Genomic DNA, 57461 nt, shown 5'->3' with positions numbered 1-57461 from the left:
AAGGGGAGGTACGGACAATGTCGCGTATCGGTAAAGATCCCGTCGCGGTTCCCGCGGGCGTGGAAGTGACCATCAACGGCCAGGACGTCGCGGTGAAGGGCCCCAAGGGCCAGCTGTCGCTGACCATCGCCGAGCCGATCAGTGTCGCGCAGGAAGACGGCCGCCTGGTGGTCTCCCGCCCGGACGACGAACGTCGCAGCCGCTCGCTGCACGGCCTGACCCGGACCCTGATCGCCAATATGGTCACCGGTGTCACCCAGGGCTACGAGAAGAAGATGGAAATCTTCGGCGTCGGCTACCGCGTGCAGCAGAAGGGCAGCAACCTCGAGTTCGCCCTCGGCTACAGTCACCCGGTGCCGATCGAGGCGCCCGAGGGCATCACCTTCGCGGTGGAATCGCCCACCAAGTTCTCCGTATCCGGGATCGACAAGCAGAAGGTCGGCCAGATTTCGGCGGTCATCCACGGACTGCGCAAGCCCGACCCGTACAAGGGCAAGGGCATCCGCTACGCCGGTGAGGTCGTTCGCCGCAAGGTCGGAAAGACGGGTAAGTGATCATGGCGCAAACCGAGAATCAGAAGGCCAAGCGCATTCCGCTGGGCAAGGATGCTTCCACTCGCCGGCGGCTGTCCAAGACGCGTCGCCACTTCCGCCTGCGCAAGAAGATCGAGGGCACCACCGCGCGTCCGCGGCTGATCGTGCACCGCTCCTCGCGGCACCTGCACGTACAGCTCGTCGACGACTCCGCCGGTCGCACCCTCGCTTCGGCGTCGACCATCGAGGCCGACGTGCGGGCGCTGGAAGGCGACAAGACCGCCAAGGGCAAGAAGGTCGGCGAACTGATCGCCGAGCGCGCCAAGGCCGCCGGTGTGGAGGCCGTGGTGTTCGACCGCGGTGGCCACGACTACCACGGCCGGATCGCGGCGCTCGCCGATGCCGCTCGGGAAGGCGGGTTGAAGTTCTGATGACCAACATGACTGCACATACCTGTGTGAACGGAAGGAACGTCTGATGCCGGGACGTCAGCGGCGTGACGGCGGAAACGGACCCGCCGGACAGAACTCCAATGCCCCCGACGGGGGTCGCGGCGACCGCCGTGGCGGCGACCGCCGTGGCGGTGGCGACCGTCGTAACGACCCCGCCGAGAAGAACCAGCTCGAGCGCGTCGTAGCCATCAACCGCGTCTCCAAGGTGGTCAAGGGTGGTCGGCGCTTCAGCTTCACCGCACTGGTCATCGTGGGTGACGGCAACGGCCTGGTCGGTGTCGGCTACGGCAAGGCCAAGGAAGTTCCCGCGGCCATCCAGAAGGGTGTCGAGGAAGCGCGCAAGGGCTTCTTCCGCGTCCCGATGATCGGCTCCACCATCACCCACCCGGTGCAGGGCGAAGCGGCGGCCGGTGTGGTCATGCTGCGCCCGGCCTCCCCGGGTACCGGTGTGATCGCCGGTGGTGCCGCGCGTGCCGTGCTGGAATGCGCGGGCATCCATGACATCCTGGCCAAGTCGCTCGGTAGCGACAACGCGATCAACGTCGTCCACGCCACCGTCGCGGCGCTCAAGCAGCTGCAGCGGCCGGAAGAAGTCGCGGCTCGCCGCGGTCTGCCGCTCGAGGACGTCGCTCCCGCGGGCATGTTGCGTGCTCGTGCCGGACAAGGAGTCTGATATGGCAGATCTCAAGGTGACCCAGATCAAGAGCTCGATCGGCGCCAAGCAGAATCAGCGCGAGAGCCTGCGGACCCTGGGTCTGCGGGGTATTCGCAAGTCGGTTGTCCGGGAGGACAACCCGCAGAACCGCGGTCTGATCAATGTCGTGCGCCACCTCGTAACTGTTGAGGAGGTCTGACATGACCATCAAACTGCATCATCTGCGGCCCGCTCCGGGCGCGAAGACCGATAAGACCCGCGTCGGTCGCGGTGAGGGTTCCAAGGGTAAGACCGCGGGTCGCGGCACCAAGGGCACCAAGGCGCGTAAGAACGTGCCGGCCGCGTTCGAAGGTGGGCAGATGCCCATCCACATGCGGCTGCCGAAGCTGAAGGGCTTCACCAACCCGTTCCGGGTGGAGTACCAGGTCGTGAACGTGGGTGCCATCGCCGAGCTGTTCCCCGAAGGGGGGACCGTCGGCAAGGACGAGCTGGTCGCCAAGGGCGCTGTGCGCAAGAACCAGCTGGTGAAGGTGCTGGGCGAGGGTGATATCTCCGTCGCCGTTCAGGTCAGCGCGGACAAGTTCTCCGGCTCTGCCAAGGAGAAGATCACCGCGGCCGGTGGCACCGCCACCGAACTGGGCTGACGTTCGCCGGTTTCGACGACAGGGCGCCGGACGAGTGCAGGCTCGTCCGGCGCCACTGTTAGAGTTCAAGTGTTGTCTGCCAAGACCCGTCATGGGTTCGGCGATTTCCGACCGGGACACGCTGAAAATTCCATGGCCTGACCATGTCGTTCGCCAGGAGGATCTGTGCTTTCCGCCTTCGTTACGGCCTTCCGGACTACGGACTTGCGGCGGAAGATTCTCTTCACGCTGGGGCTGGTCGCGTTGTACCGCCTCGGTGCCGCGCTACCGTCGCCCGGGGTCGACTACAGGGCGGTCCAGGAATGTATCGACCTGGTCTCCGGTGGTGACTCCGCCGGTATCTACCAGCTCATCAACCTGTTCTCCGGTGGTGCGCTGCTGCAGTTGTCGGTGTTCGCCATCGGCATCATGCCCTACATCACAGCGAGCATCATCGTTCAGCTGCTGACCGTCGTCATCCCGCGGTTCGAGGAACTGCGCAAGGAAGGCCAAGCCGGCCAGACCAAGATGACGCAGTACACCCGCTACCTGTCGATCGCGCTCGCGATCCTGCAGGCCACCGGTCTGGTGGCGCTGGCCGCGCGCGGGCAGCTGTTGCAGGGCTGCCAGCAGGACATCCTGGCCGATACCAGTATCTTCGGCATGATCATCATCGTTCTGGTGATGACCGCGGGTGCCGCCCTGGTGATGTGGTTCGGTGAGCAGATCACCGAACGCGGCGTCGGCAACGGTATGTCGCTGCTGATCTTCGCGGGTATCGCCGCCCGGATCCCGAGCGAGGGCAAATCCATTCTGGACAGCCGCGGCGGCCTGGTCTTCGGCCTGGTGTGCGCGGCTGCGCTGCTCATCATCATCGCGGTCATCTTCGTCGAACAGGGCCAGCGCCGGATTCCGGTGCAGTACGCCAAGCGCGTGGTCGGCCGCAAGATGTACGGCGGCTCCTCGACCTATCTCCCGCTGAAGGTGAACCAGGCCGGTGTCATCCCGGTCATCTTCGCGTCCTCGCTGCTCTACCTGCCGAATCTGATCGCCCAGCTCACCGGGTCGACCTCGGCCACCGATCCCAGCTGGTGGCAGGAGGCGATCCAGAAGTATCTGGTCAATCCCGGCAACCCGGTGTACATCGCCATCTACTTCGGCCTTATCGTCTTCTTCACCTACTTCTACGTCGCGATCACCTTCAACCCGGAGGAACGCGCCGACGAGATGAAGAAGTTCGGCGGCTTCATCCCGGGTTACCGCCCGGGTAAGCCGACGGCCGATCACCTGACCTACGTGCTCAGCCGGATCACCCTGCCCGGCTCCATCTATCTGGGTCTTGTCGCTGTACTGCCGAACGTCTTCCTCGATATGGGTGGTTCCGGTGGTGCGGCGCAGAATCTGCCGTTCGGCGGCACCGCCGTGCTCATCATGGTGAGCGTCGGCCTGGACACCGTGAAGCAGATCGAAAGCCAACTCATGAATCGCAATTACGAAGGGTTCCTCAAGTGAGAGTTGTACTACTCGGGCCGCCGGGAGCGGGCAAGGGCACTCAAGCCGTGCTGCTATCGGAAAAGCTGGGGGTACCACATATCTCTACAGGTGACCTCTTCCGCGCGAACATCAGTGAGCAGACGCCGCTCGGTCTCGAAGCCAAGCGCTATATGGACGCGGGCGAACTCGTGCCCAGCGATGTCACCAACCGCATGGTCCGCTCCCGGGTGGCCGAGCCCGACGCCGCGCGCGGGTTCGTGCTCGACGGCTACCCCCGCACGGTCGACCAGGCCGACGCGCTCGCCAAGATCCTCGACGATCTGGGCAGCGAACTGGACGCGGTGCTGTGCTTCGTGGTCTCCGAGGACACGGTGGTCGATCGGATGCTGGCCCGGGGTCGTTCCGACGACAACGAGGAAACCATCCGGACCCGGCTGCGGATCTACCGCGACGAGACCCAGCCGCTGCTGAACTACTACGACGGCCTGGTCGTCTCGGTGGACGGGGTCGGCGAGGTCGACGAGGTCAACGCGCGGGCCCTGGAGGCACTGGGTCGTAATGCCACGACCGGTTAGCCCGGGCCGCGGGTGCGGCGGTAATCCTTCGGCGATGGAGAGCTGACCCGATATGGTCTTCGGTCGAAAGAACAAGAAGGTCGTTCCCTTCCGCTCCGCCGGTGAGCTCGACGCCATGGCGGCGGCGGGCGCCGTCGTGGGTCGCGCGCTGGTCGCGGTACGCGCGGCCGCCGCGCCCGGGGTCTCCACGCTCGAACTGGACCGGATCGCCGAACAGGTGATCCGGGATGCCGGCGCGGTGCCGTCGTTCAAGGGATACCACGGCTTTCCCGGCTCCATCTGCGCCTCGGTGAACGATCGCGTCGTGCACGGGATCCCCACCGAAGACGAGGTGCTCGCTCCCGGTGATCTGGTGTCCATCGACTGCGGTGCCGTGCTGGACGGCTGGCACGGTGATTCCGCGTGGACGTTCGGCGTGGGCGATCTGATCGAGGCCGACCGGCTGCTCAGCGAGGCGTGTGAGAAGTCCATGGTGGCCGGTATCGCGGCCATGGTCCCCGACAATCGGCTCACCGATGTCTCGCATGCGATCGAGCTCGGGACCCGCGCGGCGGAGGTCGAGCACGGTCGTTCCTACGGCATCGTCGACGGTTACGGCGGGCACGGTATCGGACGGGAGATGCATCTCGACCCGTTCCTGCCGAACGAGGGCGAGCCGGGCAAGGGCCCGCGGCTGGTGGTCGGCTCGGTTCTGGCCATCGAACCGATGCTCACCCTGGGCACCCACGACACCAAGGTTCTCGACGACGACTGGACCGTGGTGACCACCGACGGATCACGTGCGGCGCACTGGGAGCACACCGTCGCGGTGACCGAGGACGGCCCGCGCATTCTCACGCTCCGGTCGGAATAGCCGGGGAACCGCGACACCGGGGCGGCAACCGGCGCCTCGCACTGATCGACGAATCGGTCCGGCACGCCGTCGCAGGCGGTGCGCCGGGCCGATTGCCGTCTATGGCGAGCGGCCGTCGGCCGTACGGGAGTCAGAGCTCCAGCATGATGGTTACCGGGCCGTCGTTGGTCAGCTCCACTTGCATATGGGCGCCGAATCGTCCACCGGCGACCGTGGCGCCCAACTGCCGCAGTGTTTCGGCGACGGCCTCGACCAGTGGCTCGGCCACCGGTCCGGGGGCGGCAGCGGACCAGCTGGGGCGCCGGCCCTTACGGGTGTCGGCGTAGAGGGTGAACTGGCTGACGACCAGAACGGGGGCCGAGAGATCGGCGGCGGAGTGCTCGTCGGCGAGAATCCGCAGCCGCCAGATCTTCTCGGCCATGGCACGGGCGGTTGCCTCGGTATCGCTATGGGTCGCGCCGACAAGGGCGAGCAGGCCGTGCCGGGTGCCGTTGGCGGCCGGGTCGATCCGGCCGACCACTTCGCCGTCGACGCTCACCCGCGCCGAGGTCACTCGCTGTAGCAGGACTCGCATGGGGTCGATCTTGCCGCGTCCCCGGGAGCCGGCCGCCGCGGGGTGCGCCCAGGTGGTCCGCGTCATCATCGATGAGCGCCGCAAGGTCTGAGCTCGACTCTCACCGCCTGCGGCCGTGCTCGTCCCATTCCCGGATCGCTTCCAGTTCACCGTTCTTCCCGAACAGGCTCTCCGCGGCGAGGCGGCCGTTGGGATGCCACCGCCGGAGTATCCCGCGCGGCTGCCCGCGATAGCTCTCACCCTCCGACTTCAACTGCCCGTCGGGCCACCACTCCCGGTAGCTGCCGTGCCGCAATCCGTCGAGGTAGAACTCCTGGGACAGCAACTGTCCGGGCGCCAGCTCTTCGACCACCTCGCCGGTGAACAGCTGTCCCGCGTACTCCAGTCGCAGGTCGGCGTTCACCGTGGTCGGGTCCTCGTTCAGGTCGATTCGCCTCATTGCGGATCTCCCGTGGGTCCGTGCACGGGGACAGGATATCGACGAGCTGCCCGACAACGGTGCAGATGCGGCGAAATCGCGGCCGCGGCTTATCTGCATCGACAGCCGATCGGGTGGCGCCCCGCCTGCGGGGACGCCGGCACGGAACGGCCTCGGTACAGACCCGATCGGGCACCGGACACGTTGTGCCTCTTCTCGTCTCGGGTGATCAGGGCAATGCGGCAGTTATGGCATCGCAGCCGGTGTAGCGGCCCGCAATTCTGTATTGTCGTCGACGATAGGTGGGTCGGCGGTGTGCGGCCGAGCAAGCTGCCGCCTGGCCGCGGCGCACTGGTTTCGTGCATCCGCCGTATCGAGATGGTGCACAATCACCTATCTCGATCCGCTGTGGAACCGGCTTCGAGCCGATCCGGGCGCGCGACCGGGTTGCGGTTCAGCCCGATACCGGTAGCACAATCGGATCGCGGGCCAGCCGGGTCAGCGGCACACCGGCCGGTGCGCCGAGCATAGGTCCCTCGAGCAACCAGTCGTCGACGTGCCGTTCGAACAGCGCACACGACGGGCTCGGATCGTTCGGGTCGGCGATGCGGGCCAGCCGGAATCCGGCCCGCCGGTAATAGGCGTGCAGATCGGTGTTGTTCGTCCACGCGTCCAGCCGTACCCAGCGCCGCCCGTGCGCCCGAGCCACTGCCGCAGCGTGCGCGAGCAGTCGCCGCCCGACGCCGGACCCGGCGAAGCGCAGATCCACGATCAGATAGTGCACGATGAGCGCGTCCGCGAGTTCGGCGCCGGTCCACAACTGTCGATCGGCGCGGTCGTTGACGGTGATCGTGCCCGCCGGCTCGCCGTTCACCTCGGCTATCCAGGTTTCCCACGCGGCCACCGACCGGGCCACCGCGCGCGCGAAATAGTCGATGGACAGTCCGGATGCCTCGGTCGACCATTGGTCCGAGCCGCGGGCGGCCAGCCATGACGAGCGTTGTAGCCGCAGGCGGCGGATCAGGTCCAGGTCATCGAGGTCGGCCGGCCGAATCTGCACCGTCATGGGCTAGAACCATATCTCGGACCGATCGGTCTGATCCATTACGCCACGGATTACCGCGATTCCGGCCGAATCGCCGAGTTCGTAGGCGAGTCGGTTGCTCGCCGCGATGGAACGATGACGCGTCACCCGGGTGACCCGGTCGTGGTTGGCGCCGATCCGCAGATGATCGAGCAGCACAGTGCCCATCGCGACGCCGAGCACCGCGGCTTCCTCGGCGTTCGCCGGACGCGCGACCAGTGAATCCCGGTGCGCGGTCTCGCCCTGTCCACGGTCGGCCAGCCGACGCGTGGTGCCCTCGGGAATATCGTGCGGGGAGTCTATCCCGGTGGCCTCGGCCAGATCCCGGGGATAGAAGCTCACTTCCCACGACCACGGTTCGTTGTCGAGATACTGCACCACGGTGCGGGCCAGCACCCACGAATCGACCGGAATGCCGAGCCATTGCGCGACACGCTGGTCCGCCGGTTCCATGCGCGCACTGAATTCCTTGGTCGGCACCCGGCCCGCGGCGCGCGCGATCTCGGAGAAGATATCGTGGGCGGCCCGGGGTCGATCGGGGCGGATGTGGTCGGTGACCACGGATTCCAGCACTTCGCGGCTGCGGATTATGGTGCCTCTGGAGGTAGCCGTATAGACGAGATTCTCGGTGACCAGCACCTGAATCGCATTACGCGCGGTGGTGAGCGAAACCTGCATCTGCTCGGCCAATTCGGCGTGGCTGGGCAGGCGATCCCCCGGTTGCCACTTGCCTGCTCGTATCTCCTCGCGGAGGTGATCCGCGATACGCCGATACGTCGGACCGTCCGCCATCGTGCTCCTCGGGTGGTCGCCAGGTAACGAAGTGTACGCTTTTCGTGTCCAGGGGGGCCTGTATCGCTTGACAGTAGCCTTCGGCGGTTTATTGTAATCAACGTACTGACCCGGTGTTGTGCGGCGATGAACGGCGAGGCAACCGTGACAGGTTCGGATACAACAGTCGTAATGGCTCTCCCCGGCGCCCAGCGCGGCGCTGATCCCTTGGCGCAGAACGGGTCTCCCGGCCTGCCGAATTCGGACCTACTGGTGCGCGCCGCGCGCGGGCACCGGGTCGTCGGGGGTCAGCTGCTGTGGTACGCCCGGGATTTAGCGGTGCTCCACGAGCGCAGATTGGTGGGCCGCGGCGGTTCCATCGTCACCGATCCCGACCGGCTGGTCGAGATCGACCGGCGCCGGATGGAATTGGTCCTGGCCATCGATGATTGGGTGGGGCGCAATGTCCCGCAGCATCGGCTCGGTGTCACTCTGCACACCGAAACCGTCGGCGCGATCATCGATCGGCTCGCCGAATCCGCGGTCCGCGCGCACCACGCGCTGATGACGCTGGACGCGGACGACGAACTCCTGCACGGCGCCTGGCATCATCTGGCCGAACTGGCCGATGCCTACGATGCGCTGGTCGGCGATGTGCTGGCCGGAAGGCGCAGGCTGCCGGAGTGGTGACGCCCCGGGCCGGTCGCCGCCACGGCCGGCTCCGGGGTCCACCGCGGGTACCGGCCCCGGATACGGGGTTCAGCCGCCCTGCTGCGGGCGGTAGCTCTGCGTGAAATCGTCGGCCACGGTCGCTGCCAGTTCCACGTAGGCCCGCTTGGTCTCCTTCTTCAACCGCGGCAGGTCGATTTCGGCGCCCTCGGACATATGCGGGTCGAACGGGATCATGTGCACCGCCCGGCAACGCGACAGGAAGTACTGCCGCAATTGCTGCACATCGATGTTCGGCGTCCCGTCGCGCGGCGAGTTGATGACCACCACGGCGTTCTGTACCAGGTGGTGATAGCCGTGCAGCGACAGCCAATCCAGGGTGGCCGACGCGCTCTGCGCGCCGTCGATCGCGGTGGGGGAGATGAGCACCAGCGAATGCGCCAGCTGCAGTACGCCCGCCATGGCCGAATGCATGAGACCGGTACCGCAGTCGGTGAGGATGATGTTGTAGAACCGCTGCAGGATCCGGGCCACCGCGCGGTACTCGTCCTCGTTGAAGGCCTCCGACGCGGCCGGATCACGTTCGCTGGCCAGCACTTCCAGGCGGCTGGTCGCCTGCGAGGTGTGCCGCCGGACATCGGAATAGCGTTCGATGGCCGGATCGAGCAGCAGATCCCGGACCGTGGACCGCGTCTGCAACGGGACGCGCTGTGACAGCGTGCCGAAGTCCGGGTTGGCGTCCACCGCGATCACCCGGTCCCCGCGAACCGAGGCGAAGGTCGAGCCCAGACCGATGGTGGTGGTGGTCTTACCGACACCGCCCTTGAGTGAGAGCACCGCGATCCGGTAGTCACCGCGCACCGGTTGCCGGATCCGCGCGACCAGTTCTTGTAGCCGCCGTTCCTCCGCCGACATGCCGGGATTGATCCGGCCGCCGGACGCGTGGTGCACCACTTTGCGCCAGCCGTGGCCGGAGGCCTTCTTCGCCCGGCGCACCGAGACGTCGTCGAGGGACGGCGCGCCCGGGCCCGGGGCGCCGAATTGCGCCGGGTTCTGCTGCCACTGCTGGGGGGCGGGCGGTCCGCCCTGCTGCCGGGTCGGCGCACCGCCGTGCTGCTGGGGCGGCTGCTGCTGCCACTGCTGCGGGGGCGCGGGGTTGTACTGGGCCGGCCCGGGGCCCTGCGGGGGAGGGCCCGGATTCTGCTGCCATTGCTGCCGCGGTCCCGGAGCCCGGGGCGCCGGTGGTGGGGGGAGGGGTTGCCGTGGTGAGTTCACCTCGGGGCCCTGCCATTGGGCGGCCTGGATAGGTGGGTTGGCCTCCGGCGTCCGCCACTGGGCGGGGTTCGGCGTGCCGGGTCCCGGTCGCGCCTGGTCACCGGGGGTGCCGTCGTGTGGCGGGGGTGCGCTCTCGGGCACGCGCGGCCTGTCGGTGGGTGCGATCCGCGGCGTCGGCGCAGGGTTGCTTTCCGGAGCTCGGAAAGAGTCCGGAGTCGGGAACGGCTCGGAGACCGGGGCAGGCCCCGGTGCCGGAGCGAGCGCCGGGGGATCGAGGGAATCGGGTGCCGCCAACGGGTCCGGCGCTCGAGTGGGCTCCGGAGCGGGGGTGGATTCCGGTGCCGGAGCGGGCGCTGGGGCAGTGAAGGAGTCGGGTGCCGTGAACGGGTCCGGGGTAGGTGGTGGAGCCGTGAAGGAGTCGGGTGCCGTGAACGGGCCCGGGGCGGGTGCCGGCACCGGCGGATCGGCGGGCTCCCGGGAGGTGGGGGTGGCCGAGTCGACGGAAGCCGACGGCTCGCCCGGGCCCTCGTTCCCCGCGCCGGCCGAGGCTTCGGAGGGAGAGGGCGGTAGATCGGGCAGTCGTCGCAACGGCTGCTGTGTCGCCGGGCCCTCGCCCGAGCGTGGCGAGTCGGCCGGTGGATCGGGCAGCGGCGGGGGCGGCGGCAGGAACGGTGGCGGCTCGGGCACCACGGCGGACGGTCCGGCCGCGCCACCGGTCCCCTCGGCCGTAGTGCCGGCCCAAGGCTCGGGCGCCGGCTGCGGCGGGATCGGATGGTGCGGGCGCAACCTGTCGAACTCCGGCGCCGGCTCGCCCGGCTGCCGTACCGGCGGCGCCGGCGGATCGGCGGCCGGGGCCTGGAAGGCATTCGGCGCGGCGGACGTGGGCGTCGGTGCACCGTCGGGACCCCACTGTGGTCCCGGACCGGGCGCGGGCGGAGCCGGCGCGTCGGGCCGGTCGGCGGGCGGATACCGCCCAGGCCCACCCTGCTCGGTCTGCTGGAGCGGGTCGGTGCCGGAGTGGCGCGGCGCTTCGGCGTTCTCGGGCCGGGGCGTGGCCCATTCGTGCCGGCCGGTCGCCTCGGCCCAGTTGTTGCGCTGGGCGGGACGGGGGCCGGTGCTGTTCGGCAGGAGTGGCCCGACGCGGTCCTCGAGCGACGGTTGGTCCTTGTTCTTGTTACGGAACCAGCCCTTGCCCTTTTTCTTATCGCTTTCGGCGGAGCGGTCCTCGCCACGGCCCCGGCGGGCGAAGAAACCCTCCGGCGGCTCAGGGGTCTCGGGGATGACCTCGTCCTGCGGTAGATTCTGGACCGGCGGCGGCTCGTAGTTGCGGAAATTGCCCTCGCCGACCCCGGTGACCTCGGTATCGGCCAGCCATGGTGGCAGCATGGGGAGGCCGTCGTTGCTGCGGCTCACCGGTCCCCTCCTGGAGTGGTCGACCTCGGACAGCGGCCAGTTTACGCGACAACCACCCTTGCACTCAGTGCCGGGGAGCCGGGCCCGCGGCCCGTGACGCGCCTCGCGGAGAGTACCCCTTTTTGCCCGATGACATACCTACCGGTAAGCTGACCAGGCGGTGTATCAAAGCGCCGCCTGTTCGTGTGCGATCGGTTGTCGTGTTCGCCGTTGTGCACGGTGCGCCGCCTTCGCGGTCGTACCGGTGTGCTCCGGCCGGTCCCGCGGGCAGTACCAGGCAATCAGACCAGGTTGAGTGTAACCGGGATCGCGGAGGATATGGCGAAGAAAGACGGGGCCATCGAGGTCGAGGGGCGGGTTGTCGAGCCGTTGCCGAATGCGATGTTCCGGATCGAGCTCGAGAACGGGCACAAGGTCCTCGCGCATATCAGCGGCAAGATGCGGCAGCACTACATCCGCATCCTGCCGGAGGACCGGGTCGTCGTCGAGCTGTCGCCGTACGACCTGTCCCGCGGTCGGATCGTCTACCGCTACAAGTGAACGAGTGGGCCCCGGCTCGCTCCCCGAGATTTCCCCGGTCGTACCCGACCGGGGTCAACTGTGTCCACGCCCGTAGGTGTGGGCCGCTACGAAAGATTGGACGGACGTGAAGGTTCAGCCGAGCGTCAAGAAGATCTGCGAGAAGTGCAAGGTGATCCGCCGTAACGGCCGGGTCATGGTGATCTGCGACAACCTGCGGCACAAGCAGCGGCAGGGCTGACACCGGCGCCGAGCACCGAACGTGGTTCGGATTGGCACGAAAGAAGAACTCCCAGCGCCAGCCGCACACTGAGGTTTTCCGGGGTGACCCGGAGGGTGTGCGTGCCTACCCCCGGAACGGAGGCCGGGGCCCCACCAGACGAGGGGACGGACAGGGAGCAGACCTCCGCAACAATTAAGGAAACTGCCAGATGGCACGTCTCATGGGCGTCGACCTCCCGCGCGAGAAGCGCATGGAGATCGCACTGACCTACATCTACGGCGTCGGTCGTACCCGCTCCAAGGAGATCCTGGCCGCGACGGGCGTCAGCCCGGACCTGCGTTCGAAGGATCTCACCGACGAGCAGGTCACGCAGCTGCGTGACTACATCGAGGGCTCGGCCCTCAAGGTCGAAGGTGACCTGCGTCGTGAGGTCCAGGCCGATATCCGTCGCAAGATCGAGATCGGCTGCTACCAGGGCCTGCGTCACCGCCGTGGCCTCCCGGTCCACGGCCAGCGCACCAAGACCAACGCGCGCACCCGCAAGGGCCCGAAGCGCACCGTCGCCGGCAAGAAGAAGTAGGGGATAAGCGATGCCTCCGAAGTCCCGGGCCTCCGGCCCGAAGAAGAGCCAGAAGTCGCGCCGCAGGGAAAAGAAGAACGTCCCGCACGGTCACGCGCATATCAAGAGCACGTTCAACAACACGATCGTGTCCATCACCGATCCTTCCGGCAACGTCATCTCCTGGGCGTCGTCGGGCCATGTCGGGTTCAAGGGTTCGCGCAAGTCGACCCCGTTCGCCGCGCAGCTGGCCGCCGAGAACGCGGCCCGCAAGGCGCAGGAGAACGGCGTCAAGAAGGTCGACGTGTTCGTCAAGGGCCCGGGTTCGGGCCGCGAGACCGCGATCCGTTCGCTGCAGGCCGCCGGCCTGGAGGTCGGCACGATCTCCGATGTCACTCCGCAGCCGCACAACGGTTGCCGTCCGCCCAAGCGGCGTCGCGTCTAAGCGGGAAGGAAGGTAGAGCACAATGGCCCGTTACACCGGACCCATCACCCGCAAATCGCGTCGCCTGCGCGTCGACCTGATCGGCGGTGACCAGGCTTTCGAGCGTCGCCCCTACCCGCCCGGCCAGCACGGCCGCGCGCGGATCAAGGAGAGCGAGTACCTGCTCCAGCTGCAGGAGAAGCAGAAGGCCCGCTTCTCCTACGGTGTCATGGAGAAGCAGTTCCGCCGGTACTACGAAGAGGCCAACCGCCTCAAGGGCAAGACCGGTGACAACCTGCTCCGTCTGCTGGAGACCCGGCTGGACAACGTCGTGTACCGCGCCGGTCTGGCCCGGACCCGCCGCCAGGCCCGCCAGCTGGTCAGCCACGGCCACTTCCTGGTGAACAACAAGAAGGTCAACGTGCCTTCTTTCCAGGTCACCCAGTACGACATCATCGATGTCAAGGAGAAGTCGCTGGCGACCCTGCCGTTCCAGGTGGCGCGCGAGACCGTCGGTGACCGTCCGGTCCCCGGCTGGCTCCAGGTCATCCCGGGCCGGCTGCGCATCCTGGTGCATTCGCTGCCGGAACGCGCGCAGATCGATGTGCCGCTGCAGGAACAGTTGATCGTCGAGTACTACTCGAAGTAACAGCTGTGTGCATTTGGTATGAGCGAGGGCCCTGCGTGGTGACGCTGCGCTACCGCCTTCGGGCCTGACTCGCTCATACCGTGCCGCTGGTGCGGGTCGTCGAACCGCGACGGCCCGCACAACCCCTAGACGAGGCGTCAAATAGCGGGCGCCCAAAACAGGAGGATTGATCCTATGCTGATTTCCCAGCGTCCGACCCTCACCGAAGAGGTCGTCGCCGACAACCGGTCGAAGTTCACCATCGAACCGCTCGAGCCGGGCTTCGGGTACACCCTCGGTAATTCGCTGCGGCGCACCCTGCTGTCCTCGATCCCGGGGGCCGCGGTGACCAGCATCCGCATCGACGGCGTTCTGCACGAGTTCACCACCGTGCCCGGCGTGAAGGAAGATGTCACCGACATCATCCTGAACCTCAAGGGCCTGGTCGTGTCCTCCGAAGAGGACGAGCCGGTCACCATGTACCTGCGCAAGCAGGGCCCGGGGACCGTCACCGCCGATGACATCGTGCCGCCGTCGGGTGTGGTCGTGCACAACCCGGATATGCATATCGCCACCCTGAACGACAAGGGCAAGCTCGAGATCGAGCTGGTCGTCGAACGTGGTCGCGGTTATGTCCCGGCGGTGCAGAACAAGGCGACCGGTGCGGAAATCGGCCGGATCCCGGTGGATTCGATCTACTCGCCGGTGCTCAAGGTGACCTACAAGGTCGAGGCCACCCGTGTCGAGCAGCGCACCGACTTCGACCGGCTCATCCTGGACGTGGAGACCAAGAACTCCATCAGCGCGCGGGACGCGCTCGCCTCGGCGGGCAAGACCCTGGTCGAACTGTTCGGCCTGGCCCGTGAGCTGAACGTCGAAGCCGAAGGTATCGAGATCGGCCCCTCCCCGGCCGAGGCGGATCACATCGCCTCCTTCGGGCTGCCGATCGAGGATCTGGACCTCACCGTCCGTTCCTACAACTGCCTGAAGCGCGAGGGTGTGCACACCGTCGGCGAGCTGGTGGCGCGGACCGAATCGGATCTGCTGGATATCCGCAACTTCGGCCAGAAGTCCATCGACGAGGTCAAGGTCAAGCTGCACGCGCTGGGCCTCTCGCTCAAGGACAGCCCGGCGTCCTTCGACCCGTCCAGCGTGGTCGGCTATGACGCGAGCACTGGAACCTGGTCCGACAGCGGCACTTTCAGCGACGACAACGGCGGCGAGCAGGACTACGCCGAAACCGAACAGCTCTAGGTCACCGGGGTAGGCACCCGGGGGCCTTGACCTCGCGGTGTGAGCGACGGGCCCGGAGGCGGTAGCGAAGCGTAACCGCCGCAGGGCCCCGCGAACACCGCAATCAAACAAGGAGAACCCACAATGCCCAAGCCCAAGAAGGGCGCTCGCTTCGGCGGGTCGGCGTCGCACCAGAAGGCGATCTTCGCCAATCTGGCCACGGCGCTCTTCGAGCACGGTCGGATCACGACCACCGAGGCCAAGGCCAAGGCGCTGCGCCCCTACGCCGAGAAACTGGTCACCAAGGCCAAGGCCGGCACCCTGGCCGACCGCCGCGAGGTGCTCCGGGTCATCCGGAACAAGGACGTCGTACACGATCTCTTCGCCGAGATCGGTCCGTCGTTCGAGGGCCGCAACGGCGGCTACACCCGGATCATCAAGACCCTGCCGCGTAAGGGCGACAACGCCCCGATGGCGATCATCGAGCTGGTCCGGGAGCAGACCGTGACCAACGAGGCCGATCGCGCCCGCCGGGTCGCCGCGTCGAAGAAGGCCGAGGAGAAGGCCCCCGAGGCCGAGACCGAGGCCGAGACCGAGGCCGAGGCCACGGAAGCTCCGGCCGAGGAAGCCGCGGCCGACGAGAAGGCCGACGACAAGGCGTAATCCGTCTGCCGGGGACGCGCGTCACGCGGGTCCCCGGTTCGTCGACGAGCCCGCCGCCCATTACGGGCGTGCGGGCTCGTCCCGTATCCGGAGGAGGGTCTGGTGAGCGAACACGAGCCGGGATCCGCGACAACCGGTTCGGTCCCGTATGGGCCCACCGGCGCGCGGGAAGTCGGCGGACGGGCCACGGCGGCCGGGTCCGCGAGCGGGTCGCGGGGGGAGACAGCGACGGTACCGGCGCCGGAAGGCGGGCGGTTCCGTCTGGATATCTCCTATGACGGCACCGACTTCGTCGGCTGGGCTCGCCAGCCCGGTCTGCGGACAGTGCAGGGCGTGCTGGAGGAATCGCTGGGGAAGGTGCTGCGCGAACCGGTGCAGTTGACGGTCGCCGGGCGCACCGATGCCGGGGTCCACGCCGAAGGGCAGGTCGCTCATTTCGATACCGCGGCGGAGATGGACGCGGACAAACTCGTGCACCGGATGGCCAAATTCCTGCCCAAGGATGTCCGGATAACCGGTGTTCGTCCCGTACCCGCCGAATTCGACGCCCGCTTCTCGGCGGTGCGCCGCCACTACATCTACCGTCTCACCACGGCGCCCCACGGCGCCGACCCGTTGGCCGCGCGCAGCGTGGTGAGTTGCCGCGCGGTTGATCTCGAAGCCATGCGCGCGGCCTCGCGCGCCCTGCTGGGCCTGCACGATTTCGCGGCCTTCTGCCGCCGCCGGGAAGGCGCGACCACCGTCCGCGAACTCCAGCGTTACGACTGGATGCGGGACGGGGACCGGCTGAACGCCTACGTGAGCGCCGATGCTTTCTGCTGGTCGATGGTCCGCAGCCTGGTCGGCGCGGTGCTCGCGGTGGGGGAGGGCCGCCGGACACCGGAGTGGGTCGCCGGGTTGCTGGCCGAGCGCAGCCGGTCGAGTTCGGTGACCGTCGCGCCGGCGCACGGGCTGAGTCTTGTCGCGGTCGACTACCCGGCGGAAGCCGACCTCGCCGCCCGCAACGCGCAGACCCGGGAGCTGCGGTCGGTTCCCGCGGGGGACTGCTGTAGCTGATCCCGGGTGAGGCCCGTCGGCGGGGATAGGGTCGGGGCCGGAATAGGTCCCTTCGACGACAAGGTTGCGGTAGTTATGACGATCGATCTTGGACGATACGGCGTATGGCGCTACTACAAGTTGTTCACCCCGGAGGCGGCAGCCGAACTCGAGCGACTCGGCTACGGAGCCCTGTGGCTCGGCGGCTCCCCGAGCGCCGATCTCCCGGTGGTGGAGGACCTGCTGGCGGCTACCGACACCCTGAAGGTCGGCACCAGTATCGTCAACATCTGGACCGCGCCCGCCGCCGAAACCGCCGAATCCTTCCATCGGATCGAGCAGCGTTTCCCGGGGCGGTTCGTGCTCGGCATCGGCTGCGGCCACCCGGAGGCGAACAAGCCCTACCGGTCCCCGTACGAGGCCCTGGTCGAATACCTCGACCAACTGGACGCGGCGCAGGTTCCGGTCTCGGGCCGGATGCTCGCCGCGCTCGGCCCTAAGGTACTGAAGCTGGCGGCGGATCGCACCGCGGGCGCGCTGCCCTATCTCACGACGCCGGAACACACCGCGCAGGCCCGCGAGATCGTCGGTGACGCGCTGCTGGTGCCCGAACAGAAGCTTGTCGTGGATACCGACCCCGACAGCGCCCGCGCCACCGGCCGCACCGTGGTCGAGATGTACCTCGGTCTGCGCAACTACACCTCCAACCTGCGGCGTCTGGGCTACACCGACGACGACATCGCCAAACCGGGCAGCGACCGCCTGCTCGACGCGCTCGCCGTGCACGGGTCGGCCGACCAGGTCGCGGCGCAGGTCCGCCGTCATATCGAGGCCGGCGCCGATCATCTCGCCCTGCAGGTTCTCGACGAGGATTACCTGGCCACGTTGCGCACCCTGGCGCCGCTGCTCACCCAGCAGTCCTGACCCGGCTCGGGTGGGTCGCCCGAACGGGCGGCCCACCCGAGCCGCGGTTCAGGAACGAACCAGCCGGGCGATCGCGTCGGTGGCTTCCTTGATCTTGGCCTCGGCATCCGGGCCACCGGCGACCGCCGCGTCCACCACACAGTGGCTGATGTGGTCCTCCAGCAGCCCCATCGCGACCGCCTGCAACGCCTTGGTCATCGCGGAGACCTGGGTGAGGATATCGATGCAGTACTTCTCCTGCTCGACCATCCGTTGCAGGCCGCGCGCCTGCCCTTCGATCCGGCGCAGCCGCTTGAGGTAGTCGTCCTTGGCGGTGATGTAGCCGTGGCTTGCGTGGTCGTGGGACGTGTGGCCGGTCCCCGTCTCGTCGGCGGATCCCGCCGTGGTGGGTGTGGAAGTCACCGATTGTCTCCTCTGCGCCGGTCGAGAGGACCGTTCATACCCCCCTAGGGTACATCTCCGGTCCGGGCTTGTCAGGTACGGGCCCTCGCCTGTGCGCCCATGCCGCCGACGCGGAACAATCGAGACCATGACTTCCCAGGATCGGCCCGCGCTGGCCGTCATCGGCGGTAGTGGATTCTACGATTTCTTCGACGGCGCCACGGACGCGGTCACCGTGGAAACCCCCTACGGCGACCCCAGCGCGCCGGTCGTGGTGGGGGAGGTCGAGGGCCGCCGCGTCGCCTTCCTCCCACGCCACGGACCACGGCACGAGTACTCCCCGCACACCGTGCCCTACCGGGCCAATATGTGGGCACTGCGCTCGATGGGCGTGCGGCGGATCTACGCCCCCTGCGCCGTCGGCAGTCTGCGGCCCGACTGGGGCCCGGGCGCCGTGGTAATCCCCGACCAACTCGTCGATCGCACCTCCGGCCGCCCGCAGACCTATTTCGACGGTAACGGCATCCACGTCGCCTTCGCCGACCCCTACTGCGCCGACCTGCGCGCCACCGCGGTGAAATCCGCCGACAGCGCGGTGCACGTCCACCCGCACGGCACCATGGCCGTCATCCAGGGGCCGCGCTTCTCCACCCGCGCCGAGAGTCGCTGGTTCGCCGCCCAGGGCTGGGAGCTGGTCAATATGACCGGCTACCCGGAGGCAGTACTCGCCCGCGAACTGGAGATGTGTTACGCGGCGATCGCGCTGGTCACCGATCTGGACGCGGGGGTCACCGAGGGCGAAGGCGTCCGCGCGGCGGATGTGTTCGCCGAATTCGAACGCAATATCGGGCCCTTCAAGGAACTCGTCCGCAGCGCGGTCGCCGCGGTCGCCGATACCGATACCTGCGAGCACTGCCGGGTCCACGCCGGGGTCGCGTTGCCCTTCGAATTGCCCTGAAACCGTCCCGCGGCTCCGCGCGGTCGCGGGATAGTCTCGTCCGGTGGATACACCCCTGCGACTAGAGGTGATCGTCGCCAGCGTGCGGCCCGAGCGCTTCGCGCCCGTGGTCGCCGACTGGTTCCTGCGCACCGCCCGGGCCCGGCCCGAATTCGATATCGGTGTGCTGGATCTGCTCGATATCCCGCTGCCGCTCGATCTCACCGAAACCCCGGAGACCATGGGTTTTCGCGAAAGGCTCGCGGCCGCTGATGCTTTCGCCGTGGTGACCTCGGAATACAACCACGGCTACCCGGCCTCGGTGAAAACCGCCTTCGACAGCGCGAAACACGAATGGCGGGCCAAACCGGTGGGTTTCGTGTCCTATGGCGGGCTCTCGGGTGGATTGCGCGCGGTGGAGCAGCTCCGCCAGGTGGTGGCCGAGATCCATATGGTCTCGGTACGCGAATCGGTGAGCTTGCACCGCGCGCGCAAACAGTTCGACGCGGACGGGAACACCGGCGACGGTGCGGCCATCGACGCAGCGGACCGGATGCTGACCCAACTCGCCTGGTGGGGGCGGTCGTTGCGGAGCGCGAGGACGGCCGACCCCTACCCCGGATGAGGGCCCGACATTCCACGGGGCACCGGCGGTGCAGCGCGGGACGAGCGGCCGGTGAAACCGTGGTTGTCGCGCCGGGAGGCGGTCAGCTGTGCTGGGGTAGGTGGCCCGCCGGCGCCGGGCGGCTTTGGGGCGCGGGCCGGCGGGTCCGGGGCTCGCCGATGTAGGTGTGCTCCCGGGGGATGGAGACCAGGTTCAGCGGGATCTGCGTGGTCGCGGTGCGGACGACGACCCGGTTGCCGATCGCTCCGGGTTGCTGGATCGACAGGTCGGGTTTGGTGGCCGGCCAGCCCATCGGGTCGCCGGTGACATAGATCGTGGTGATGCCGGCGTGCGGTGCGGGGGCGAGGACGCCGTCGACGACGGTCGCGGTGAACATGGCGTCGGACTGGTGCATTTCGACGGCCAGCATCAAGCGTTCCGGATTGCCGATCGTCTCGACCAACTGATACCAGGCCTGCGGCCGGTCCGTGCGCACCAGGATCCGTTCCCCGACGGCCAGCGCGCGGAACACCAGCTGCTGCGCCAGATACAGTTCGCCCGCCACGTACACCGACGAGATACCGGCGCCGACGAGCCGCAGTGCCACACCGTTGCCCTCGTCGTCGGAGCCGATCAGCTGCCCACAGCCCGACGACGGTAGCGCCAGCGCGTCCAGCACATCGATCGGGTATTCGGCGGTGGGGACGACGTCCTCGACATCGGGGATACCGATCGGCAGATGCGCGAGCAGCCCGTCGCGGTGCCGGCCGTTCATCGAGATCATGCCCTTGGAGGTGGTCTTCTCGGGAAGTTCCCGCAGGGTGGAACGCCAGGCTGCGCCTACGTGCACGGTATCGGCGGTACTGCCTGGACGCAGCCGTACCGCGACCGTGGTGCCGCGGGACTCGGCCACCCACAACTGCGAGAGGATCTCCGAGCCGAGCTGTTTCGGATCGATCGCGGATCCTATGTTGACGCTGTTGCCGAGTTCGGCGTATCGCCACCGATGGGTCAGCTCGCGCGCGTCGGCTCCGTGCAGCACCTGCCGTACGGCCGCCCGTATCTCCGAGGCGGTCAGTACGCGCGACCCGCAGCCGGCGTCCTCGAGCGTCCGCACGATGCGCTGGGTCGCGATGGTGACAGCGCGCGCGGCGCCCTTGTCACCGCCGCCGCGCCGGTTCGCCGCCCCGGGACACTCGACCATATCGAACCCGATCGCCAGCCAGACCGTGCGATAAGCGGTGGCGGGCAGCGGCCCCAGCAGGGATTCGTAGATGGCGCCGGCCGGGGTACCGGAGCGGCTGCGGTGGCCGTGACTGATGATGTCGATACCGCTGAGCAGGATGTCGTGCTGGGCGAGGCAGGCCGCCAGCTCCGCCATCGGCAGCAGGTGCGAGGCGTGCACCGCGGTGCGGTCTATCCGGGTGAGTCCGCCACGCGGCGGCAGCACCTCGATGACCGCGACCACCCGGCTCTCATCCCAGTACAGACCCAGCGAACGGTCGTCGGGCCCGCGGAAATCGCTGCTGTCCCCGATCCGGTATTCGCGCTGGGCCCGGTAGTTCCACCAGGTGCCGACCCAATCCAGCAGTATCCGCCGCCCGACCGGGATCAGCGGAACACAACCGACGACGACCGCGACTCCCAGCGCGATCCAGGGGTTCACTCCGGTGCTCACGATGGCCGTGCCCGCGACGAGCGCGAATACCTGTGCGATGAGCAGGTTGCGCATGGATATACGCCCGAAAAGCAGGCTGCGCCTGCGCCCCACTGCGGCTGGAACGGCCATCAGAGTCCCCCAGGTACCCGGTGTCGGCCGATTATCGGCGGCCGAGCTGAACTACGTCCACGCGAACTGTACTGTGTTCGGCGAGCACGAGCACAGTTCGGGGGAAGACGATGCCTTCAAAGCCCACAACCAGGTGGCAGATCAGCGGTTACAACTTCCTGGTTCGCCGGATGGAGCATGCGCTGGTGCGGCGGGATGTGCGAATGCTCCACGACCCCATGCGTTCTCAGGTGCGCGCCTATGTCGTGGGCCTGGTGCTGGCCGTGGTGGTCCTCGCCGGTTGCGGTGTGCTGGCCCTGTTCCGGCCGCAGGACAAGATCGACCAGAACAAGATCCTGATCGGCAAGGAATCCGGTGCCGTCTATGTGGTGATCAACGATGTGGTGCACCCCGCGTTGAATCTGGCGTCGGCCCGGCTGGCCGCGGGCGAAGCTCCGGACGCGTCCATCGTGAAGGAAGCCGAGATCGGTAAGAAGGCCCGGGGTCCACTGATCGGCATTCCCGGAGCGCCCGGCTCGATCCACTTCGACTCCGCCGGTACCGGACGGCAGTGGACGATCTGCGACGAGATGAAGATCGACGGCAGCCAGGACCGGACGACCTCGGTACTGGCCGGTGACCTCGAACTCGGCGCGAAAGCCGATGAGATGGGGGCCGGCAAGGCGCTGCTCGTGCAGGGGGAGAACCACACCTATCTGGTCTACGACAAGAAACGCGCGCGTATCGATATGACCGATCGCGCGGTCACCGACGCCCTGAACATCACCGGCGCCACCCCTCGTCCGGTGAGCGAAGGCCTGATCAACGCGATACCGGAAGTGCAGGCCATTGTCCGGCCCGATATCGCCGATGCCGGCGCTGCCCCCACCGGGTTCGAGGTCAGCGGACACCGTATCGGCGACGTCGTACAGGTCGGCACCTCCGGGACCGAATACCATGTCGTGCTCGCCGATGGGCTGCAGCCCATTTCGGCCCTGACCGGGGAGATCATCCGTAACTCCATTCCGCAGACCCCGGGCGAGGACACCATCGACCAGCGCGAACGCACCGATGCCCCCGTGTCAGCGGCCCTGCGGGTGGGCGACTACCCGCAGACGGCTCCGACCGTGCTCGAGCCCAGGGACCAGCCGGTGAGCTGCCTGTCGTGGAAACCGATCCCGGAAGCGGGTGAGAACACCGGTACCCGGGCCGTATTGCAGGTCATCACGGGGGTCGGCCTGCCGATGTCGGACAGCGCGAAGCTGGTGCCACTCGCCCAGGCCGACGGGTCGGGCCAGAACGTCGACTCCGCTTATCTGGCGCCGGGTACCGGCGCCTACGTGCAGACCACCGGGATCGAACCGGACAGCACCCGTAAGGACAGCATCTTCTACGTCGCCGATACCGGTGTGCGGTACGGCATCAAGAACGCCGATGCGGCGAAAGCACTGGGTATGCCGGAGAAAGCAGAACCCGCGCCCTGGCCTATCGTCGGACTGCTGGCTTCGGGCCCGAGTCTGGGCCGGGAGGAGGCGCTGGTCGCGCACGACGGAGTCGCGCCGGACCCGTCACCGGCCGCGCAGCCGGTCGCCACGAAGTAGCACCGGCTTCGCGGCGTCGGTCCACCGGTCAGTCGCCGCGCTCGCCGTTTCCCCCGTGATCACCATCGGACTCGACGGGTTGTGAGAGCGCCGAATCCTGCCCCGCTGCTCCGCCGTCCGGACCTGGGCCGAGGATGAGCAGGCGGTCCTCGGGTATTCCCGCTTCGAACCGCCGCCGCGCCTCTTCCAGGATCGGCGCGTTCCGATCCCAGACCTGGACCTCGATATATCGCCCGGCGCCACCGGCCAGCGGCCCGCGGTGTTCTCGGTGTTCCCCGTCGAAGTCGATCAGGTCGTGCGCATCGGTGCCGTTGACAACGCGCGGTACGAGTCCTGCCGGAGTGTTGTCGGCCGGTGCTCCGATCATCATCTGGTAGTGGAAGAAGCTGTCGTCGACGGTCAATGTCATATGCGCCGCGGGAATCGAGTCGGCCGGAATGCAGAGGGTGGCGAAACTCTCTGGATATCGGTATGTGCCCGGAGCGTCCACGAGCTTGAAATACAGCGGGACGGTGTCCGGCGCCACCGTGTCCGGGCGCAACCAGGACTCGGTGGCTCTGCGCATCGCCAGATAATCGCCATCGACCCGCTTGCCCATCAGGGCCGCAACCCGTCTCGCCTCGGCATCGGGGAGGTCCATGATCGAGGTGAAAGGGTCGTAGCTCGTGTCGGCCCACACCCGTCGCTCCAGCCAGAGACCACGGAAAGGGTGCTGCGTCCGCGCACCGGCATCCGGCGCGCCTCCGACGTTTCCGAAGTCGTCGGGATGTTCGACGACTTCATCACGCTTGGGCTGGGTCTCGGCCGGCCTGCTATCGCCGCGCCGGAGGGCCGCCTGGTCCAGGGCGTGCCTTGACCGCTCACCGGCGGCGGGCAACCAGGTGGCGGCGCGCCGGAGGTTGTCGGTGCAGCCCGACCGGTAAGTCCGGCGGATGGCAGAGGCCGCTTTCGGTAGATGGGTGAGCAGTTGGCCGCAGATCGCCGAGAGTGTCCTCGCTATGGGATGTGCGGCCATGGAGGTCCTCTCGGCATCGGTTCACGATCACCCGGCTGCCGGTTCTCGGGAAAGGATCGGAGCAAGATCGAATTCTTTACCCAAAATACCGTTGTGGGGCGTGTCGACCGCAGACGAATTCCCCGGCAGGGGAAGCGATACTGCCCGGGTCGTCAAAACGTCCGACGAAGCGAGAGCTCGGTTTCTCGGACCGGAACAGCAGCTGCCGGAAATGTGAAGACGGCCGGATGCCCGTGCGGATCACGGCACGTAAGAGGTCCCTGGTCAACCGGACCGTAGGCGGTCGGCGCCGAGCGCAGCGATCGTGAGCGTCGCCTCAGGCGTCGTCTTCGCCGACGCCGAAGCGGCGGCGGGTCGGGAACGAGGCGAGATAACCGAGAATCAAGGCGCCGCCGATGATCCCGCTGCCGATGAGTGCCACATTGCGGGCGGTGTGGTCCGGTGGTGTGGGTGGCGCGGGAATCGCGAGCTGCTTGCTCACCGCAGGATTCGGTTGTTTGGGCCGTAGTTCGTCGGGCACTTCGTTGGTCAGCGCCGCGATCGGGTCGATCGCGCCGTAGCCCACATACGGGTTCCAGCCCTCGGCCGGCGCGTGCGCGGTCGCCTGGATTCGCTTCATGACCTCGACGGCGGAGAGTTCGGGGAAGCGAGAGCGCACCAGCGCGACCACCCCGGAGACATAGGGGGCCGCGAAACTGGTGCCGTTGATGGTCTGCTGACCGCCCTGGGCATTGACCGTCCCGTTGATGACTCCGCCGCTGTTCACGTCGAGGGAAACGATGTTCTCGCCCGGCGCGGCGACACTGAGCCATGGGCCCGGGACGGTGAACTCCGAGGGGGCGCCGTTCGCGTCGATCGAACCGACCGAGAGCACCAGATCGTCGTAGCGCGCGGGCGTGACATTGACGGTCGCATTGCTCCACGGGTCGGCGGCGGGGTCCAGCGGGTCCTGGATGCCGGTGTTGCCCTTGCAACTGTCGTTGTCGGTATTACCGGCCGAGGCCACCACGACCACGTTCTTCTGGTGGACGGCGTAGTCGAGCGCGGCACCGAGCGAGGCATCCGAGATCGGGCCGGCACTGCACGCGACCTCGGAGATATTGATGACGGTGGCGCCCATATCGGCGGCCCGGCGAACGGCCTGCGCCATGGTGGCGACATTGCCGTAGCCCTCTTTGGAGAGGTCTTCCGGCGTTTTGGTGGCATTGCTGCCCGCTTTGACATATTTGTCGCTCGTCTGGCGGATCGTGAGAATCGTCGCCGCCGGCGCCACCCCGGAGAATCCCTCGTTCGGAGCCCGGCTCGCGGCGATGATCCCGGCCACGATGGTCCCGTGCGCGTCGCAATCCTCGGTGCCGTCACCGCTGTTGGCCACGAAGTCGCCGCCGGGACGCAATCCGGGCAGCCGGGGGTGGCGGGCCACTCCCGTATCGATCACCGCGACCACCTGGCCCGCGCCCTCGGAGAACTGCCACGCCCGCCGCAGGTCGAGGGCGGCCTGCGCCGGTGGCACGGTCGGGCCGCCCCCGCCGGAAACGGTGCTGGTGCAGGCGGTATTGGCCTTGCGCTCGGTGGCCTGCGTGGGTCTCGCCGGATCACCGGCCGGTAATTGACCGGGATCGACGGGTACGGGCCGGTCGGCATACGCCACCGGCGACCCGAATCCGAGCGTCGCGCTCACCCCGAGCACCGCGGCCACCGCCGCGGCGCGGACTCCCCGGTTCACAGCCCGCGGACGAGGGAGTAGAGGTCGGTCACCCAGAACACCAGCGGCAGCACGGCGGCCACGAATCCGTATTCGATCAGTTCCGCGGCCCGGCGCATGGGCGGGGTCGCCGTCTGGTTCGGGACGATGATGCCGAGGACCAGCGCCGCGATCAGCATGACCAGGGCGGCACCGAACGCGGCCAGCGGCAGATCGGTCACGAACGCCATCCCCACCAGCATGGCCAGCAGGATGGCGGCGCCGCCGGCGATCAAAATCACGGCCTGTTCGGCGCCGGCGTAGGTGCGGCTGCGGAACATCAGGACCGCCGCGCACACCAGCGCGAGCGCGATGCCCTGCCAGAAGAACCCGCCACCGGCCGGATCGGTCGCCACGAGCGCGCCGACCACCGTGACCAGTGTGGTCGCCGAGACGAGCCCGCTCAGGTAGGTGCGCGCCCGGGCCGATTTCGCGTGCAGGGCATCGAGAGTGGGCAGCGCGCGGTGGTCGTCGGGATCGTCTTCGGTCGGATCGATCGGGGTGCCGGGGGAGGGCACCGGCGGCAGCGGCAGTTTCGCCAGCATCATGGAGATCCGCGGGGCCAGCGACAGCGCGGCGAGACCCAGGGCCGCGACCACCGCGCCGACGGCTTTCATCGGCTGCTCGGTGAGCAGGCCGACCAGCGCGGAGGGAACCGCGAACACCGCCACCGTGCCCGCGCCGATGAACAGACCCAGCCCCACACCGGTGACCCGCCAGGCCAGAATCGCCGTGGCACCCAGGAGCGTGGAGCCGAGCAGCATATGGGACCAGTCGTAGTGATCCGGCACGATCAGCATGCCGCCGGTGAACGCCAGCGGCAGTGCGCAGCCGCCGAGGACCAGCGAGGTCTGCGGATCGCCGTACACCCGGCTGAGGATCATCGCCGCGACCACCAGCAGCACCGATACACCCAGCGCGATGGTCCCGGTGATCCAGCCCGGCATCGAGTCCGGCGACGCCAGCAGCGCGGTGCAACCCGCCAGCATGGTGAGCACGGCCAGCACCGATCCGGTGATCCGCGCGGTCTGCGGATTCCACCCGCGGAAATGCTCGGAGTCGGCGACGGCGACGTTGTACATGATGTCGTCGAAGAGCGGGGTCGGCGCGGTGTGGGCCGAGTTCTCCAGCATCAGCAGTTCGCCGTCACGCACACCCTGTTCACCCAGGCTGAGCGAATTCGACAGCGGCGGCTGGCCGATGCGGGCCAGGACCCAGTCCGCGGGTTCGTAGCGTTCGCCCTGGTTGTCGAAGTCGTTGGTCCTGCTGTGCGCGGCGATCATATCGACCACACTCGGGATCACCAGGGCCACCGGGACATCGACCGGAATGGCCATGTCGACCTGAGTGTGCTTCGCCAGAATGGTGACCCTGGTGAGATCCGGCGCGCGGACTATACCCCGCGAGGAATCTTCCTCCATATGGTCCAGTCGCGCATGCGTCACGCTTCCCCCAAGTTGGTTCGCTACCCTGCTCGTTTCCCACATTCTCCCAGGAGATCGCGGGTTGCGTGCCCCCGGTCCGGCCAGCAGAATGCAGGTCGAACTGTACGACATGTTCGTGCCTGCCTCTACACTGAGCCCGAACATCGCATGGCCACAAGGGGGATCTCGCTCGATGACCACTGTCCGTTTTCAGCGGCGTGCGCGCCGGGAGGTTCCGCGGACACCAGGGGGCGAGGTCACCCTGCAGCCGCCCCCCGAAATCCCCCGGGTGACGCCGGGAAATCTGCTCGGCAAGCTCATGCCCGTCGTGATGATCATCGGCATGGTCGGGATGATGGCGCTGATGTTCACCCAGGGGGGTGGTATCGCGTCGAATCCGATGTCGCTGATGTTCCCGATGATGATGATGGTCTCGATGGTCGGGATGTTCGCCGGGCAGGGCAACGGTAAGGGCGCCAAGGCGGCCGAGGCCAATGAGGATCGCAAGGACTACCTGCGCTACCTCGACCAGGTTCGCAAGGATGTCGGGGTGACGGCGGCCGAGCAGCGGGCCGCGGTGGAGTGGAGTCATCCGGAGCCGGGCCTGGTCTGGATGCTCGCGGGCACCTCCCGGATGTGGGAGCGCCGGCCCAGCGACAAGGACTTCTGCCATGTTCGCATCGGCATCGGCGGGCAGCGTCTGGCCACCCGCCTGGTCGCACCGGAAACCGGGCCGGTGGAGGAGCTCGAACCGATCGCCGCGGTCTCGCTGCGCCGCTTCGTCCGGGCGCATTCCACCGTGCCCGATCTGCCGACCGCCATCGCGGTGAAGGGTTTCGCCACCATCGCCCTCGACGGCGATCGGGCGCAGGCCCGGGACATGGTGCGCGCGATGCTGGTCCAGCTGGCCATGTTCCACGGCCCGGATCAGGTGCTGACCGCGATCGTCTGCGGCCCCGACACCAGTGCGGAATGGGAATGGACGAAATGGCTGCCGCACACCCAGCATCCGGACGCCGAGGACGGTGTCGGCACCCAGCGCATGTTCTTCGGCTCGATCCGGGAGATGATGGCGGGTTTGGCCCCGATTCTCGGCAACCGGGTCCGCTACTCCCGTAACCAGCCCACCAATTCCGCCATGGTGCACGTGGTGATCGTGGTGGACGGTGGCCTGCTCGAGGCCGAGGAGGATCAGCTGCGCGAATCCGGGTACGAGGGTGTCACCGTCATCGACCTGTGCGGATACGCTCCCCGCCTGGCGGTCTCGCGCGGTATCGGGCTCACCATCCGCAACGGTGAATGCCTGGGCCGCGGCGCCACCGGCAACCAGGAGCGATTCGCGGTCATCGACCGGATCAGCCGGGAACAGGCCCAGCAGGTGGCCCGCCGCCTCGCCCCGTACCGCGCGGCCACCCAGCGCAGCAGCGATGTCGAGGTCACCGAAGGGGAGACGATCAACACCTGGGCGCAGTTGATGGGCCTGGGCGATATCGGTTCCTTCAATCCCGAGAGCGCCTGGCGACCCCGCTACGGCCGGGAGCGGTTGCGGGTTCCGTTCGGTGTCGGCGCCGACGGGCTGCCCGTCGTCCTGGATATCAAAGAAGCCGCCGAATCCGGTATGGGCCCGCACGGTCTGTGTATCGGCGCCACCGGTTCCGGTAAATCCGAATTCCTGCGCACCCTGGTTCTCAGTCTGCTCGCCACTCATTCGCCGGATCAGCTGAACCTGGTCCTGGTCGACTTCAAAGGTGGCGCGACCTTCCTCGGTCTCGACGGTGTGCCGCACGTCGCGGCCGTCATCACCAACCTGGAAGAGGAAGCCGACCTCGTCGACCGTATGCGCGATGCCCTGGCCGGCGAGATGAACCGCCGCCAGGAATTGCTGCGCCAGGAAGGTAACTTCGCGAATGTCTCCGAATACGAGAAGGCCCGCGCCGCCGGTGCCGATCTCGATCCGCTGCCCGCGCTGTTCGTCGTCCTCGACGAGTTCTCCGAACTGCTCACCCAGCACCCCGATTTCGCGGAACTGTTCGTGATGATCGGCCGCCTGGGCCGCTCGTTGCACGTCCATCTGCTGCTCGCTTCGCAGCGGTTGGAAGAGGGCAAGCTCAAGGGCCTGGAATCGCATCTGTCCTATCGCATCGGCCTGAAAACATTCTCCGCCAACGAATCCCGCCAGGTGCTCGGTGTCCCCGACGCCTACAACCTCCCCAACAGTCCCGGCGGCGGCTATCTCAAATCGGATTCGGGCGAGATCCAGCGTTTCCAGGCGTCCTACGTCTCCGGGCCCTATGTGGGTGGTGGACCGCAGCGCGATATCGCGGTGGCGACACGGGCCGGTGAAATCGATATCACCGCGCGGCCGTTCTTGGCCAAACATGTCGAGTTCCGGGCGGTGGACCGGGTACCGCTGGCCCCCGAACCGCTCGACGATCCGGAGCCACTGGTCGAAGACGGTGAACAGATCTCCAATATCGGCATGCTGGTGGCCCGGATCCGCGGCCACGGCCGGCCCGCCCACAAGATCTGGCTGCCGCCGCTGGACGCCTCGCCCTCACTGGACGAGCTCATCCCGCGCTCGATCCTCACCGGCGAGTACAACGCGCAGGCCGGACTGCGCGCGCCGATCGGTATCGTCGACCGCCCCTACGACCAACGGCGCGATCCGCTGCTCGTGGACCTGTCCGGCGCACGCGGCAATGTGGCCGTGGTCGGTGGCCCGCAGTCGGGTAAATCGACAATGCTGCGCACGCTGATCATGTCGATGTCGCTGACCCATACCGCCGAACAGGTGCAGTTCTACTGCCTGGACTTCGGCGGTGGCACCCTCGCCAGTCTCGAGGGCCTGCCGCACGTCGGCTCGGTGGCCGGCCGGCTGGACCACGACAAGGTTCGCCGCACCGTCGCCGAGATGACCACCATCGTGCGCACCCGCGAACTGCGATTCCGTCAGCTCGGTATCGAGTCGATGTCGGAGTTCCGCCGCCTGCGTGCCGCCGACCCGGCGAGCAGCCAGGCAGCGACCGGCGCCCATGAGGACCCCTTCGGCGATGTTTTCCTGGTGATCGACGGATTCGGTTCGATTCGCCAGGATTTCGAGCCGCTGGAGCAGGCGATCATGAACCTGGCGGTACAGGGCCTGTCCTACGGCGTGCACGTCGTGATCGCGCTCTCGCGCTGGATGGAGGCCCGGCCGCAGCTCAAGGACCAGATCGGGACCCGGCTGGAACTCCGCCTCGGCGATCCGGCCGATTCCGAGTTCGGCCGCAAGGTCGCGGCGCTGGTTCCGCAGGGCCGGCCGGGTCGCGGTATGACCCCCGAAAACCTGCATATGCTCACCGCGCTGCCCCGGGTCGACGGATCTTCCGAGGCCGAGGACCTCGGTCGCGGCGTCGCCGACGCGGTCGCGCGACTGCAGCAGGCGACTCCCGGCCGTCCCGCGCCGCAGGTCCGGATGCTGCCCGAACAACTCGATCGCGAGCAGTTCGTGCGGGCGATCGGCCCCTGGCAGGGGCCGGCGGACCGGCGCAATATCGCGATTCCGATCGGTATCAACGAATCCGAGCTGACGCCGGTTTTCCTCAATTTCGACGACAACCCGCACTTCCTGATCTTCGGCGATACCGAATGCGGGAAGTCGACGCTGCTGCGCAATATCGTCAGCGGCATCGTCGAATCCAACGCACGCGACAAGGCCGCGCTCATCCTGGTCGATTTCCGGCGCACCATGCTCGGCTACTTCGATCAGGATCGCTTGGCCGCGTACGCGACCGGCGCCGAGGGCCTGACCACGAATATGCGTGACCTCGCCGCACTGTTGCGGACGCGGATGCCCGGGCCGAACGTCACCCCGCAGGAACTGCGCGACCGCTCCTGGTGGACCGGCCCGGATCTGTTCGTGATCGTCGACGACTACGACCTGGTCTCCAGCGGATCCAGTGGCAACCCGCTCGCACAGATCGTCGACTATCTGGCGCACGCCAAGGATATCGGCCTGCATCTGATCATCGCGCGTCGCTCCGGTGGCGCCGGCCGGGCCCTGTACGAGCCGGTGATCTCCCGGCTGCGTGACCTGGCCACGCCCGGTCTGATCATGAGTGGCAGCCGGGAAGAGGGCGGCCTGCTCGGGAATGTGCGGCCCAGCGCCATGCCGCCGGGCCGCGGCACCCTGGTCGGGCGTTCGGGCAACGAACTCATCCAGACCTCGTGGATGCCGACGCAGTAATGCCGGTGGCCGAAATCGCGCTGACCGAGACACGATTGTGGGCGTGGAGCGCGAACACCCATACCGATCTCACTCCGTCGGTCGTGCCCACCGGTGACGGCCGCAGCCTGGTGGTGGGCGAACCACTGGCACCACCGTCCATCGCGGTGTCGCCGGTGCAATTGGTCACCGCCGACCGCATCGCCTACGACCCGGGCATGCCGACACCCGAGGGAGCGCTGAGCGCGGTGTTCGGTCATACGCTCGCCCAGCTGCGCATACCGTCACCGTGTGAGCGGCTCACGGTCGTACACCCGACCGAGTGGGATCCGCATCGGCTGACCGTTCTGGAGTCCGCGGCGCGCCGCCACAGCGGTCACGTGACATTGGAGACGATTGCCGTCCGGGCGGTCACCGCCGGTCGGCGGCTACGCGATGTGCGCACCGTGGTCCTCGAATTCGGACCGTTGTCGACCACCGCGTCCACAGTGGTTCCCGCGGAGAGCGGTCCGCGGCTCGAATACTGCGAACACGAACCGGCGCTCTCCGCTGCCGAGATCGCGGCGGGGGACGACGAACTCGCCGGTTTCGACGCGCTTCTCGATCGGCTCCTGCACGGCTGCCAGGTGAGTTCGGTGCTCGTGGTGGGCCGTACCGACGCCGGCTTTCTGGAGCGGATCGGTTCGGTGGTCGCCGAGCGCTGCGGTAACGCCGAGCCGGTAGTGGTCGCCGGTACCGATCTGGTGCGAGTGCCCCGAACCGATCCCGGCGATCATCGCCCCGTGCTGCCCCCGGCCGCTGCCGAGACCGAATGGCTACAGCCGCTGCGTGAGCGGGCCGCCGCCACCCGGCCACCACGCTCCCGGACCCCGCTCTATCTCGCCGCCGCGGTCGTATTCGTCGTCGCCGTCCTGGTCGCCGCCGGCATCGGTATCGCCCGGATATCCGGCGGCTCCGACGCCGTGGCGACCGCACCGTCCACCACCCGGGCCCCGGATACCGGCGATACCGCCTCCGATTCGGGCCCGGCGACTTTCGGCGCTCTCCGTCTCGAGATCCCGGACGGCTGGCGGATCAAGAACCCGCCTTCCGATCAGCGTCTGGAACTGGTTCCGGTTGCCGGTCTGCGCGCACGTATCACCGTGACCCAGCAGCCTGTGACGGCAGATGTCGGCTACGAACGGATCGCCGCCACCTTGGAGGCCCAGATCGCCCGCCGCCCAGCAGGTTCGGTGTCTGCCATCCGCCGCGACGTGGTCTTCGCCGGGCGTCCCGGCCTGGCCTATTCCGAGTATCCAGAGGACGGATCGACCGTTGACTGGCATGTTATCGTCGAGCACAGCATCCAGATCAGTATCGGGTGCCAGTATCAGACAGGGGGGCAGGACTCGATCACACCTATCTGTGAAGACCTCGCGAACTCGCTGGAGGTCGGCCGATGACCTCATCCGGGAGATATTCCGGAATCCTACGGAACCGATTGGGCCGGTATCGCGTCCAATCATCATGAAGGCAAGTTCGGACCGTTTGCGGACGCAGGGGGTCCGGATCCGAACTCGAGTAAGGAGATACCGTGGCGAACCCCAACGTCACTACCGACGTAGCGGCAATGGAGACAGCTGCCAAGCACGTCGAGAACGTGAATTCGCAGCTGCAGACCGAACTCGGCAACGTTCGTAACATCGTTGCCGGTTCGGCGGGGAACTGGGAAGGTTCCGCCGCCGGCACCTTCCGCAAGGTCATGGACGACTACGATGCGCAGTCCCGCAAGCTGCACGACGTCCTCGCAGAGATCGGGACCCTCATCCGTGAAAACGGTAAGGGATACACGGCCACCGAGCAGGCGAACCAGGATGCGCTGAGTTCGCTCGGTGCCTCGTCCGAGCTCGGCTCCAGCCTGAATATCTGAGTCGTCGGTTCACGAGAGTCTTAGGAGTTATTGCTATGTCGCAGATGAAGTATTCGGAAGGCCAGCTGATGGCCATGACCGGCGACCTGCGCTCGTCGAAGGGCCGGTTGACCGAAACCCATGAGGAGTTGAAGGGCTACGTCAACGCGCTGGCCGCCGAATGGGAGTCCGGTGCTCAGGAGGCGTACCGCCTCAAGCAGGCCCGGTGGGACGAGGCGCACAACGGCCTGCTCGACATCATGGAGCGCCTTGCCAAGACCGTCGAAGACGGTGCCATCGAAATGACGACCACCGATAAACTGAATGCGTCGCGCTGGGCCTGATCCGATAGGCCGACCATATCTGGCTCGAGACAACGATTGTGCCCCGAGATCGATTCTCGAGGCGCAATCGTTTTCCTTTGTCTCGGGTCGAATCATTCAGCAGTAAATACTGCGCCGCGGTCATTTGATGTAACTCTCGGATCTGCTCGGGCCTGTCGAGGAGAACGATGTATCGGCCTTTCTGGGCGGTCGTATTGTTCGTGCGTCGGTTTTCGGTTCCTCCACCACTATGTCGAGGGTCGGCCGTTTCTGTGACCGAGACTGTGATCTGTACCGTTCGGTCCCTCTCTCGGGGGCGCCCGGCCCCGGCTGCCTGGATGATGGATGGTGTGCGTCTCCGCAGGTTCGGCCTCGTCGCCGCTTCGTTGGTTGCCCTGGTGCTGACCGGGTGTGGGGCCGGCGAGGATCTGGTGCCCATCCCCGAGGGGATCCCGCCCGGGCCCGGCATCCCGGTACCCGTGATCGATATCGATGCCCCCGGCCGGACCGCCGCGCAATTGAACGTGTGGGCGGCCGAGCACGCCGGTGCGCTGGATATGCCGGTGGCCGCGCTCGAGGCGTACGGGTACGCGGCGGCGGTGATGGTGCGGTCGCGGCCGGATTGCGGGATCGGCTGGACGACGCTGGCGGGAATCGGGAGTGTGGAAAGCGATCACGGCCGGCATCGCGGGGCCGAGGTGCGTGACGACGGTCTGGTGGAGCCGTCGATCATCGGTATCCCGCTGGACGGAGCGCCCGGAGTGGCGGAGATCAGGGATACCGACGAGGGGCTGCTCGACGGGGACCGGGTATTCGACCGTGCGGTGGGTCCGATGCAGTTCATACCGGAGACCTGGCGCAGATGGGGAGTGGACGCCAATGGGGACGGGGTCGCCGATCCGCACAGTATCGACGATGCGGCGCTCACCGCGGCGAGGTATCTGTGCGTGAGCGGCGGGGCGCTGGGCACCGCCGAGGGCTGGAGCCGGGCGCTGTTCACCTACAACAGGTCGGAGAGCTATATGGAAGTGGTCCGTGATCGGGCCGCGGCCTACAGCGTCGGCCGGCGCGTCTGAGGTCGCGCCGGAACTGTGTCGGTCGCTGCGGGGCGGCAAATGGACTGGCCGCAACCGCGCCTATTAGGCTCGCAACCGCACGGCTCGTCCCGATAACTACCGTGCCACCAGCCGAAGGAGTGTTGTTTTCGTGGCCATCATCGAACAGGTCGGAGCTCGCGAGATCCTGGACTCTCGGGGTAACCCCACCGTCGAGGTCGAGATCGCCCTCGACGACGGCACCCTGACCCGCGCCGCGGTGCCCTCCGGTGCCTCCACCGGCGAGCACGAGGCCGTGGAACTGCGCGACGGCGGGGATCGCTACAACGGCAAGGGCGTGCAGCGAGCCGTCGAGGGGGTGCTCGACGAGATCGCCCCGGCCGTGATCGGCCTGGACGCCGTCGAACAGCGCACCGTCGACCAGGCGCTGCTCGACCTCGACGGAACCCCGGACAAATCGCGTCTCGGCGCCAACGCGCTGCTGGGTGTGTCCCTGGCGGTGGCGCGCGCGGCCGCGGAGTCCTCGGGTCTGGAACTGTTCCGCTACCTCGGGGGACCGAACGCCCATGTGCTGCCGGTGCCCATGATGAACATCCTCAACGGCGGCGCGCACGCCGATACCGGTGTGGATGTGCAGGAGTTCATGGTGGCGCCGATCGGCGCGCCGACGTTCAAGGAATCGCTGCGCTGGGGCGCGGAGGTCTACCACGCGCTCAAGGCGGTGCTCAAGGAGAAGGGTCTGGCCACCGGGCTGGGCGACGAGGGCGGCTTCGCGCCCGATGTCGCCGGCACCAAGGAAGCGCTGGACCTGATCAGCGTCGCGATCGGTAAGACCGGACTGAAACTGGGCCGGGATGTGGCGCTGGCGCTGGATGTCGCGGCGACCGAGTTCTACAAAGACGGTGCCTACCAGTTCGAGGGTTCCGCGCGTTCGGCTGCCGAGATGGCCAAGTTCTATACCGAACTGCGGGCCGCCTACCCGCTGGTGTCGATCGAGGATCCGCTGTCGGAGGACGACTGGGACGGCTGGGTCGCGCTCACCGACGAGATCGGCGACAAGGTGCAGCTGGTCGGCGACGATCTGTTCGTCACCAACCCCGAACGTCTCGAGGACGGTATCGCCAAGGGCGCGGCCAACGCGCTGCTGGTGAAGGTGAACCAGATCGGCACCCTGACCGAGACCCTGGACGCCGTCGAGCTGGCCCACCGCAACGGGTACAAGACGATGATGTCGCACCGGTCCGGTGAAACCGAGGACACCACCATCGCCGACCTCGCGGTCGCGGTGGGCAGCGGCCAGATCAAGACCGGCGCTCCGGCGCGCAGCGAGCGGGTGGCGAAGTACAACCAGCTGCTGCGGATCGAGGACGCGCTCGGCGATTCGGCTCGCTACGCCGGTGACGTGGCCTTCCCGCGTTTCACCTTCGAGGACTGAGGTAGATGTCGGAGCGGCGTGCGCGCGGTACCAGTCCCGCGGGACGGGGCGACCGCCGCACGTCGCGCGCGCCGTCGCGCCGCCCCGCCGCCGAAGTGCACGGCGGCGCGGAGCGGGTGCGGCGCACCACCCGCCGGTCCAGAGCCGGGACGGACGGCGCGCGGGACTGGTCGGAGCGGACCATCCTGGGGTTGTCCGCCGGTAAGGCGATCATTCTGGCGATGGTGGTGTGTGCGCTGGCGATGACGCTGGCCGTGCCCATGCGCACCTATTTCACCCAGCGCGCCGAGGCCGATCAGCTCGCGGCCGAACGCCGGGCGCTCGAAGCCGATATCGACCGGCTGAAGGACCGCCGCGCCCAGCAGGAGGACCCGGCCTATATCCGCTCCGAGGCGCGCGACCGGTTGCGTCTGGTGATGCCGGGCGAAACCCCCTATATCGTGCAGGTCCCGGGGATCGAAGTGCCGGCGATCCCCGATCCGCAGGCACCGCTGCACGAACCCGATCCGTGGTACACGGATCTGTGGCGGAGCATCTCCGAACCGCCCCCCGAAACCGAAACACCCGCGCCGCAGCCGGAAGGACCCAGGTGAGTACACCCGACGACCGAGATCTGCAGATCGTCGCCGAACAGCTGGGCCGCGAACCGCGCGGGGTGCTCGCCATCGCCTACCGGACGCCCGACGGGCTGCCCGCGGTGGTCAAGACGGCGCCGAGGCTTCCGGACGGCACCCCGTTCCCCACTCTCTACTACCTCACCGACCCCCGGCTGACCGCGGAGGCCAGCCGGTTGGAATCCGCGGGTGTGATGAAGGGGATGACCGACCGGCTCGGCCGCGATACCGAACTCGCCGCCGCCTATCGCGCCGCGCACGAGAGCTATCTGGCCGAACGCGACGCGATCGAATCGCTGGGTACCGATTTCAGCGGTGGCGGTATGCCGGACCGGGTGAAATGCCTGCATGTGCTGATCGCGCACGCGCTGGCCAAGGGACCCGGCGTGAATCCGCTCGGTGACGAGGCGGTGGCGCTGGCGGCAGCGAACGGGCTGCGCGGCAGTGCGATCCCGGCGGACTGGCCGGAATACGGGGTGACGGAACACGAATGAGGCGATACCTCCGCTTCTGCTGCGGCCTCCGCCGACCGGGCGCGCAGGCTTCGAGGGAGGGGTCGTGAGGCGGTACCTCCGCCTTTGCTGCGGGTTCCGTGGACCGTGTGTACAGGCTATGAAGGAGTTGCTATGACCGACCGGGTCGCTGCCGTGGACTGCGGCACCAATTCGATCCGACTGCTGATCGCCGATATCGGCGCGGATTCCACCCTGACCGATGTGCACCGGGAGATGCGGATCGTGCGGCTCGGTAAAGGGGTCGACGCGACGGGCCGGCTGAACCCGGAGGCGATCGAACGTACCCGCGTGGCGCTGGCCGACTATGTGACCCTCATGCTCGAGCACGGTGTGAGCCGGGTTCGGATGGTCGCCACCTCCGCCACTCGCGATGCGTCGAACCGGGAGGATTTCTTCGCGATGACCCGGTCCGAACTCGGCCGGGTGGTGCCGGGCGCGTCCGCCGAGGTGATCACCGGTGACGAGGAGGCCCGGTTGTCGTTCACCGGCGCGGTCGGTGAACTGTCCGCGGCGGACGGGCCGTTCGTCGTGGTCGACCTGGGCGGCGGATCCACCGAACTCGTGGTCGGGGACGGCGACGGGGTGCAGGCGGCGTTCTCCGCCGATATCGGCTGCGTGCGGGTCACCGAGCGGTGTCTGCGCGGAAATCCGCCGGAGGCCGGTGAAGTGGCCGCGGCCCGGGAGTTCGCGACCGAACGCCTCACCGAGGCGTTCACTCACGTCCCGGTGGACGGTGCGCACACCTGGGTCGGGGTGGCCGGCACCATGACCACACTCGCGGCCGTCGCGCTGGACCTGCCCGAATACGATTCGACGAAAACACATCTGGCACGGATCGCGCTCCCGGATCTGAACGCGGTCTGCGATCGGCTGATCGGGATGAACCACGACGAGCGCGCCGCGCTCGGACCCATGCATCCGGGCCGGGTCGATGTCATCGGCGGCGGCGCGGTGATCACCGAGGTGCTGGCGGCGGAGCTGAAGCGCCGGGCCGGGATCACCGAGCTGGTCGTCAGCGAACACGACATCCTGGACGGGATCGCGCTCTCGATCGCCTGACCCCTCACCGGGCCCCGCAGTGTTACCGGGGCCGGAGTGTTCGTGAAGCTGCGGTATCGGTTCGGTCCGGTATGCCGCGCGCCGGACCGGGTGCGTGGGACAGTCTCAGCATGTCCGAAGTCCCAGACGTCGCCGAGCGCACCTTTTTCGGTCACCCCGTCGGCCTCGTCAACCTGTTCGGTGTCGAACTGTGGGAGCGTTTCTCCTTCTACGGGATGCTCACCATCCTCGGCTACTACCTGTACTACTCGGCCACCGACGGTGGTCTCGGTATGGATCAGGATGTCGCAGTCGGTCTGGTCGGTGCCTACGGCGGTCTGGTCTATCTCTCCACGATCATCGGCGGCTGGGTGTCGGACCGGCTGATCGGGATGGAGCGGACCGTCTTCTACGGCGGCGTCGTGGTGATGGCCGGGCATATCGCACTGGCGCTGATTCCGGGCCTCACCGGTGTGGGCGTGGGGCTGGTACTGGTGGCGCTGGGCAGTGGCGCGTTGAAATCGAACGCGTCCGCGCTGCTGGGCACCCTGTATCCGAAGGGCGATCCGCGGGTCGACGGCGGATTCACGCTTTTCTATCTGGGGATCAATCTCGGTGCATTCGTCGGCCCGCTGCTCACCGGGCTGCTGCGGGAGGAGTGGGGCTTCCACGCCGGCTTCGGGGCGGCCGCGGTCGGGATGGCGCTGGGACTGATCCAGTACGTGGTGTTCCGCCGCAATCTCGGCACCGCCGGCCGCGAGCCCACCGATCCGCTGCCGCGTCGTGCCTACGGGCCGCTCGCCGCGGTGGTGGTCGCAGCGATCCTGGTGATCCTGCTGGTACTGCTGACCGGACTGGTCACCGTGGACAACCTGCCCGATGTCACCACCGCGCTCATCGTCATCGCCGCCGCCGTGTACTTCGCCGTCCTGCTCACCCATCGCCGGGTGAGCCCGCTGGAACGCAGCCGGGTGCGGGCCTTCGTCCCGCTGTTCCTGGCCAACGTGGTGTTCTGGGCCCTGTTCCAGCAGATCTTCACCGTGCTCGCGGTGTACTCCGACGAACGGATGAACTGGAACATCTTCGGCTGGACCGCGCCGTCGAACTGGATCGGTTCGGTGGAGCCGGTGTGGATCATCGCGCTCTCGCCGCTGTTCGCCGCGCTGTGGACCAAGCTGGGGGATCGGGCGCCCACCACTCCGCGTAAGTTCGCGCTCGGCGTGGTCGGGATGGGGACGGCGTTTCTGCTGTTCGTCCCACTGGCCGGGACCTCCGGACGCTCGGTGCCGGCGCTGGCCGTGCTGTTCATCATGGCGGTGTTCGCTGTCTCCGAACTGCTGATCTCCCCGATCGGCCTCGCGGTCAGTACCCAGCTGGCCCCCGAGCATTTCCGGGCGCAGATGATGGCGCTCTATTTCCTGTCGATCGCGCTGGGCACCACATTGTCGGGAGTGCTGGCACGTTTCTATTCGCCGGACGCCGAATTCGCCTACTTCGGGATCACCGGTCTGGTGGCGATCGCGGCGGGCGTGGTGATTGCCGGACTGTCGTCGTGGATAACCCGTCATATGGCGGGAGTGCACTAGCGTTCCCGGTACTCGCGCCGGAATCACCAGGAGGCCGCAGTGACGACGCCGACCAGCCGCAATTCGCTGTTCCGCACCAAAAGCGTGGAGCAGTCGATCCGCGATACCGACGAACCCGGGAAGAAACTCCGCAAGGAGCTCACCTCGTGGGATCTGGCGATCTTCGGCGTCGCCGTCGTGATCGGTGCCGGTATCTTCACCCTCACCGCCCGCACCGCCGGTAACGTCGCCGGGCCCGCGGTATCGCTGGCCTTCGTCTTCGCCGCGATCGCCTGCGGGCTCACCGCGCTGTGCTACGCGGAGTTCGCCTCCACCGTCCCGGTCGCGGGCAGCGCCTACACCTTCTCCTATGCGACCTTCGGTGAACTCGCGGCCTGGATCATCGGCTGGGACCTGCTGCTGGAGTTCGCGCTCGCGGCCGCGGTGGTCTCCAAAGGCTGGTCCCAGTATCTCGGCCAGGTGTTCGACCGGGGTGCCGCCGTGGTGGAGATAGGCGGGGTCACCTTCGACTGGGGCGCGGTCCTGCTCATCGCCGTGCTCACCACACTGCTGGCACTGGGTACCAAACTGTCCTCGCGTGTCTCCATGATCGCCGTGGCCATCAAGGTCGGAGTGATCCTGCTGGTGATCGTGGTCGGCCTGAGCTTCTTCGACTCGGCCAACCTGACCCCGTTCATTCCCGAGTCGGTCCCGGGCGAGGGCGGCCAGGGACTGACGCAGTCCCTGTTCTCCTGGGTGACCGGGGCAGGTAACAGCACCTTCGGCTGGTACGGCCTGCTGGCCGCGGCCAGCCTGGTGTTCTTCGCGTTCATCGGCTTCGATGTGGTCGCCACCGCCGCCGAGGAGACCAAGAACCCGCAGCGCGATCTGCCGCGCGGCATCCTCGGCTCGCTGGTCGTGGTGACCATCCTGTATGTCGCGGTCTCCATCGTGCTCACCGGCATGGTTCCCTACACCGACCTGGCGGGCGAGGACGCGACGCTGGCGACCGCATTCGCTCTCAACGGAGCGACCTGGGCGAAGAACATCATTTCCATCGGCGCGCTGGCCGGCCTGACGACCGTGGTCATGGTGATGCTGCTCGGCCAGACCCGGGTGCTGTTCGCGATGTCCCGCGATGGTCTGGTCCCGCGGGGTCTCTCGCGGACCGGGGATCGCGGCACGCCGGTGCGGATCACGGTGATCGTCGGTGTGGTGTGCGCGATCCTGGCCGGTTTCGTGCAGTTCGGCACCCTCGAGGAGATGGTGAACATCGGCACCCTGTTCGCCTTCCTGCTGGTCTCCATCGGGGTGGTCATCCTCCGCCGCACCCGGCCCGACCTGCCGCGCGGTTTCAAGGTGCCACTGGTGCCCTTCGTGCCCATCCTGGCGGTCCTGTCCTGCCTGTGGTTGATGGTGAATCTTTCGGTCGAAACCTGGCTGCGTTTCGTAGTCTGGATGCTGCTCGGTTTGGTGATGTACTTCGCATACGGCCGACGGCATTCGCTGGTCGGTAGGTCCGCTTCCGAACAGGGGTGATCGCGATGGGTCTGTCGTGGCGGTGGTTCCGGCGCCGGGCGATACAGCCCGCACACCTGCCGGTCCGGGACGACGCGTCCGGTACGGATCTGGTGGTCGAATGGATCGACGCGGTGACCACCGGTCTGGCCACCGCCCCGCCGGGCCCACCCGTTGCCGCGCCCGCCCGGGTATGCGACGGCATGTTCACCGCCGCGACCATCGTCGCGGTCCTCATCGAGAAGATCGCCGACCGCACCGAGTATCGGGTCGCCAACAATCGCTGTATGGCCTCGGCGGTGGATTTCATGAAAGTCCTCGGGGAGGACACCCTGCGCCGCTACCGTATCGACGGGGTGCAGCCGGTGGGCTGGGAGAACATGGGCACCGAGATGGACGAACTGGTGATCGCCCGGCGGCTCGGGCAGCTGGGCGAAGCCCTGCAGCTGGCGTTGCTGGCGGTGACCACGGACTACGAATTACCCGACGAGGTGCGCGAGGCGGCGGAGGAGTCGGGTTTGCTGGCAGCCGACGTGCTGGTGGAGGCATGCCAGGCGATTCAGACAGACCCCACAGTGTGACTCCCACTCACGGGTATTCCGGTACGGGTGTACGAGTCGGTAGTGTGTGGTCCGCACGCCCCCATAGCCCAATTGGCAGAGGCAGCGGACTTAAAATCCGCCAAGTGTGGGTTCGAGTCCCACTGGGGGCACCGCTGCGCCGCAGGTCGGACAGTGTGTCGCGACGTACTCGGCCGAGTTCGACTCGCTTGGTGAGGCTGTATCTGGTTTCCGTCGGCTCGCGACAACACGAGACCGCTCAGACGATGCAACCGAGCGGATGAATCGGAAACCCCAGGTCAGTTGTCGGTTGAACCTCACGCCGACCGGAGCTCGGTCTCGTGATACAGCCTGGAGACCGGTTCATCAGCGCCCGCCACCTTGAAGGTGACATGGACTCGGCCGCCGCTGGAGCTGGTCACGGTGCCCTCTACCTCGCGTCGGCCTATACGGGCACGAACATGATCGCCCGGCTTCAGAGTGCGATCCGTCTTCTCCACGGACTTGCGAGCCATCGTTGTTCACCTCGAACTCGATGCGGCGTCCGTTGACAGCGCGGTCAAGTGCTTTGAGGCCGTAGCGAGGATCTGCGTAGGCTGTCTTGCTGGTCCAGCCGGGTTACGAGGGCCGACATGGAACGTCGTGCCCAACGCATCGCAGCGGCGCCAACACATTCGGATTTGGACGCATGCCGTTCGAGTGCGCCGCAGCGCTCATGCCGATCCTCATCAGTTCCCGAGGCCCTGGCAGGATGACCGCGATTACGAAGACAGCGATTCCGGCGACGGCGAGTATGGCCAGGGCCGGGCTCCGGATCACGACTCACCTCGGAGGTAGCGGGATGCTGCGCCTGCGGATGGATACACCCGCGTCCCAGTGATCAGGTCGGCCACGGCGGTGATTACCCACCAAGGAGAATCGGGTTCAAGGGAGCCCAGATGCGAGATCACGACCCCCTCGGCGACATGTTCGAGCGCGTGCTGGGTGGCGATCAAGGCCGCCAGTACAGCGCGAGTATCCGTTCTGACGGTGTAGACGATCCGCAGGTCTGGGTCGGGGGCGTGGCCGGAGCGGGGGTTGAGGACGCCGTGGCGAATCCACATGGCCCAAGCGGATGATGACGAGGCCGTCCGGTGCGTCGACGCTGGTCGGGTTGGCGTCCCCGCGGACCTGGTAGCGCCCGTCGACCACCCGGTCCAGACCTTCCCGTTTATGCCCGAACCCGCCGTCGCTGCCCGCCCGGCCGCGGGCGGCGGCCGAGTACGTGGCCGTACCGGCCACTTCCTTCGTAGCGGTCGGCCGGGGTGACGACCTGCGTCTGGCCGCCACAACCTCGGTTTCACCGACGGCGGGGCGGGCGTGTCGTAAGCGGCATGCCGTGCCACGGGCGCCGTCGCCCCAGCGAACCCACCGGCCGGGCGGGTGTCCTCACCCGGCGCGGATGATTCCGGCCGGTGCCGCGCCCGACATGCGCCTACCGATTCGGGTGGGTCGCGGAGCTCATGCGGGGTACTTTCCCCCTATGACGGAACCGCCGCACAACTACGGGCGCCAGGACCCTCACCGCCAGGGTTACCCTCGGACGCAGGCCTACCCGCAGCCGGGTTATCCCCAGCAGCAGGGGTACTCGCAGGAGCCGGAGTACGGGCACCAGGTCGAATACGGGTACCAGCCGGACCAGCCCGAGCGGTCGAACGAGCGGTCGAACGAACCGAAGATCAATGTCGGACGGCTGTGGGCGGGCGGCGTCGGCACGGCCATCGTCGTCGCGCTGGTGATCGTGGTACTGATCATGCTGGTGCGCGGCATCCTGAATATCGCGGTTCTCTCGCCGGAGGGCGAGGGCGCCTACGGCACGGTTTCGACCACCTCGTATGCCGTGGCCGGTGGCGCCGCCGCGATCGCCGCGACCGGTCTGCTGAACCTGCTGCTCGCGCTGATGCCGAGCCCGATGCAGTTCTTCTACTGGATCACCGGATTGGTCACCGCGCTGGCGACGCTGGTGCCGTTCACCCTGGTCGCCGGGGTGGACGCCAAGATCGCCACGGCCGTGATCAACCTGATCGCGGGGTTGTGCATCATTTCGCTACTCGGCGGGGTGGGGTCCGGGGCGATCATCCGGCGCCCGCAGTCGCAGTACTGAGTTCTTCCCTCGGGTGCCGTCGCACGCGGTCCCGGGCGCCAGCGGGCGGCCCGGGGCCCGGGTGTGCGGCGCGTGCGGTGGTCTCAGCCGGCCCCGGGATCCGACCGGACCCGGACCAGCTGTTTACCGAGATTGGACCCGTCGAAGAGGCGCTGTAGCGCCGCCGGGGCGTTGCCGAGGCCGTCGACGACATCTTCGGCCCAGACCAGCTCGCCCGCCGCCACCCAGCCCGCGATCCGGGCCAACGCGGCGGGGAAATCGACGTGGTGGTCGTAGAAGATGAAGCCCTCCATTCGGGCGCGGCGGAAGGCCAGCTGCATGTAGTTGGCGGGTGCGGCGCCGTAGCCGGCGGCCGTGTAACCGGAGGAGATGGATCCGCAGAGCGCGATCCGGGCGTGCAGGGCCAGGTGGTCCAGCGCGTTCTCCAGCAGGTTTCCGCCGATATTGTCGAAGACCGCGGTCAGCCCGTCGGGTGCGAAGGCGCGCAACGCGGCGGGTACGTCGTCGGCGCGATAGTTCAGGCAGTCGTCGAAACGGGCGGTATCGCGCACCCAGCCGACTTTCTCCGGCGTACCCGCGGTGCCGAGCACCCGCGCGCCGAGTATCCGCGCGATCTGTCCGGCCAGCGATCCGACACTGCCGGCCGCGCCGGTGACCAGCACCGCATCGGTTTCCGCGACCTCCAGCACCCGGGTGATCCCGATATAGGCGGTCAGCCCGCTCACCCCGAAGACGGTGAGCATATGGCGGGGGTCGATCCCCGGCGGCACCGGATTCACGCCGAACAACCCGGCGGCGCGGGCCACGGTGTATTCCTGCCAGCCGAGCTCACCGTAGACCCATTGCCCCTCGGGCAGCGCCGGGTCACGAGAAGCGACCACCCGCCCCACCCCGCTACCGCGCATCACCTCGCCTACGCCGACCGGCGTTGTATACGTCGTCGCCGGGTTGAGCCAGGTGCGCTGGGTGGCGTCGATACCGAGCCACTCCACCTGCACGAGGGCCTCACCGTTCTCCAATACCGGGAAGGGACTAGCCTTTTCGGCGAAAGTACCGGCGGTGATCCCGGCGGTCGGCCGCTCGCGCAGGACCATCTGACGGAAGGTTCGGTCGGTCACGGCGGCCAGTGTGCCCCAGCGACGCCGCCGGTGTCGCCTTCATTTCCGCGCCCCCGGGGCGCCGTACCGGATGCCCATCGGGCAGGCCGGCAGTATTACGTTCACGGTGATCGCAACCCGTGTCGACCGGGCGAGCGCGTCGTAACCTCGGATCTTCGGTCCAGGTTCGGGGAGCACACCGTCATGATCAAGTTACTGGTTTTCACCCTTGTGGGTATCGGCGCGCAGATCGTCGACGGCACGCTCGGGATGGCCTTCGGCGTCACCGCGACGACGCTGCTCGTGCTCAGCGGCACGGGTGCCGCGCATGCGAGTGCGGCAGTCCACTTCGCCGAGGTCGCCACCACCCTGGCCTCCGGGGCATCGCACTGGCGGTTCGGCAATATCGACTGGAAGGTCGTACTACGGCTGGGTGTGCCCGGCGGTATCGGTGCCTTCCTCGGCGCGACCGTGCTGTCGCGGATCTCCACCGAATCCGCCGCGCCGATCACCGCCGGCATCCTGCTCGCGATCGGTGTCTTCCTGGTCGTCCGGTTCTCCTCGCGTCCGCCGGTGGAGTTCGCCACCTCGGAGAAGACCGCGCATTCCGCGAAATTCCTGACCCCGCTCGGCCTGTTCGGCGGTTTCATCGACGCCAGCGGTGGCGGCGGCTGGGGGCCGGTCACCACCAGCACCCTGCTGACCACCGGACGGTCCGCGCCGCGCACGGTGATCGGTTCGGTGAGTGCCTCGGAGTTCATCGTCTCGGCCTCGGCCAGTGTCGGCTTCCTGCTGGGGCTCGGCTCGGATTTCTTCGACAATCTGCTGATCATCGCGGGCCTGGCCCTCGGCGGTGTCATCGCCGCACCGATCGCCGCCTGGCTGGTCAGCCGGATCACCCCGGGTGTGCTGGGCACCGGAGTCGGCGGGTTGCTGGTCCTCACCAACGCTCGCACGCTGTTCAAGCACTTCGATATCGAAGGCGCGCCCCGCACGATCGGTTACGTGTTGATCGTCGCGGTGGCGGTCTCGCTCACGGTCCTGGCATGGCGGAAGTCCCGGACGGCCGCGGCCCCCGAGGACTCCGCCGAGACCGTGGGCGCGAACGCTGCCGAACCCGCGGTGGCAGGGTCCGCCGATGCCGAAGCCGCCGGTGAAGGCTCCGCGGACGTGACGCAGGTACCGGTCAGGTAGTACCGCCCGGTCCGTACCGGTGGCGGTACGACCGGAGGGTGAGGGGACAGCGCCCGGCTGCCCGGACAAGACGTCCGGGCAGCCGGGCGCTCTTTTTCAGCACGGCCCCGCGACCGGGAGCGTAGCGCGCTGTCAGGGCGCACCGCGGCGGTTTCTTCCGTCTGCCCGCCCGGCGCAGGCCGGTGTGGCGAGCGCGGTTCGCGACCTCCATTCGTATTTTCGTAACAGCCGGGTAGTACCGCACCGATAGGGCTGGACAACGGTCGGTGCGCGGAAACGTCGACACGCCACCGTAATTCGGTCATCGAGACTGTTCGCTAGAGGAGGACTGCGATGTGTTGGGGCATTCCGGGCCGGATCAGCGAGAGCTCCGACTACGGCGGTGGAGCCCCGGTCGTGGCTGCCGGCGGGGTGATGCCGTGGTGAACGAACCCTTGGCGGCCATACCTTTTCGTCCCGACCTCGCCGATGACCTGGCGGTTGCGGCGCTGGCGCTGGCCCGGCGGTTCGCGGCCGGCGCGGCGTTGTGGTGTGTGGCGCCCTCCGGGGAACCGCATGCCCAGCACATCGCCGTCGAATTCGTACATCCGGCGGCCGCCGGTGTGCAGGCCCGGCCCGCCGCCGCCCTGACCGGACCTTATCTGGTGGATACCGCGCGTGTTTCGGCGCGCCCCGGCGATATGGTGCTCGCGGTCGCCGCCGCGCACGAGCCGCAGGTGCGGTCGCTGTTGCTGCGCAGCCCGGCCTGGGGTGTGCACACCATCTGGATCGGGTCGGGCCCGCGGCCGGCCGCCGGGCTCGCCGACCATCTGCTGTGGCTGGACGGCCCGGAGTCCCGGTTGCCGGCCGCGGGTGAGCTGGTACTGCTCTATCACCTGCTGTGGGAGCTCACTCAGCGGTGTTTCGCGCATCCCGACCTGGTCGCGCCGGAGCATGGACCGGAGCACCGGGAAGTCCGCCGCGAAGAGGGCAGGCTCGGGGAGGTGGTGACGCCGCTCGGCGACGGGACGGCGCGTATCCGTACGCCGCTGGGAACCGAAACCGTCATGACGACCTTCGTCGAGCCGGTACGGCCCGGCGATCTGGTGCTGGTGCACGCCGGTATGGCGGTGAGCACGGCCGGGCTGGAGGACGAATGACGAGGTCGGGCGAGACGGATGCGCTGCTCGGCGAACTGGCCGCGTGCGCGCGGGCGCGGGCCGCGGAGAGCTTCGGTGTGCAGACGCGGGCACTCGCGGCGAATGCGGAACCGGTCGCCGCGGCCGCCCGCGAGATGGCGCGGCGCTTCACCGACGGCGGCAGGCTTTTCACCTTCGGTAACGGTGGCAGCGCCACGGATGCCGCTACGCTCGCGGCCCTGTTCGCCCGGCCGCCGGACGGTACCGCGCTGCCGGCGTCGTCGCTGTCGGCCGACGAGGCGGTACTCACCGCGGTCGGCGACGACATCGGGTTCGAATCCGTGTTCGCGCGCCAGCTGGCCGCGCGCGCACGGTCCGGCGATATCGCGGTGGCCATGTCGACCAGCGGCGATTCGCCCGATCTGCTGGCCGGGCTGGCGGAGGCCCGGGCGCGCGGGATGTACACGATCGGTTTCGCCGGCTGCGACGGCGGCGCGTTCGTGGCCGGTGACACGGTCGACCGGTGTCTGGTGGTCGGTTCGCGCTGTGCGCACCGGATCCACGAGACGCAGGCCCTGCTGGGGTACGCGCTGTGGCTATCGGTTCATCAGCACGGCGTCGTCGGCGGTTGAATCGGTGCGGGCGGTCCTGCGCCCGGGTGCCCACGCGCCCAGCGCGAACGCCATCACCACGGTGAGGATGCCCAGGACAAGCGCCGCCTGTGCGGCGCCGTGGACGAAGGCTTCCCTGGCGAAAGCCGCCAGCGGCGCGGCCGCCGGACCTCCCCGCTCGGCGACCTCCAGCGCGGCGGCCAGCGAATCACCGACCGGGTCGCGGGCGGCTTCGGGCAATCGGGGCAGTGCCGGGGCGATCCGGTCGGCATAGCCGACGGCGAGGATGCTGCCGGAGATCGCGATACCGATGGCCGCACCGACCTCCCGGGAGGCGTCGTTGACCGCGGAGGCCACTCCGTGTTTCTCCGGGGGTGTGCCGTTGATGATCGCGGCGGTCGCCGGGGCGGTGCACAGACCGAGGCCGGTACTCAGGATCAGCAGCGGCCAGAGGACATCGAGGTAGGTGCTGTCCACCGTGGTCCGCGACACCAGGATGAGCGAGCTACCGACGCACAGCAGGCCGAGGAAGGTGGGCAGGCGCAGGCCGAACCGTTCGGCCAGCCGTGGGGCGACGACCGAGATACCGATCAGCGGCGCGATCATCGGCGCCATCGCCACCGCGGACATCAGCGGCGAGTACCCGAAGATCAATTGCATGTACTGGACGAACAGCAGGAAGTAGCCGAAGGCGACCAGGAACTGCACGCCGACGCTCACCGCGCCGCTGCCGAAGCCGCGGTCGGCGAACAGCCGCACATCCAACAGCGGATTCGGGACCCGCAATTCGACCGTCGCGAACCCGACTCCGGCGAGTATCCCGATGCCGAACAAACCCAGTACCAGCGGATCGGTCCAGCCGCGCACCGGCGCCTCGATGGCCCCGACCACGACGGCGCCCACGGCGACCGACACCGTGAGACCGCCCCAGAAGTCCAGCGGTGGCCGGGTGTCGTCCACGGATTCGGCAACCGTGCAGCCGGCGAGCGCCAGGACGACGCCGGCCACCGTCATCGCGAGGAAGATGGCCTGCCAGCTCCAGATCTGCAGCAGCAGCCCGGAGCCGAGAATGCCCAGGACCGCGCCACCGGAGACGACTCCTGCCCACAGCCCGACGGCAACTCCGCGCCGTTCGGGCGGGAATCCGCCGGTGAGCAGGGAAAGGGTGGACGGCATGACCAGCGCCGCGCCCACCCCCGCGACGGCGCGCGAGGCGATGATCCAATGCGGCGCGTCCAGCGCCAGTGGCACCGCGGAGGCGATCGCGAACACCACCAGGCCGAGCACCATCATGATGCGGCGGCCGAACCGGTCGCCCAGCGCGCCGGAGAACAGGACCAGGCAGGCCAGCGCGAGGGTGTAGCCGTCGACCACCCAGGTGAGCTGCTGCTGGGTGGCGCCGGTATCGGCGGCGATCTCCGGAAGCGCGGTGTAGAGGGCGGCCATGGCCGCGATGACCAGAGCGACGGCCATCGACGACAAGGCGAGCAACCAGATATGCGCCCGGGACAGGCGCGTGTCCACCGATGTCATGGCCACCTCCCGGCAGATGGGGGAACAAGCGGTCGTCGCATTGATCAGAGCACAATTCCCCGGATCGACCATGGGTGATCTCCGTCACTGCTACTGGGGGCGGCCGACCGCCTGGTCACCGGTGGTCGGTGGTCGGCGCGCGGCCCACCCCGGCCGGAGCGCCGGGCGGTCGCGCCACGGGAGTTCGGTAGCCGTCGCCGCTTCGGCGGCATGGTTACCCTGGGGCGTGTGAAGGCAGATACCGCGCTCCTGGTCCCGGTCGCCGCCGAACTGGACGACATCACCGCTGTCGGCCCGGAGGAGGATGCCGGCCCCGGCGGGCCGAGCCCGGCGGAAATCGAAGCGATCTGGGACTCGGTGCGGGCCTGGTACCGGTTGGGTGCCACCCCGGCGATCCAGGTCTGCCTGCGCCGCAACGGGCGGGTCGTGCTCAACCGGGCGATCGGCCACAGCCGGGGCAACGCGCCCGGCGACGCCGCGGATACCGAGCGCGTCCCGGTGACCACGGAGTCGCCGTTCTGCGGATTCTCCACCGCGAAAGGTGTTTCCGCCGCGGTGATGTTCATGCTCATCGAGCAGGGCGCCTTCGCGTTCGACGATCCGGTCAGCCACTACATTCCCGAGTTCGCCGCCAACGGCAAGGCGGCGATCACCATCGGGCACGTACTCACCCATACCGCCGGCGTCCCGTTCGTGACGCGCCCCTACCGCGGGCACGAAATGGTATTCGACGAGGAACTGTGCCTGCGCGGTCTGATCGATCTGAAGCCGAGTTACCCGGCCGGGCGTTTCCGCGTCTACCACGCCCTGACCAGCGGGCTCATCCAGCGGCTGCTGGTGCAGCGCGTCACCGGTAAGCGGCTCAAGGATCATCTCGCCGAACAGGTGCTGGAACCGCTGGGCTTCCGGTGGACGAATCTGGGCGTCCGGCCGGAGGACGTGGACGCGGTGGTGCCGAGCGTGAAAACCGGCCCCCCGCCGTCGAAGTTCGCGTCCTTCATCGCCGGACGCGCGCTGGGCGGTGGGTTTGCCTCGGACGCGGTGAACCGGGAATCGAATCGCTCCTTCCTCACGGCCGAACTGCCGTCGGGGAATCTGGTCACGACCGCCGCCGAACTGTCCAGGTTCTACGAGATCCTCGCGCGCGGAGGCGAACTCGACGGTGTCCGGATCATGCGGGCCGAAACAGTGCGCGACGCGGTACGTCCCGCGCCCCGGGTCCCCGGGGTGGCGGGCCGGGTGAGCCGGGCCGGCTACGAATTGGGCGGGCACCGTTCGAAATTCGGGCACGATACGACCGCGCATTTCGGCCGCAGCGGGTTCACCACGCAGTACGGCTGGGCCGATCCGGAACGCGGGTTGAGCGGGGCGATCCTGACCAACGGTAAATCCTCGGTGGACGGCGAACGTCCTTGGCAGCTGGTGGCGCAGATCTCGGAGGCGTTCCGGCCACTGGCGCCCGCGGAGCGGATCTTCGAGCTCTAGACCCCGCCGCCGCGGTCAGTGGACGAGGGAGGCGATGTGGTGGCGTACCACGCGATCGGCGCTACCCTCGCCCGCGCCGTGCGGATACGCGAGTTCGAAGGAGAGGCCGCTGATCAGGGCGAGCAGCCGTTCTGTTTCGAGCTCGACATCGGCCACCCCGGCCCGGGTGAGCGCGGCGGCGGCGATGGCACGGTCGGAGCGGCCCATCCTTGTGGTTTCGACATCCATCCCGTGCACCAGCCGGGCGCTTGCGACGATCTCGGTGCGCAGTAGCAGCCGTCGGTCGGTGGGGTCGGGTAGCAGCGCGCGCGTGACCGCCTCGAGGTAGGCCCGCCGGTCGGCCACCGAGTCGCTGCGGGGTTCGCTGCCGACCGCTGCGAGCCGGCGGTCGCGATCGTATTCGAGTGTCTTGGCGGCGGTCATGAAGAGGCCGAACTGGCTACCGTATTGCCGGCGAAGCGTCTTGCCGTCCACGCCGGAGCGGTCGGCCACCCGGCGCAGCGTTGTCTCGGGAATCCCGCGCGAGGTCACCAGGTCGAGGACGGCGTCGAACACGGCGTGGTCCTCATCGGTCACGATCGGAGTTCCTTTCCACACACGGCGGGGCGGGCCTGCTCACCAGTGGGTGCCCGGCACCCAGCGGGCCGCACGCCGCAGCGCGGTCCCGGTACCGCGCGCCACCCGCGCTCCCGCCCGGGGCAGCGGGGTGCGGCGCCAGCGTAACCGTGGCGCGGGGTGCTCACCGCCGATGCGGTGGCCGACGGGTGCGTCCGCCTGGGAGTCGCGTGCGGTGACCGTGCCGGGTCCGGGTTGTTCGCCCCGGGCGGCGGGGGAGTCCGGGATCATCCGGTAGTAGCGGTGCAGGACGAGGTCTCGCAGACGCGGAGCGAACATCGCACCGTACTCGCCGAGGGTGCCGATCGGCACGTCGATACGCCGGGGCCGCTGGGTGAGTGCGCGCACGATCGTCGCGGCCGCCCATTCCGGCGATTCGGCGCGGCCTCCCTGATCACCGGAGGGGGCGATCATGGGGGTCCGCACCAAGGGCAGGTGGATGGTGGTGAAGGTGACCCCATCGGCCAGGGTTTCCACCGCCGCGACCTCGGCGAACTTGTCCAGTGCGGCCTTGCTCGCCAGATAGGCGGAGTATCGCGGGGTGGCCACCTGTACGCCCGCGCTGCTGATGTTGACGATATGGCCGAATTTGCGCTCGCGCATCTGCGGTAGCAGGGCCAGGGTGAGCCGCAGCGCGCCGAAGTAGTTGACCGCCATGGTGCGTTCGTAATCGTGCAGCCGGTCGGTGGAGCGGTGGATGGCCCGGCGGATGGAACGGCCGGCATTGTTCACCAGCATGTCCACCCGGTCGTGCTCGCCGAACAGCTTGTCCAGGGTCGCTTCCACCGAGGCCGGGTCGGTGATATCGCAGGGGTAGCCGTAGGCCCGGCCGCCCGCGGCCCGGATCTCGGCCACCACGGTGGCGAGTTCGCCTTCGCGGCGGGCGAGCAGGAACACCACGGCGCCCTTCTCCGCGACGGCCAGCGCCGCGGCCCGTCCGATACCCGATGAGGCGCCGGTGATGAGGACATGCCGTCCGGCGAGCTCGTGTTCGGCCTTGCCGGCCCCGGAATCGCTCATGAACAGCCCCTTTGCGCGGTCTTCCCGGCCGAACTTACTCCAAAGTAAGAAAGTCCGCCAGGGTCGGTTCGGCGTTCGAAAACAGGTTCGAATTAACCTCTCGAGATTCGAACATATGTGCGATACTCAACTCATGACGGACGATCGGATGGCGGATATCTATGCCGCGGTGCGGCTCGGCGGTGCGAATCGGGAGGCGGCGCGCCAAGCGCTGCAATTACTGTGGGACCAGCTCGGGCCGGCCGGAGAGCCGCTGTACCGGAGCGTGGTGGCCCACCATCTGGCGGATGTTCAGGACACTCCCGAGGGCGCGTTGTTCTGGGACACGCGGGCGCTCGACTCGGCCTTCGTGCCCGGCGTGCCGCTGGGCGAAGGACTCCTGGGATTTCTTCCGTCGCTGTATCTGAGCCTGGCCGACAGCCACCGGCTCGTCGGCGATTTCGATGAGGCCCGGATGCAGCTGGCGCTGGCGCGCGGGCATGCGAACGTACTCGCCGACGATGCCTACGGCCGGGTGATCCGGGCCGGAGTGGATCATGTGGCGACACTGCTGGAGGCGCAGTCCACCGAACGGGTGGCCTGCTGACACGGTATGGGATGGAGCAACGGCCCGCCGAGCTGGGCCGAGATGGAGCGGGTACTGTCCGGCCGGCCGAAGCCCGGACAGTACCCCGGCGACGGCGGTGACGCCCCGGCCTGGAGCAACAGTCGCGGGGCGTACCTGCCCGAACCGGCGGACCCGCCCGGTCCGGTCGTGCCGTACGCGGAACTGCACGCGCATTCGGCATTCAGTTTCCTGGACGGTGCCTCGCAACCGGAGGAGATGGTCGCCGAAGCGGCGCGGTTGGGGCTCTCGGCGCTCGCGCTCACCGACCACAACGGCTACTACGGAGTGGTCCGGTTCGCCGAAGCCGCCGCCGAGCACGGGATCGCGGCGGTGTACGGGGCCGAACTCACCCTCGTGGACTCGGGTGCCCGGCACACCGATTCGGCACCACGCACCGGCGAACCCGATCCGGACGGCGAACATCTGCTGGTCCTGGCCCGTGGACAGGAGGGCTATCGCCGGTTGTCCCGGCAGCTCGCGGCCGCGCATATGGCGGCCGGGGAGAAAGGGATACTGCGCTACGACCTCGATGCCCTCACCGAGGCGGCCGGCGGCCACTGGCAGATCCTCACCGGTTGCCGCAAAGGCAAGGTGCGGCGGGCGCTGGCACAGGATCTGCACGTGGGTGGCCGGCCGTTGCGCGCCGAGGCGGCGCTGCGGGAACTGTGTGAACGGTTCGGCCCCGACCGGGTGACCGTGGAACTCACCCGGCACGGCCTGCCCACCGACGACGAAGGCAATACCGCGCTGGCCGAGCTCGCCGGGCGGGTCGGTGTGCCGGTGATCGCGACCACCGCGGCACATTTCGCGACCCCGGATCGCAGTCGCCGCGCCGCGGCCCTGGCCGCCATCCGGGCTCGGCGCAGCCTCGACGATCTCGCCGGCTGGCTCGCCCCCACCGGGGCCGGTTATCTGCGGTCGGGCGCGGAGATGGCCCGGTTGTTCGCCGAATTCCCATCGGCTGTACCGAATTCGGTGGAACTGGCCCGCGAATGCGCGTTCGATCTACGGCTGATCGCGCCCAAACTACCGCCCTTCGATGTGCCCGCGGGCCACGACGAGAACTCCTGGCTGCGCGAACTCACCCGGCGCGGCGCCGCCGCCCGCTACGGCCCGCCCGCCGCGAATCCGGCCGCCTACCGGCAGCTCGAACACGAACTCGCGGTCGTCGCCAGGCTCGGCTTCCCGGGCTATTTCCTGGTGGTGCACGATATCGTGCGTTTCTGCCACGAACACGACATTCTGTGCCAGGGCCGGGGCTCGGCCGCCAATTCCGCGGTCTGCTACGCCATCGGGATCACCAATGTCGACCCCGTCGCGAACAAATTGCTGTTCGAGCGGTTCCTCTCCCCGGAACGCGACGGACCCCCCGATATCGATATCGATATCGAATCCGACCGTCGCGAGGAAGCCATTCAATACGTTTACCGCCGGTACGGCCGGGAGAACGCGGCGCAGGTGGCGAATGTGATCACCTACCGCGGGAAGTCCGCGGTCCGCGACGCGGCCCGCGCACTCGGTTTCGCCCCCGGCCAGCAGGATGCCTGGAGTAAGCAGGTGAGCCGGTGGACGGGTGTCGGATCGGAAACCGGGACCGATATCCCCGAACCCGTACTGGCGCTGGCCGCCGATATCGAAGGGCTGCCGCGGCATCTGGGCATCCACTCCGGCGGCATGGTGATCTGCGACCGGCCCATCGCCGACGTATGCCCGGTGGAATGGGCGCGCATGGCCGACCGCAGCGTGCTGCAGTGGGACAAGGACGACTGCGCCGCGGCGGGTCTGGTGAAATTCGATCTGCTGGGCCTGGGCATGCTCTCCGCCCTGCACTACATGATCGACCTGGTGCGCGAGCACATCGGCGTCACGGTCGAACTGCACACCCTGGACCTCGCCGAACCCGGGGTGTACGAAATGCTGTCCCGAGCCGATTCGGTGGGTGTGTTCCAGGTGGAATCCCGGGCCCAGATGGCGACCCTGCCGCGATTGAAACCGCGACAGTTCTTCGATCTGGTGGTCGAGGTGGCGCTGATCCGGCCCGGCCCGATCCAGGGCGGTTCGGTGCATCCGTACATCCGCCGGAAGAACGGACTGGAAAAGGTCACCTTCGAGCACGTTGCCCTGCGCAATTCACTCGAGCGCACCCTCGGGGTGCCGCTGTTCCAGGAACAACTCATGCAGATGGCCGTGGATGTCGCGGGGTTCACCGCCGCCGAAGCCGATCAGCTGCGGCGTGCCATGGGATCGAAACGGTCCCCGGAGAAAATGGAGCGCCTGCGGGGCAGGCTGTACCAGGGCATGCGGGATCTGCACGGCATCACCGGTGACCTCGCCGACCGCATCTACGAGAAACTCCGTGCCTTCGCGAATTTCGGTTTTCCGGAAAGTCATTCGCAGAGTTTCGCCGCGCTGGTCTTCTATTCCGCCTGGTTCAAACTGCACTATCCGGCGGCCTTCTGTGCCGGCCTGCTACGCGCCCAGCCGATGGGTTTCTATTCGCCGCAGTCCCTGGTCGCCGACGCCCGCCGGCACGGGGTCGTCGTGCACGGTCCGGATATCAATGCCAGCGAGGCCGAGGCCACCCTGGAACGGCGCGGGGCCGAGGTGCGGCTGGGCCTGGCGGCTGTGCGCGCCATCGGCACGGACCTCGCGGAAAAGATCGTGGCCGCCCGGGTCGAAGGGGGGCCCTACACGTCGTTCCTCGATCTCACCGGGCGCGTGGAGATGACCGTGCCGCAGGCGGAATCCCTGGCCACCGCCGGTGCGCTCGGGAGCCTGGGATATTCCCGGCGCGAAGCGCTGTGGGCGGCCGGTGCGGCGGCCGGAGAGCGGTCCGACCGCCTGCCCGGGACCGGTGCCTCCACCACCACCCCCACCCTGCCCGGGATGAGCGATCTCGAACACGCCGCCGCCGATGTCTGGGCGACCGGAGTCTCCCCCGGCAGCTACCCCACCCAGTTCCTGCGCCCCCGCCTCGACGCGCTCGGGGTGATCCCGGCGGCCGACCTGCTCTCGGTGCCCGACGGCACCCGGGTACTGGTCGGCGGCGCGGTGACCCACCGGCAGCGTCCCGCCACCGCCGGCGGGGTCACCTTCCTGAATTTGGAAGACGAAACCGGCATGGTGAACGTGGTGTGCTCGGCCGGGCTGTGGACTCGGTACCGCCGCACCGCGCAGAGTTCCCCGGCCCTGCTGATCCGCGGCCGGATACAGAATGCGGAAGGCGCGGTGAGCATCTACGCCGAACATCTGAGCCGCCTCGATATGCGCATAGCCTCACGCTCCCGGGACTTCAGGTAGCCGGCGTCGCCTCTGGAAAACCTTGGGGAAGTCCGGGTGGGCCCGGAAGAACCGCGCTGACCGGGCCCACCCGTCGCTGAATGGAATTGGAGATCGATAACCGAGGCCGGCGCCGGGGGCGGAAACGGGTCGGCCTGCGGTGCCACATCCGGTGGCTGTGCACGCGGCCCGCTGCGTGCGGACCCGTCGCTGAGTTTCAATGCAGGCCTTTGGGTTCGGCGCGTTCTGCCGCCCGGCGCAAACCCGGTGTCGAGTGTGTAGGAACGGGCATCACCTCGCTTTCCTGGTTGTTCGGGTGCCGGGGAATCAGCGGTACCCGGGCGGGCCGCGCTGGCAGGTCCGGCCCGGGGCCGGGCGACGTCCGCGGCACCGGGGAGCGGGTTGCCGAGGGGCCGGGCGCCGCGGCCGCGGGTCGCGGGCCGTGTGCAGTCGCTGCGCCCAGCGCACTCGGGCCACCCGTAGTGCCTCCTCGACCTCGGCGAACAGCTCCTCGAGATCAGGGTCGAGTTCGAGTAACCGGGCCTCCACGCTCGACCACCTGTTTTCGCCGGTGCCGGTCGGTGTGTGCATCGTCGGCCTCCTGGTCTCGGCGCCGACTCCGGCGGTCAGGCGGTCAGCGCCTGCCGCTCGTGGTCGTGGCGCGCGATCTCGATCTTGCGGGGCTTGGCCTGCTCCGAAACCGGGATCACCAACCGCAGCACACCGTCGCGGTAGTCGGCGCGGATCGCGTTCGTATCGAGGTTCTCGCCCAGGAACAGCTGACGGCTGAACACACCGCGGGTGCGCTCGGCGGCGAGCATCGACCGGCCCGGATCCAGTTCCGGCCGCGATGCCCGCACGGTCACCACATTGCGTTCCACATCCAGATCCAGCGAGTCCGGGTCGATACCGGGCAGGTCGAGCTCGACCAAGAAGTCGTCGCCCTCGCGCCAGGCATCCATCGGCATTGCCG

57 protein-coding genes, 1 tRNA gene and 1 pseudogene (2 of these 59 cut by a window edge) are annotated in these 57461 nt (G+C 68.1%); 43 read left to right on the top strand and 16 right to left on the bottom strand.

The genetic code is table 11. The features are described from left to right. From rpsH to map, 9 genes are all read left to right on the top strand, one after another. Positions 1-2, top strand: partial view of a 30S ribosomal protein S8 gene (gene rpsH / locus NS4_RS16995; protein WP_039822465.1) — a 2-nt sliver only. It extends 397 nt beyond the left edge of the window; just 2 of its 399 coding nucleotides fall inside the window; its start codon lies beyond the left edge, outside the window; only part of the stop codon is in view: it crosses the left edge, with 2 bases visible at positions 1-2. Positions 3-17: 15 nt separating this feature from the next. After that, a complete protein-coding gene (gene rplF, locus NS4_RS16990; RefSeq protein WP_063060509.1) occupies positions 18-554 on the top strand; it encodes a 50S ribosomal protein L6 in 537 nt (178 codons plus the stop codon). Positions 555-556: 2 nt separating this feature from the next. After that, entirely contained in the window at positions 557-964 is a 408-nt protein-coding gene (gene rplR, locus NS4_RS16985) for a 50S ribosomal protein L18 (RefSeq protein WP_030522649.1), read from the top strand. A 46-nt stretch (positions 965-1010) separates the two neighbouring features. Further along, the gene (gene rpsE, locus NS4_RS16980) at positions 1011-1658 is read left to right on the top strand and encodes a 30S ribosomal protein S5 (protein WP_063060508.1); all 648 of its coding nucleotides are present in this window, start codon (positions 1011-1013) and stop codon (positions 1656-1658) included. 1 nt (position 1659) lies between these two features. Further along, positions 1660-1839: a 50S ribosomal protein L30 gene (gene rpmD, locus NS4_RS16975; protein WP_030522647.1), complete on the top strand. Its 180-nt coding sequence runs from the start codon at positions 1660-1662 to the stop codon at positions 1837-1839. 1 nt (position 1840) lies between these two features. Continuing rightward, a complete protein-coding gene (gene rplO, locus NS4_RS16970; RefSeq protein ID WP_030522646.1) occupies positions 1841-2284 on the top strand; it encodes a 50S ribosomal protein L15 in 444 nt (147 codons plus the stop codon). 165 nt (positions 2285-2449) lie between these two features. After that, on the top strand, positions 2450-3775 hold the full coding sequence (gene secY / locus NS4_RS16965) for a preprotein translocase subunit SecY (RefSeq protein WP_063060507.1): 1326 nt from the start codon (positions 2450-2452) through the stop codon (positions 3773-3775). After that, on the top strand, positions 3772-4332 hold the full coding sequence (locus NS4_RS16960; RefSeq protein ID WP_039822471.1) for an adenylate kinase: 561 nt from the start codon (positions 3772-3774) through the stop codon (positions 4330-4332). The genes secY and NS4_RS16960 overlap by 4 nt, the downstream gene beginning before the upstream one ends. A 52-nt stretch (positions 4333-4384) precedes the next feature. After that, complete coding sequence (map, locus tag NS4_RS16955; protein ID WP_063060506.1) at positions 4385-5185, top strand: type I methionyl aminopeptidase; 801 nt, start codon at positions 4385-4387, stop codon at positions 5183-5185. 130 nt (positions 5186-5315) lie between these two features. Here map and dtd read toward each other — a convergent pair whose 3' ends face one another. From dtd to NS4_RS16935, 4 genes are all read right to left on the bottom strand, one after another. After that, on the bottom strand, positions 5316-5759 hold the full coding sequence (gene dtd / locus NS4_RS16950) for a D-aminoacyl-tRNA deacylase (protein ID WP_063060550.1): 444 nt from the start codon (positions 5757-5759) through the stop codon (positions 5316-5318). Between the two features lie 100 nt (positions 5760-5859). Continuing rightward, the gene (locus NS4_RS16945; RefSeq protein WP_063060505.1) at positions 5860-6198 is read right to left on the bottom strand and encodes a toxin-antitoxin system YwqK family antitoxin; all 339 of its coding nucleotides are present in this window, start codon (positions 6196-6198) and stop codon (positions 5860-5862) included. 433 nt (positions 6199-6631) lie between these two features. Beyond that, positions 6632-7243: a GNAT family N-acetyltransferase gene (locus NS4_RS16940; protein WP_084487384.1), complete on the bottom strand. Its 612-nt coding sequence runs from the start codon at positions 7241-7243 to the stop codon at positions 6632-6634. Positions 7244-7246: 3 nt separating this feature from the next. Then, positions 7247-8053, bottom strand: a complete 807-nt coding sequence (locus NS4_RS16935) for a GntR family transcriptional regulator (protein WP_063060504.1) — start codon at positions 8051-8053, stop codon at positions 7247-7249. 171 nt (positions 8054-8224) lie between these two features. Between NS4_RS16935 and NS4_RS16930 the strand changes: the two genes are divergently transcribed. Next, complete coding sequence (locus NS4_RS16930; protein WP_063060503.1) at positions 8225-8722, top strand: DUF4254 domain-containing protein; 498 nt, start codon at positions 8225-8227, stop codon at positions 8720-8722. Positions 8723-8791: 69 nt separating this feature from the next. Here NS4_RS16930 and NS4_RS33415 read toward each other — a convergent pair whose 3' ends face one another. Next, positions 8792-11389, bottom strand: a complete 2598-nt coding sequence (locus NS4_RS33415; protein ID WP_245665463.1) for a MinD/ParA family ATP-binding protein — start codon at positions 11387-11389, stop codon at positions 8792-8794. Positions 11390-11707: 318 nt separating this feature from the next. Here NS4_RS33415 and infA point away from each other — a divergent pair, with 318 nt between their 5' ends. The 9 genes from infA to NS4_RS16880 all read left to right on the top strand — a co-directional run bounded on the left by infA (position 11708) and on the right by NS4_RS16880 (position 17597). Then, a complete protein-coding gene (infA, locus tag NS4_RS16920; protein ID WP_003418601.1) occupies positions 11708-11929 on the top strand; it encodes a translation initiation factor IF-1 in 222 nt (73 codons plus the stop codon). A 106-nt stretch (positions 11930-12035) separates the two neighbouring features. Next, positions 12036-12149: a 50S ribosomal protein L36 gene (gene rpmJ / locus NS4_RS16915; protein ID WP_025347279.1), complete on the top strand. Its 114-nt coding sequence runs from the start codon at positions 12036-12038 to the stop codon at positions 12147-12149. A 190-nt stretch (positions 12150-12339) separates the two neighbouring features. Then, positions 12340-12711, top strand: coding sequence for a 30S ribosomal protein S13 (gene rpsM, locus NS4_RS16910; protein WP_063060502.1), 372 nt, complete (start codon positions 12340-12342; stop codon positions 12709-12711). 10 nt (positions 12712-12721) lie between these two features. Continuing rightward, positions 12722-13135 (top strand): 30S ribosomal protein S11, encoded by a 414-nt coding sequence (gene rpsK, locus NS4_RS16905; RefSeq protein WP_030522613.1) that lies wholly within the window; start codon positions 12722-12724, stop codon positions 13133-13135. A 22-nt stretch (positions 13136-13157) separates the two neighbouring features. After that, positions 13158-13763, top strand: coding sequence for a 30S ribosomal protein S4 (gene rpsD, locus NS4_RS16900; RefSeq protein ID WP_039822512.1), 606 nt, complete (start codon positions 13158-13160; stop codon positions 13761-13763). Positions 13764-13937: 174 nt separating this feature from the next. Further along, a complete protein-coding gene (locus NS4_RS16895; protein ID WP_063060501.1) occupies positions 13938-14996 on the top strand; it encodes a DNA-directed RNA polymerase subunit alpha in 1059 nt (352 codons plus the stop codon). Between the two features lie 123 nt (positions 14997-15119). Further along, positions 15120-15638: a 50S ribosomal protein L17 gene (rplQ, locus tag NS4_RS16890; RefSeq protein ID WP_063060500.1), complete on the top strand. Its 519-nt coding sequence runs from the start codon at positions 15120-15122 to the stop codon at positions 15636-15638. A gap of 261 nt (positions 15639-15899) precedes the next feature. Next, entirely contained in the window at positions 15900-16694 is a 795-nt protein-coding gene (gene truA, locus NS4_RS16885; protein ID WP_063060549.1) for a tRNA pseudouridine(38-40) synthase TruA, read from the top strand. A 75-nt stretch (positions 16695-16769) separates the two neighbouring features. Further along, positions 16770-17597: an LLM class F420-dependent oxidoreductase gene (locus NS4_RS16880; protein ID WP_063060499.1), complete on the top strand. Its 828-nt coding sequence runs from the start codon at positions 16770-16772 to the stop codon at positions 17595-17597. A 48-nt stretch (positions 17598-17645) separates the two neighbouring features. Here the strand turns inward: NS4_RS16880 and NS4_RS16875 are convergent, their stop codons facing one another. Further along, positions 17646-17999, bottom strand: a complete 354-nt coding sequence (locus NS4_RS16875) for a metal-sensitive transcriptional regulator (RefSeq protein ID WP_063060498.1) — start codon at positions 17997-17999, stop codon at positions 17646-17648. Positions 18000-18126: 127 nt separating this feature from the next. On the opposite strand from NS4_RS16875, the gene NS4_RS16870 reads away from it, so the two are divergent. Both NS4_RS16870 and NS4_RS16865 read left to right on the top strand, forming a co-directional pair. After that, entirely contained in the window at positions 18127-18936 is an 810-nt protein-coding gene (locus NS4_RS16870; protein WP_063060497.1) for an S-methyl-5'-thioadenosine phosphorylase, read from the top strand. Positions 18937-18979: 43 nt separating this feature from the next. Continuing rightward, on the top strand, positions 18980-19540 hold the full coding sequence (locus NS4_RS16865; RefSeq protein WP_063060496.1) for an NADPH-dependent FMN reductase: 561 nt from the start codon (positions 18980-18982) through the stop codon (positions 19538-19540). Positions 19541-19622: 82 nt separating this feature from the next. Here NS4_RS16865 and eccE read toward each other — a convergent pair whose 3' ends face one another. After that, on the bottom strand, positions 19623-21308 hold the full coding sequence (gene eccE, locus NS4_RS16860) for a type VII secretion protein EccE (protein WP_063060495.1): 1686 nt from the start codon (positions 21306-21308) through the stop codon (positions 19623-19625). A 110-nt stretch (positions 21309-21418) separates the two neighbouring features. Here eccE and eccB point away from each other — a divergent pair, with 110 nt between their 5' ends. Further along, positions 21419-22888, top strand: coding sequence for a type VII secretion protein EccB (gene eccB / locus NS4_RS16855; protein WP_063060494.1), 1470 nt, complete (start codon positions 21419-21421; stop codon positions 22886-22888). Positions 22889-22916: 28 nt separating this feature from the next. Here eccB and NS4_RS16850 read toward each other — a convergent pair whose 3' ends face one another. After that, complete coding sequence (locus NS4_RS16850) at positions 22917-23567, bottom strand: hypothetical protein (RefSeq protein ID WP_157106091.1); 651 nt, start codon at positions 23565-23567, stop codon at positions 22917-22919. A gap of 30 nt (positions 23568-23597) precedes the next feature. Here NS4_RS16850 and NS4_RS32255 point away from each other — a divergent pair, with 30 nt between their 5' ends. Further along, positions 23598-23744, top strand: a complete 147-nt coding sequence (locus NS4_RS32255) for a hypothetical protein (RefSeq protein ID WP_157106090.1) — start codon at positions 23598-23600, stop codon at positions 23742-23744. Positions 23745-24219: 475 nt separating this feature from the next. Here the strand turns inward: NS4_RS32255 and mycP are convergent, their stop codons facing one another. Together mycP and eccD are read right to left on the bottom strand one after the other, a co-directional pair. After that, the gene (gene mycP / locus NS4_RS16845) at positions 24220-25629 is read right to left on the bottom strand and encodes a type VII secretion-associated serine protease mycosin (protein ID WP_063060492.1); all 1410 of its coding nucleotides are present in this window, start codon (positions 25627-25629) and stop codon (positions 24220-24222) included. Continuing rightward, on the bottom strand, positions 25626-27092 hold the full coding sequence (gene eccD, locus NS4_RS16840; RefSeq protein ID WP_063060491.1) for a type VII secretion integral membrane protein EccD: 1467 nt from the start codon (positions 27090-27092) through the stop codon (positions 25626-25628). The genes mycP and eccD overlap by 4 nt, the downstream gene beginning before the upstream one ends. 172 nt (positions 27093-27264) lie before the next feature. Here eccD and eccCa point away from each other — a divergent pair, with 172 nt between their 5' ends. The 14 genes from eccCa (at position 27265) to NS4_RS16760 (ending at position 43929) form a co-directional block, all read left to right on the top strand. Further along, positions 27265-31296, top strand: coding sequence for a type VII secretion protein EccCa (gene eccCa / locus NS4_RS16835; protein WP_063060490.1), 4032 nt, complete (start codon positions 27265-27267; stop codon positions 31294-31296). Next, positions 31278-32717 (top strand): type VII secretion-associated protein, encoded by a 1440-nt coding sequence (locus NS4_RS16830; protein ID WP_157106089.1) that lies wholly within the window; start codon positions 31278-31280, stop codon positions 32715-32717. Before eccCa ends, NS4_RS16830 begins: the two co-directional genes overlap by 19 nt. Positions 32718-32848: 131 nt before the next feature. Further along, positions 32849-33184, top strand: coding sequence for a WXG100 family type VII secretion target (locus NS4_RS16825; RefSeq protein ID WP_157106088.1), 336 nt, complete (start codon positions 32849-32851; stop codon positions 33182-33184). Positions 33185-33219: 35 nt separating this feature from the next. Then, entirely contained in the window at positions 33220-33507 is a 288-nt protein-coding gene (locus NS4_RS16820) for a WXG100 family type VII secretion target (protein ID WP_063060487.1), read from the top strand. Between the two features lie 320 nt (positions 33508-33827). Next, positions 33828-34562 (top strand): lytic transglycosylase domain-containing protein, encoded by a 735-nt coding sequence (locus NS4_RS16815; protein ID WP_245665468.1) that lies wholly within the window; start codon positions 33828-33830, stop codon positions 34560-34562. A gap of 130 nt (positions 34563-34692) precedes the next feature. Then, positions 34693-35976 (top strand): phosphopyruvate hydratase, encoded by a 1284-nt coding sequence (eno, locus tag NS4_RS16810; protein ID WP_063060485.1) that lies wholly within the window; start codon positions 34693-34695, stop codon positions 35974-35976. Between the two features lie 5 nt (positions 35977-35981). Then, positions 35982-36569: an FtsB family cell division protein gene (locus NS4_RS16805; RefSeq protein ID WP_063060484.1), complete on the top strand. Its 588-nt coding sequence runs from the start codon at positions 35982-35984 to the stop codon at positions 36567-36569. After that, positions 36566-37084 carry a DUF501 domain-containing protein gene (locus NS4_RS16800; RefSeq protein ID WP_063060483.1) on the top strand — a complete coding sequence of 173 codons (519 nt, stop codon included), beginning with the start codon at positions 36566-36568 and terminating at the stop codon, positions 37082-37084. Before NS4_RS16805 ends, NS4_RS16800 begins: the two co-directional genes overlap by 4 nt. Positions 37085-37216: 132 nt before the next feature. Further along, complete coding sequence (locus tag NS4_RS16795; RefSeq protein WP_063060482.1) at positions 37217-38164, top strand: Ppx/GppA phosphatase family protein; 948 nt, start codon at positions 37217-37219, stop codon at positions 38162-38164. A 110-nt stretch (positions 38165-38274) separates the two neighbouring features. Then, positions 38275-39729, top strand: a complete 1455-nt coding sequence (locus NS4_RS16790; protein WP_063060548.1) for a peptide MFS transporter — start codon at positions 38275-38277, stop codon at positions 39727-39729. A 39-nt stretch (positions 39730-39768) separates the two neighbouring features. Then, a complete protein-coding gene (locus tag NS4_RS16785; protein WP_063060481.1) occupies positions 39769-41247 on the top strand; it encodes an amino acid permease in 1479 nt (492 codons plus the stop codon). 5 nt (positions 41248-41252) lie between these two features. Then, positions 41253-41807, top strand: a complete 555-nt coding sequence (locus tag NS4_RS16780) for a hypothetical protein (protein WP_157106087.1) — start codon at positions 41253-41255, stop codon at positions 41805-41807. 57 nt (positions 41808-41864) lie between these two features. Further along, positions 41865-41938: transfer RNA gene (locus NS4_RS16775), tRNA-Leu, on the top strand. Positions 41939-43308: 1370 nt separating this feature from the next. After that, positions 43309-43929 carry a DUF6069 family protein gene (locus NS4_RS16760; RefSeq protein ID WP_063060477.1) on the top strand — a complete coding sequence of 207 codons (621 nt, stop codon included), beginning with the start codon at positions 43309-43311 and terminating at the stop codon, positions 43927-43929. An 83-nt stretch (positions 43930-44012) separates the two neighbouring features. On the opposite strand, the gene NS4_RS16755 is transcribed toward NS4_RS16760, so the two are convergent. Beyond that, the gene (locus NS4_RS16755; protein WP_063060476.1) at positions 44013-45047 is read right to left on the bottom strand and encodes an NADP-dependent oxidoreductase; all 1035 of its coding nucleotides are present in this window, start codon (positions 45045-45047) and stop codon (positions 44013-44015) included. Between the two features lie 183 nt (positions 45048-45230). Between NS4_RS16755 and NS4_RS16750 the strand changes: the two genes are divergently transcribed. The 3 genes from NS4_RS16750 (at position 45231) to NS4_RS16740 (ending at position 47970) form a co-directional block, all read left to right on the top strand. Then, on the top strand, positions 45231-46220 hold the full coding sequence (locus NS4_RS16750; RefSeq protein WP_063060475.1) for a sulfite exporter TauE/SafE family protein: 990 nt from the start codon (positions 45231-45233) through the stop codon (positions 46218-46220). Positions 46221-46642: 422 nt separating this feature from the next. Beyond that, positions 46643-47359, top strand: a complete 717-nt coding sequence (locus NS4_RS16745; protein WP_063060547.1) for a hydrogenase assembly protein HupF — start codon at positions 46643-46645, stop codon at positions 47357-47359. After that, entirely contained in the window at positions 47356-47970 is a 615-nt protein-coding gene (locus tag NS4_RS16740) for a D-sedoheptulose-7-phosphate isomerase (protein ID WP_063060474.1), read from the top strand. Before NS4_RS16745 ends, NS4_RS16740 begins: the two co-directional genes overlap by 4 nt. Here NS4_RS16740 and NS4_RS16735 read toward each other — a convergent pair. Then, on the bottom strand, positions 47935-49482 hold the full coding sequence (locus tag NS4_RS16735) for an MFS transporter (RefSeq protein WP_063060473.1): 1548 nt from the start codon (positions 49480-49482) through the stop codon (positions 47935-47937). The two genes, NS4_RS16740 and NS4_RS16735, sit on opposite strands and share 36 nt — an antisense overlap. Before the next feature lie 228 nt (positions 49483-49710). Here NS4_RS16735 and NS4_RS16730 point away from each other — a divergent pair, with 228 nt between their 5' ends. After that, positions 49711-50967 (top strand): serine hydrolase domain-containing protein, encoded by a 1257-nt coding sequence (locus NS4_RS16730; RefSeq protein ID WP_245665461.1) that lies wholly within the window; start codon positions 49711-49713, stop codon positions 50965-50967. 15 nt (positions 50968-50982) lie between these two features. Here the strand turns inward: NS4_RS16730 and NS4_RS16725 are convergent, their stop codons facing one another. Then, positions 50983-51543, bottom strand: a complete 561-nt coding sequence (locus NS4_RS16725) for a TetR family transcriptional regulator C-terminal domain-containing protein (RefSeq protein WP_063060471.1) — start codon at positions 51541-51543, stop codon at positions 50983-50985. 39 nt (positions 51544-51582) lie between these two features. Beyond that, a pseudogene (locus NS4_RS16720) lies at positions 51583-52566 on the bottom strand (SDR family NAD(P)-dependent oxidoreductase); the annotation flags it as partial. A gap of 169 nt (positions 52567-52735) precedes the next feature. Here NS4_RS16720 and NS4_RS16715 point away from each other — a divergent pair. Continuing rightward, entirely contained in the window at positions 52736-53188 is a 453-nt protein-coding gene (locus NS4_RS16715; protein WP_063060469.1) for a hypothetical protein, read from the top strand. A gap of 6 nt (positions 53189-53194) precedes the next feature. Beyond that, entirely contained in the window at positions 53195-56509 is a 3315-nt protein-coding gene (locus NS4_RS16710) for an error-prone DNA polymerase (protein ID WP_063060468.1), read from the top strand. Between the two features lie 306 nt (positions 56510-56815). Here NS4_RS16710 and NS4_RS32250 read toward each other — a convergent pair whose 3' ends face one another. Then, positions 56816-57079: a hypothetical protein gene (locus NS4_RS32250; RefSeq protein ID WP_157106086.1), complete on the bottom strand. Its 264-nt coding sequence runs from the start codon at positions 57077-57079 to the stop codon at positions 56816-56818. Positions 57080-57114: 35 nt separating this feature from the next. Then, positions 57115-57461, bottom strand: partial view of an Hsp20/alpha crystallin family protein gene (locus NS4_RS16705; RefSeq protein WP_174552103.1) — the 3' portion only. Its footprint extends 91 nt past the window's final position; 347 of the gene's 438 nt are visible here — the last part of the coding sequence; its start codon lies beyond the right edge, outside the window; it ends in the stop codon at positions 57115-57117.

It is taken from the genome of Nocardia sienata NBRC 100364, assembly GCF_001613205.1.
In the GTDB taxonomy this organism is placed as follows: domain Bacteria; phylum Actinomycetota; class Actinomycetes; order Mycobacteriales; family Mycobacteriaceae; genus Nocardia; species Nocardia sienata.
Note: the sequence above shows the minus strand (reverse complement) of the source record. Positions and strands in the feature narration are given on the sequence as shown.

What these genes read in the sequence shown, in the direction of transcription:
- rplF (WP_063060509.1), top strand. Translation starts at nt 18, where the DNA reads ATGTCGCGTATCGGTAAAGATCCCGTCGCGGTTCCCGCGGGCGTGGAA.
- rplR (WP_030522649.1), top strand. Translation starts at nt 557, where the DNA reads ATGGCGCAAACCGAGAATCAGAAGGCCAAGCGCATTCCGCTGGGCAAG.
- rpsE (WP_063060508.1), top strand. Translation starts at nt 1,011, where the DNA reads ATGCCGGGACGTCAGCGGCGTGACGGCGGAAACGGACCCGCCGGACAG.
- rpmD (WP_030522647.1), top strand. Translation starts at nt 1,660, where the DNA reads ATGGCAGATCTCAAGGTGACCCAGATCAAGAGCTCGATCGGCGCCAAG.
- rplO (WP_030522646.1), top strand. Translation starts at nt 1,841, where the DNA reads ATGACCATCAAACTGCATCATCTGCGGCCCGCTCCGGGCGCGAAGACC.
- map (WP_063060506.1), top strand. Translation starts at nt 4,385, where the DNA reads ATGGTCTTCGGTCGAAAGAACAAGAAGGTCGTTCCCTTCCGCTCCGCC.
- dtd (WP_063060550.1), bottom strand. Translation starts at nt 5,759, where the DNA reads ATGCGAGTCCTGCTACAGCGAGTGACCTCGGCGCGGGTGAGCGTCGAC.
- NS4_RS16945 (WP_063060505.1), bottom strand. Translation starts at nt 6,198, where the DNA reads ATGAGGCGAATCGACCTGAACGAGGACCCGACCACGGTGAACGCCGAC.
- NS4_RS16940 (WP_084487384.1), bottom strand. Translation starts at nt 7,243, where the DNA reads ATGACGGTGCAGATTCGGCCGGCCGACCTCGATGACCTGGACCTGATC.
- NS4_RS16935 (WP_063060504.1), bottom strand. Translation starts at nt 8,053, where the DNA reads ATGGCGGACGGTCCGACGTATCGGCGTATCGCGGATCACCTCCGCGAG.
- NS4_RS16930 (WP_063060503.1), top strand. Translation starts at nt 8,225, where the DNA reads ATGGCTCTCCCCGGCGCCCAGCGCGGCGCTGATCCCTTGGCGCAGAAC.
- infA (WP_003418601.1), top strand. Translation starts at nt 11,708, where the DNA reads ATGGCGAAGAAAGACGGGGCCATCGAGGTCGAGGGGCGGGTTGTCGAG.
- rpsM (WP_063060502.1), top strand. Translation starts at nt 12,340, where the DNA reads ATGGCACGTCTCATGGGCGTCGACCTCCCGCGCGAGAAGCGCATGGAG.
- rpsK (WP_030522613.1), top strand. Translation starts at nt 12,722, where the DNA reads ATGCCTCCGAAGTCCCGGGCCTCCGGCCCGAAGAAGAGCCAGAAGTCG.
- rpsD (WP_039822512.1), top strand. Translation starts at nt 13,158, where the DNA reads ATGGCCCGTTACACCGGACCCATCACCCGCAAATCGCGTCGCCTGCGC.
- NS4_RS16895 (WP_063060501.1), top strand. Translation starts at nt 13,938, where the DNA reads ATGCTGATTTCCCAGCGTCCGACCCTCACCGAAGAGGTCGTCGCCGAC.
- rplQ (WP_063060500.1), top strand. Translation starts at nt 15,120, where the DNA reads ATGCCCAAGCCCAAGAAGGGCGCTCGCTTCGGCGGGTCGGCGTCGCAC.
- NS4_RS16880 (WP_063060499.1), top strand. Translation starts at nt 16,770, where the DNA reads ATGACGATCGATCTTGGACGATACGGCGTATGGCGCTACTACAAGTTG.
- NS4_RS16870 (WP_063060497.1), top strand. Translation starts at nt 18,127, where the DNA reads ATGACTTCCCAGGATCGGCCCGCGCTGGCCGTCATCGGCGGTAGTGGA.
- eccE (WP_063060495.1), bottom strand. Translation starts at nt 21,308, where the DNA reads ATGGCCGTTCCAGCCGCAGTGGGGCGCAGGCGCAGCCTGCTTTTCGGG.
- eccB (WP_063060494.1), top strand. Translation starts at nt 21,419, where the DNA reads ATGCCTTCAAAGCCCACAACCAGGTGGCAGATCAGCGGTTACAACTTC.
- eccCa (WP_063060490.1), top strand. Translation starts at nt 27,265, where the DNA reads ATGACCACTGTCCGTTTTCAGCGGCGTGCGCGCCGGGAGGTTCCGCGG.
- NS4_RS16820 (WP_063060487.1), top strand. Translation starts at nt 33,220, where the DNA reads ATGTCGCAGATGAAGTATTCGGAAGGCCAGCTGATGGCCATGACCGGC.
- NS4_RS16815 (WP_245665468.1), top strand. Translation starts at nt 33,828, where the DNA reads ATGGATGGTGTGCGTCTCCGCAGGTTCGGCCTCGTCGCCGCTTCGTTG.
- NS4_RS16805 (WP_063060484.1), top strand. Translation starts at nt 35,982, where the DNA reads ATGTCGGAGCGGCGTGCGCGCGGTACCAGTCCCGCGGGACGGGGCGAC.
- NS4_RS16795 (WP_063060482.1), top strand. Translation starts at nt 37,217, where the DNA reads ATGACCGACCGGGTCGCTGCCGTGGACTGCGGCACCAATTCGATCCGA.
- NS4_RS16790 (WP_063060548.1), top strand. Translation starts at nt 38,275, where the DNA reads ATGTCCGAAGTCCCAGACGTCGCCGAGCGCACCTTTTTCGGTCACCCC.
- NS4_RS16780 (WP_157106087.1), top strand. Translation starts at nt 41,253, where the DNA reads ATGGGTCTGTCGTGGCGGTGGTTCCGGCGCCGGGCGATACAGCCCGCA.
- NS4_RS16760 (WP_063060477.1), top strand. Translation starts at nt 43,309, where the DNA reads ATGACGGAACCGCCGCACAACTACGGGCGCCAGGACCCTCACCGCCAG.
- NS4_RS16750 (WP_063060475.1), top strand. Translation starts at nt 45,231, where the DNA reads ATGATCAAGTTACTGGTTTTCACCCTTGTGGGTATCGGCGCGCAGATC.
- NS4_RS16740 (WP_063060474.1), top strand. Translation starts at nt 47,356, where the DNA reads ATGACGAGGTCGGGCGAGACGGATGCGCTGCTCGGCGAACTGGCCGCG.
- NS4_RS16735 (WP_063060473.1), bottom strand. Translation starts at nt 49,482, where the DNA reads ATGACATCGGTGGACACGCGCCTGTCCCGGGCGCATATCTGGTTGCTC.
- NS4_RS16715 (WP_063060469.1), top strand. Translation starts at nt 52,736, where the DNA reads ATGACGGACGATCGGATGGCGGATATCTATGCCGCGGTGCGGCTCGGC.
- NS4_RS16710 (WP_063060468.1), top strand. Translation starts at nt 53,195, where the DNA reads ATGGGATGGAGCAACGGCCCGCCGAGCTGGGCCGAGATGGAGCGGGTA.
- NS4_RS32250 (WP_157106086.1), bottom strand. Translation starts at nt 57,079, where the DNA reads ATGCACACACCGACCGGCACCGGCGAAAACAGGTGGTCGAGCGTGGAG.